The organism is Tepidiforma sp. (assembly GCF_026419595.1).
Taxonomy (GTDB): domain Bacteria; phylum Chloroflexota; class Dehalococcoidia; order Tepidiformales; family Tepidiformaceae; genus Tepidiforma.
Genome location: NZ_JANZZD010000005.1, coordinates 26342 through 80280, shown reverse-complemented (window position 1 = coordinate 80280; position 53939 = coordinate 26342). Strand labels below are relative to the sequence as shown.

General features: G+C 70.8%; 57 protein-coding genes (2 of these 57 running past the window's edge). 31 read left to right on the top strand and 26 right to left on the bottom strand.

Going from position 1 to position 53939, the window contains the following annotated elements:
- The 4 genes from N2041_RS04320 to N2041_RS04305 form a co-directional block, all read right to left on the bottom strand.
- A protein-coding gene (locus tag N2041_RS04320; RefSeq protein WP_297676177.1) for a D-alanyl-D-alanine carboxypeptidase family protein crosses the window boundary here: on the bottom strand, window positions 1–786 show its 5' portion. It extends 84 nt beyond the left edge of the window; only the first 786 of its 870 coding nucleotides appear in the window; it begins with the start codon at window positions 784–786; the stop codon falls past the left edge of the window.
- Window positions 787–837: 51 nt separating this feature from the next.
- Window positions 838–1608, bottom strand: coding sequence for an alpha/beta hydrolase (locus tag N2041_RS04315; RefSeq protein WP_297676175.1), 771 nt, complete (start codon window positions 1606–1608; stop codon window positions 838–840).
- A gap of 2 nt (window positions 1609–1610) precedes the next feature.
- The gene (locus N2041_RS04310; RefSeq protein ID WP_297676173.1) at window positions 1611–3023 is read right to left on the bottom strand and encodes an alpha/beta hydrolase; all 1413 of its coding nucleotides are present in this window, start codon (window positions 3021–3023) and stop codon (window positions 1611–1613) included.
- Window positions 3024–3099: 76 nt separating this feature from the next.
- A complete protein-coding gene (locus tag N2041_RS04305; protein WP_297676171.1) occupies window positions 3100–3738 on the bottom strand; it encodes a transglycosylase SLT domain-containing protein in 639 nt (212 codons plus the stop codon).
- 88 nt (window positions 3739–3826) lie between these two features.
- Between N2041_RS04305 and N2041_RS04300 the strand changes: the two genes are divergently transcribed.
- Entirely contained in the window at window positions 3827–4342 is a 516-nt protein-coding gene (locus tag N2041_RS04300; protein ID WP_297676169.1) for a DinB family protein, read from the top strand.
- A 13-nt stretch (window positions 4343–4355) separates the two neighbouring features.
- Here N2041_RS04300 and N2041_RS04295 read toward each other — a convergent pair whose 3' ends face one another.
- The 6 genes from N2041_RS04295 to N2041_RS04270 form a co-directional block, all read right to left on the bottom strand.
- Complete coding sequence (locus N2041_RS04295; protein ID WP_297676167.1) at window positions 4356–4946, bottom strand: PHP domain-containing protein; 591 nt, start codon at window positions 4944–4946, stop codon at window positions 4356–4358.
- Between the two features lie 3 nt (window positions 4947–4949).
- Window positions 4950–5849, bottom strand: coding sequence for a LysR family transcriptional regulator (locus N2041_RS04290; RefSeq protein WP_270056178.1), 900 nt, complete (start codon window positions 5847–5849; stop codon window positions 4950–4952).
- 118 nt (window positions 5850–5967) lie between these two features.
- A complete protein-coding gene (locus N2041_RS04285) occupies window positions 5968–6498 on the bottom strand; it encodes a CBS domain-containing protein (protein WP_297676164.1) in 531 nt (176 codons plus the stop codon).
- Window positions 6499–6600: 102 nt separating this feature from the next.
- Window positions 6601–7641, bottom strand: a complete 1041-nt coding sequence (locus N2041_RS04280; protein ID WP_297676162.1) for a 2-oxoacid:ferredoxin oxidoreductase subunit beta — start codon at window positions 7639–7641, stop codon at window positions 6601–6603.
- A 1-nt stretch (window position 7642) separates the two neighbouring features.
- Complete coding sequence (locus tag N2041_RS04275) at window positions 7643–9553, bottom strand: 2-oxoacid:acceptor oxidoreductase subunit alpha (RefSeq protein ID WP_297676160.1); 1911 nt, start codon at window positions 9551–9553, stop codon at window positions 7643–7645.
- 12 nt (window positions 9554–9565) lie between these two features.
- Window positions 9566–10039: a CBS domain-containing protein gene (locus N2041_RS04270; RefSeq protein WP_297676158.1), complete on the bottom strand. Its 474-nt coding sequence runs from the start codon at window positions 10037–10039 to the stop codon at window positions 9566–9568.
- Between the two features lie 253 nt (window positions 10040–10292).
- Between N2041_RS04270 and N2041_RS04265 the strand changes: the two genes are divergently transcribed.
- From N2041_RS04265 to N2041_RS04250, 4 genes are all read left to right on the top strand, one after another.
- The gene (locus N2041_RS04265) at window positions 10293–11636 is read left to right on the top strand and encodes an HD domain-containing phosphohydrolase (RefSeq protein ID WP_297676156.1); all 1344 of its coding nucleotides are present in this window, start codon (window positions 10293–10295) and stop codon (window positions 11634–11636) included.
- Window positions 11637–11775: 139 nt separating this feature from the next.
- On the top strand, window positions 11776–12423 hold the full coding sequence (locus N2041_RS04260; RefSeq protein WP_297676154.1) for an AAA family ATPase: 648 nt from the start codon (window positions 11776–11778) through the stop codon (window positions 12421–12423).
- Window positions 12339–12959: a hypothetical protein gene (locus tag N2041_RS04255; protein ID WP_297676153.1), complete on the top strand. Its 621-nt coding sequence runs from the start codon at window positions 12339–12341 to the stop codon at window positions 12957–12959. The genes N2041_RS04260 and N2041_RS04255 overlap by 85 nt, the downstream gene beginning before the upstream one ends.
- 38 nt (window positions 12960–12997) lie before the next feature.
- Entirely contained in the window at window positions 12998–14284 is a 1287-nt protein-coding gene (locus tag N2041_RS04250; RefSeq protein WP_297676151.1) for a hypothetical protein, read from the top strand.
- Between the two features lie 36 nt (window positions 14285–14320).
- Here the strand turns inward: N2041_RS04250 and N2041_RS04245 are convergent, their stop codons facing one another.
- Window positions 14321–14671: a hypothetical protein gene (locus N2041_RS04245; protein ID WP_297676149.1), complete on the bottom strand. Its 351-nt coding sequence runs from the start codon at window positions 14669–14671 to the stop codon at window positions 14321–14323.
- Window positions 14672–14736: 65 nt separating this feature from the next.
- Here N2041_RS04245 and N2041_RS04240 point away from each other — a divergent pair, with 65 nt between their 5' ends.
- Both N2041_RS04240 and N2041_RS04235 read left to right on the top strand, forming a co-directional pair.
- Window positions 14737–16230 (top strand): PLP-dependent aminotransferase family protein, encoded by a 1494-nt coding sequence (locus N2041_RS04240; RefSeq protein ID WP_297676147.1) that lies wholly within the window; start codon window positions 14737–14739, stop codon window positions 16228–16230.
- A gap of 33 nt (window positions 16231–16263) precedes the next feature.
- Window positions 16264–17793 carry a YifB family Mg chelatase-like AAA ATPase gene (locus N2041_RS04235; RefSeq protein WP_297676145.1) on the top strand — a complete coding sequence of 510 codons (1530 nt, stop codon included), beginning with the start codon at window positions 16264–16266 and terminating at the stop codon, window positions 17791–17793.
- A gap of 3 nt (window positions 17794–17796) precedes the next feature.
- Here N2041_RS04235 and N2041_RS04230 read toward each other — a convergent pair whose 3' ends face one another.
- Window positions 17797–18084: a hypothetical protein gene (locus N2041_RS04230; protein ID WP_297676143.1), complete on the bottom strand. Its 288-nt coding sequence runs from the start codon at window positions 18082–18084 to the stop codon at window positions 17797–17799.
- Between the two features lie 121 nt (window positions 18085–18205).
- On the opposite strand from N2041_RS04230, the gene N2041_RS04225 reads away from it, so the two are divergent.
- Window positions 18206–18418, top strand: a complete 213-nt coding sequence (locus tag N2041_RS04225; RefSeq protein WP_297676142.1) for a hypothetical protein — start codon at window positions 18206–18208, stop codon at window positions 18416–18418.
- A 1-nt stretch (window position 18419) separates the two neighbouring features.
- Here N2041_RS04225 and N2041_RS04220 read toward each other — a convergent pair whose 3' ends face one another.
- Window positions 18420–20684, bottom strand: a complete 2265-nt coding sequence (locus N2041_RS04220) for a bifunctional (p)ppGpp synthetase/guanosine-3',5'-bis(diphosphate) 3'-pyrophosphohydrolase (protein WP_297676141.1) — start codon at window positions 20682–20684, stop codon at window positions 18420–18422.
- Window positions 20685–20761: 77 nt separating this feature from the next.
- Here N2041_RS04220 and hisS point away from each other — a divergent pair, with 77 nt between their 5' ends.
- Window positions 20762–22039 (top strand): histidine--tRNA ligase, encoded by a 1278-nt coding sequence (gene hisS / locus N2041_RS04215; protein WP_297676138.1) that lies wholly within the window; start codon window positions 20762–20764, stop codon window positions 22037–22039.
- A 47-nt stretch (window positions 22040–22086) separates the two neighbouring features.
- Entirely contained in the window at window positions 22087–22836 is a 750-nt protein-coding gene (locus tag N2041_RS04210; protein ID WP_297676136.1) for a DnaJ domain-containing protein, read from the top strand.
- Between the two features lie 28 nt (window positions 22837–22864).
- On the opposite strand, the gene N2041_RS04205 is transcribed toward N2041_RS04210, so the two are convergent.
- From N2041_RS04205 to N2041_RS04190, 4 genes are read right to left on the bottom strand one after another with little or no spacing between them, the layout of a single operon-like run.
- A complete protein-coding gene (locus N2041_RS04205; RefSeq protein WP_297676134.1) occupies window positions 22865–23113 on the bottom strand; it encodes a hypothetical protein in 249 nt (82 codons plus the stop codon).
- 43 nt (window positions 23114–23156) lie between these two features.
- Window positions 23157–23678 (bottom strand): chemotaxis protein CheX, encoded by a 522-nt coding sequence (locus N2041_RS04200; protein WP_297676133.1) that lies wholly within the window; start codon window positions 23676–23678, stop codon window positions 23157–23159.
- A 49-nt stretch (window positions 23679–23727) separates the two neighbouring features.
- Window positions 23728–24078, bottom strand: a complete 351-nt coding sequence (locus N2041_RS04195) for a hypothetical protein (RefSeq protein WP_297676130.1) — start codon at window positions 24076–24078, stop codon at window positions 23728–23730.
- Window positions 24071–25120: a flagellar motor switch protein FliM gene (locus N2041_RS04190; protein WP_297676128.1), complete on the bottom strand. Its 1050-nt coding sequence runs from the start codon at window positions 25118–25120 to the stop codon at window positions 24071–24073. Before N2041_RS04190 ends, N2041_RS04195 begins: the two co-directional genes overlap by 8 nt.
- Window positions 25121–25340: 220 nt before the next feature.
- On the opposite strand from N2041_RS04190, the gene N2041_RS04185 reads away from it, so the two are divergent.
- The 7 genes from N2041_RS04185 (at window position 25341) to N2041_RS04155 (ending at window position 31421) form a co-directional block, all read left to right on the top strand.
- Window positions 25341–25841 carry a chemotaxis protein CheW gene (locus N2041_RS04185; protein ID WP_297676126.1) on the top strand — a complete coding sequence of 167 codons (501 nt, stop codon included), beginning with the start codon at window positions 25341–25343 and terminating at the stop codon, window positions 25839–25841.
- A gap of 71 nt (window positions 25842–25912) precedes the next feature.
- Window positions 25913–28018 carry a chemotaxis protein CheA gene (locus N2041_RS04180; protein WP_297676124.1) on the top strand — a complete coding sequence of 702 codons (2106 nt, stop codon included), beginning with the start codon at window positions 25913–25915 and terminating at the stop codon, window positions 28016–28018.
- A gap of 46 nt (window positions 28019–28064) precedes the next feature.
- Window positions 28065–28658, top strand: coding sequence for a chemotaxis protein CheC (locus N2041_RS04175; RefSeq protein ID WP_297676122.1), 594 nt, complete (start codon window positions 28065–28067; stop codon window positions 28656–28658).
- Window positions 28655–29161, top strand: a complete 507-nt coding sequence (locus N2041_RS04170) for a chemotaxis protein CheD (protein WP_297676120.1) — start codon at window positions 28655–28657, stop codon at window positions 29159–29161. Before N2041_RS04175 ends, N2041_RS04170 begins: the two co-directional genes overlap by 4 nt.
- 10 nt (window positions 29162–29171) lie before the next feature.
- Window positions 29172–29528, top strand: a complete 357-nt coding sequence (locus N2041_RS04165) for a response regulator (RefSeq protein ID WP_270056153.1) — start codon at window positions 29172–29174, stop codon at window positions 29526–29528.
- 16 nt (window positions 29529–29544) lie between these two features.
- Window positions 29545–30624 carry a chemotaxis response regulator protein-glutamate methylesterase gene (locus N2041_RS04160; protein ID WP_297676116.1) on the top strand — a complete coding sequence of 360 codons (1080 nt, stop codon included), beginning with the start codon at window positions 29545–29547 and terminating at the stop codon, window positions 30622–30624.
- Complete coding sequence (locus N2041_RS04155; protein WP_297676114.1) at window positions 30621–31421, top strand: protein-glutamate O-methyltransferase CheR; 801 nt, start codon at window positions 30621–30623, stop codon at window positions 31419–31421. The genes N2041_RS04160 and N2041_RS04155 overlap by 4 nt, the downstream gene beginning before the upstream one ends.
- On the opposite strand, the gene N2041_RS04150 is transcribed toward N2041_RS04155, so the two are convergent.
- Window positions 31381–32367: a phosphatase PAP2 family protein gene (locus tag N2041_RS04150; protein WP_297676112.1), complete on the bottom strand. Its 987-nt coding sequence runs from the start codon at window positions 32365–32367 to the stop codon at window positions 31381–31383. The genes N2041_RS04155 and N2041_RS04150 overlap by 41 nt on opposite strands.
- 71 nt (window positions 32368–32438) lie before the next feature.
- On the opposite strand from N2041_RS04150, the gene N2041_RS04145 reads away from it, so the two are divergent.
- Window positions 32439–33452 (top strand): lysylphosphatidylglycerol synthase transmembrane domain-containing protein, encoded by a 1014-nt coding sequence (locus N2041_RS04145; protein WP_297676110.1) that lies wholly within the window; start codon window positions 32439–32441, stop codon window positions 33450–33452.
- A gap of 10 nt (window positions 33453–33462) precedes the next feature.
- Here the strand turns inward: N2041_RS04145 and N2041_RS04140 are convergent, their stop codons facing one another.
- Window positions 33463–34932 (bottom strand): acetyl-CoA hydrolase/transferase C-terminal domain-containing protein, encoded by a 1470-nt coding sequence (locus tag N2041_RS04140; protein ID WP_297676108.1) that lies wholly within the window; start codon window positions 34930–34932, stop codon window positions 33463–33465.
- 157 nt (window positions 34933–35089) lie between these two features.
- On the opposite strand from N2041_RS04140, the gene N2041_RS04135 reads away from it, so the two are divergent.
- The 6 genes from N2041_RS04135 to N2041_RS04110 all read left to right on the top strand — a co-directional run bounded on the left by N2041_RS04135 (window position 35090) and on the right by N2041_RS04110 (window position 42510).
- Entirely contained in the window at window positions 35090–36295 is a 1206-nt protein-coding gene (locus N2041_RS04135) for a CoA transferase (RefSeq protein ID WP_297676106.1), read from the top strand.
- A complete protein-coding gene (locus N2041_RS04130; protein ID WP_297676104.1) occupies window positions 36292–37620 on the top strand; it encodes a CoA transferase in 1329 nt (442 codons plus the stop codon). Before N2041_RS04135 ends, N2041_RS04130 begins: the two co-directional genes overlap by 4 nt.
- Before the next feature lie 72 nt (window positions 37621–37692).
- A complete protein-coding gene (acs, locus tag N2041_RS04125; RefSeq protein ID WP_297676102.1) occupies window positions 37693–39657 on the top strand; it encodes an acetate--CoA ligase in 1965 nt (654 codons plus the stop codon).
- A gap of 133 nt (window positions 39658–39790) precedes the next feature.
- Window positions 39791–40900 carry an acyl-CoA dehydrogenase family protein gene (locus N2041_RS04120; RefSeq protein ID WP_297676101.1) on the top strand — a complete coding sequence of 370 codons (1110 nt, stop codon included), beginning with the start codon at window positions 39791–39793 and terminating at the stop codon, window positions 40898–40900.
- A gap of 174 nt (window positions 40901–41074) precedes the next feature.
- Complete coding sequence (locus tag N2041_RS04115) at window positions 41075–41542, top strand: hypothetical protein (protein ID WP_297676099.1); 468 nt, start codon at window positions 41075–41077, stop codon at window positions 41540–41542.
- A gap of 128 nt (window positions 41543–41670) precedes the next feature.
- Window positions 41671–42510, top strand: a complete 840-nt coding sequence (locus tag N2041_RS04110) for a matrixin family metalloprotease (protein ID WP_297676097.1) — start codon at window positions 41671–41673, stop codon at window positions 42508–42510.
- A 6-nt stretch (window positions 42511–42516) separates the two neighbouring features.
- Here N2041_RS04110 and N2041_RS04105 read toward each other — a convergent pair whose 3' ends face one another.
- Genes N2041_RS04105 through N2041_RS04095 form a run of 3 tightly spaced genes read right to left on the bottom strand, consistent with a single transcriptional unit; the run spans window position 42517 to window position 44594 of the window.
- Window positions 42517–42858: an FmdB family zinc ribbon protein gene (locus N2041_RS04105; protein WP_297676095.1), complete on the bottom strand. Its 342-nt coding sequence runs from the start codon at window positions 42856–42858 to the stop codon at window positions 42517–42519.
- 31 nt (window positions 42859–42889) lie between these two features.
- Window positions 42890–43537 carry a DUF402 domain-containing protein gene (locus N2041_RS04100; protein WP_297676093.1) on the bottom strand — a complete coding sequence of 216 codons (648 nt, stop codon included), beginning with the start codon at window positions 43535–43537 and terminating at the stop codon, window positions 42890–42892.
- Window positions 43538–43580: 43 nt separating this feature from the next.
- Window positions 43581–44594, bottom strand: coding sequence for a murein hydrolase activator EnvC (locus N2041_RS04095; RefSeq protein WP_297676091.1), 1014 nt, complete (start codon window positions 44592–44594; stop codon window positions 43581–43583).
- A 216-nt stretch (window positions 44595–44810) separates the two neighbouring features.
- Between N2041_RS04095 and N2041_RS04090 the strand changes: the two genes are divergently transcribed.
- The 3 genes from N2041_RS04090 (at window position 44811) to N2041_RS04080 (ending at window position 47167) form a co-directional block, all read left to right on the top strand.
- Window positions 44811–45116 carry a hypothetical protein gene (locus tag N2041_RS04090; protein WP_297676089.1) on the top strand — a complete coding sequence of 102 codons (306 nt, stop codon included), beginning with the start codon at window positions 44811–44813 and terminating at the stop codon, window positions 45114–45116.
- 82 nt (window positions 45117–45198) lie between these two features.
- A complete protein-coding gene (locus tag N2041_RS04085) occupies window positions 45199–46392 on the top strand; it encodes an LLM class flavin-dependent oxidoreductase (RefSeq protein ID WP_297676086.1) in 1194 nt (397 codons plus the stop codon).
- A gap of 49 nt (window positions 46393–46441) precedes the next feature.
- Window positions 46442–47167, top strand: a complete 726-nt coding sequence (locus N2041_RS04080; protein WP_297676084.1) for a TIGR01906 family membrane protein — start codon at window positions 46442–46444, stop codon at window positions 47165–47167.
- Here the strand turns inward: N2041_RS04080 and N2041_RS04075 are convergent.
- The 3 genes from N2041_RS04075 to N2041_RS04065 are packed head-to-tail and all read right to left on the bottom strand — an operon-like array spanning window position 47156 to window position 48500.
- Entirely contained in the window at window positions 47156–47374 is a 219-nt protein-coding gene (locus N2041_RS04075; RefSeq protein WP_297676082.1) for an FmdB family zinc ribbon protein, read from the bottom strand. The two genes, N2041_RS04080 and N2041_RS04075, sit on opposite strands and share 12 nt — an antisense overlap.
- A 29-nt stretch (window positions 47375–47403) precedes the next feature.
- Window positions 47404–47664 carry a hypothetical protein gene (locus N2041_RS04070; protein ID WP_297676080.1) on the bottom strand — a complete coding sequence of 87 codons (261 nt, stop codon included), beginning with the start codon at window positions 47662–47664 and terminating at the stop codon, window positions 47404–47406.
- Between the two features lie 59 nt (window positions 47665–47723).
- Window positions 47724–48500 (bottom strand): alpha/beta fold hydrolase, encoded by a 777-nt coding sequence (locus tag N2041_RS04065; protein ID WP_297676078.1) that lies wholly within the window; start codon window positions 48498–48500, stop codon window positions 47724–47726.
- An 84-nt stretch (window positions 48501–48584) separates the two neighbouring features.
- Between N2041_RS04065 and N2041_RS04060 the strand changes: the two genes are divergently transcribed.
- The 4 genes from N2041_RS04060 to N2041_RS04045 are packed head-to-tail and all read left to right on the top strand — an operon-like array spanning window position 48585 to window position 53647.
- Window positions 48585–49511 carry a TIGR03564 family F420-dependent LLM class oxidoreductase gene (locus tag N2041_RS04060; RefSeq protein WP_297676077.1) on the top strand — a complete coding sequence of 309 codons (927 nt, stop codon included), beginning with the start codon at window positions 48585–48587 and terminating at the stop codon, window positions 49509–49511.
- A 44-nt stretch (window positions 49512–49555) separates the two neighbouring features.
- Window positions 49556–51919, top strand: coding sequence for an endonuclease MutS2 (locus N2041_RS04055; protein ID WP_297676075.1), 2364 nt, complete (start codon window positions 49556–49558; stop codon window positions 51917–51919).
- Between the two features lie 5 nt (window positions 51920–51924).
- Window positions 51925–53328, top strand: a complete 1404-nt coding sequence (locus N2041_RS04050) for a replication-associated recombination protein A (RefSeq protein WP_297676073.1) — start codon at window positions 51925–51927, stop codon at window positions 53326–53328.
- The gene (locus N2041_RS04045) at window positions 53312–53647 is read left to right on the top strand and encodes a hypothetical protein (protein ID WP_297676071.1); all 336 of its coding nucleotides are present in this window, start codon (window positions 53312–53314) and stop codon (window positions 53645–53647) included. The genes N2041_RS04050 and N2041_RS04045 overlap by 17 nt, the downstream gene beginning before the upstream one ends.
- 32 nt (window positions 53648–53679) lie before the next feature.
- On the opposite strand, the gene N2041_RS14900 is transcribed toward N2041_RS04045, so the two are convergent.
- Window positions 53680–53939, bottom strand: the end of a protein-coding gene (locus tag N2041_RS14900) for a hypothetical protein (protein ID WP_367187683.1). It continues 505 nt past the right edge of the window; 260 of the gene's 765 nt are visible here — the last part of the coding sequence; its start codon lies beyond the right edge, outside the window; it ends in the stop codon at window positions 53680–53682.

The window sequence follows — 53939 nt, the reverse complement described above, 5'->3', positions numbered from 1 at the left end:
CCACGGCTCGTAGGCGTAACCCGTGATGTGCTCCTTGCCGTCCGGGTAGCTGACGATGAAGCCGTACTTCCAGCTGTTGGCTTCCAGCCAGGCCGCCTCCGGCGTGCCGACGAAATTCTCGAGCACGAGGCCGCGCGCGCCGACGTCCACGGTCGTGCCGAGCTGGTGCTCCGAATGGCCGGGGCGCGCGCTGGTGCGGTCAGCGTACTCCTGCCCGTACAGCTGCACCCAGGTGGCGTAGGTCTGCACCTGGACGTCGTAACTGCGGTAGCTGCTGTTGACGACGAGGCTGAAACTGTCGCGGCGGGCGGCCTCGAACAGCTCGAGGAGCGCGTCGAGGGCCTCCCGGCGCAGGTACTGCGCGCCGCCGAAGCTGATCTCGGCCGGGAGCTGCACGAGGTCGGGCGGCTCGCAGTCGGCGGGCAGACGGTGCTGCTTGTCCAGCGGCGCGAGGATGTCGCCGCAGGCGACGACGATCGTGCCGTCGGCGCCCGGCGTGGGGCGTTCCGTCGGCGCGGCCGTCGCGGCCGGGGTCGGCGAGGCGCCGTTCCCTGTGCCGGGGGAGGGCGCGGGGGTTTCGGCCGCGCCGCCTGGCGACCCGCCGGGAGGCGGGGCCGCGTCCCGGCCGAGGCTGTCGGCGGCGACGACGAGGAGGACGATGACGCTGACGATGACGGCCAGGACGGAGGCGAAAAACACCGGCCGCCAGGCGTCGCCACCCCGGCGCTGGCCGACGGTCCGCTCGCTGCGCGCCGGAGTTCGCTTCCGCGTCCGCGACTCTGCCATCAGGGCTACCTTACCGCGGATGGTGCGCAGGGCCTACCGGGGCCGCCGGCGTCACCCGAGGCGCGGGTCGGCCGCGACGTCGTCGAGGAAGGCGCGGAGGAGCGCGTTCGTCCGTTCGGGCTGTTCGAGCTGGAAGAAGTGCCCGGTCCCCGGCAGCGGCTCCTGGCGGGCGAACTTCGTCGCGTTCCGCAGCCAGGCCGGGTCGCCGAGCGGCCGCTCGGCCCAGATCGCCATGAACGGCTTCTCATCGGCGAGACGCACGAGCTCGGGCAGCCGGCCGAGGACCCCGGGCGCGTCTTCGAGCATCCCGGCTGCGACCTCCGGGGGGCAGCCGTACATCACCGTTTCGGCGTACTCGCGCGCTGCGGCCGGGGTCTCGTCCGTGAAAAACGTTTCGACGAGCGGGCGGAGCCCTTCGCGCGTGCCGAGTTCGCGGATGCGCTGGACGAGCGGGTTCGCGCCGCCGCCGCGCGGCTCGGAGATGGGCGAATCCCCGGTGACGATGCCGAGGACGAGGTCGGGTCGCTGTTCGTTCAGGACGAGCGCCGTGATACCCCCGAGGCTGTGGCCGACGATGACGCACCGCCCGAGCCCGAGCCGGTCGATGAGCGCGGCGACGTCCTGCGCGGCGCGGGCGATGCCGAACGGCGGCTCGGCCGGGGTATCGCCCCGGCCGCGGAGGTCGACCGCGATGCAGCGGTGGTCACGGGAGAGGTCCTCGAACTGGGGCTGCCACGCGCGCCGGTCGCAGCAGAGGCCGTGGATGAAGACGATCGGCGGGTCGCCGGCGCCGGCCGAAGCATGGGCGAGGACGACGTCCATCGTCAGGCCAGCCAGCCGAAGCGGCGGGATTTGCGGCGCCGGGCGGGACGCGGCAGGAGGCCGAGCGCGCGGCGGGCGAGGCCGCGCTTCGCAGGCCGGCGAGCCGCGGGGGCGACCCGCTGGACGGTCCCGCGGAGCACCTCCGGCGCGTGGCGGCCAGTCTCGCCGAGCGCCGCGAGCGCTTCGGCGGCGGCCGCCCGTGCGCGGGCGAGGTCGACCTCGTCGATGGCGCGGCGGGCGCGCTTCGTGCCGCGCGCGCCGACCTCGGCGAGCCGGGCGACGGTTTCGGCCGCTCGGGCGCGCGCAAGCTCGAGGTCCACGGGCGGCAGCGGCGGGGCCGCCGTCTTCGCTGCCCCGGCGAGCCGCCGGACGGGCGCGCGGCGCTCGCGGCGGCGCTCCGATGCTTTCCGAACGGCGAACCCGATGCCGGCGAGCGCGATGACTGCCCCCGCGCCGGCGAGTACGAGCGTCAGCAGGCCCGGGCCGCGGCGGCGGGCTGCGGTCTGCTCCTCCACCAGCCGTTCCAGCGGGGGCTCTTCCGCTGCCGCGCGCGGCGGGAATTCGCCCCGTTCGACCTCGGCGAGGAAGCTGGCGACGGCTTCGGTGAAGGCATCCGGGTTGTCGCCGGGCACGCTGTGGCCTGCGCCCGGGATGGTCACGAGCCGCGCCGCCGGCATCTCCTGCACACAGCGCTCGGCGACTTCGGCTGAGAGGACGTCGCTCTCGGCGCCGCGCACGAGCAGCGTCGGGATGTCGATGTTGCGGAAGAGCTGCCACAGCTCGTCGCTGCTGAGCCGCCAGCCGACGGTGAGGCCGCTGTCGGGCTGGCGGAACCGCCTGTCGAACTTCCACGTCCACTTGCCGCTGTCCGTCGGCTTCAGGCGATGGCGCATCCGCTCCCGGATGTTCTCCAGCGTGCGCCTCGGATTGAACCGGTGCGCCATCTGGACGAACTCTTCGAACTCGAGCTCGTCCGGCCCGCGCGTGAAGCGGACGATGTTGTCGACGCCTTCCTTCGAGGATTCGGGGCCGACGTCGACGAGGACGAGCACGGTCGCGTGGCCGGGGTAGCGGTTCACGTACGAGACGGCGTTGAGGCCGCCCATCGAGTGGCCGATGAGGACGAACTTCTCGAGGCCGAGCGCCTTGCGGAAGCCCTCGAGATCCTCGACGAACGCCTCGCGGGAGTAGTCGCCGCTTTCCGACCAGTCGCTGTCGCCGTGGCCGCGCTGGTCGAGCGCGAGGAGCCGGTAGCGGTCCTGCATGCGCTCGGCGAACTCATCGAACATGTGCCCGGAGACGCCGAAACCGTGGAGCATCACGATCGGCGGGGCGTTCGGGTCGCCCCATTCCTGGTAGGCGAGCTTCAGTCCGTTGACGGTGACGGAGCGTTCGATATACCCGGCCGTTACCACAGGTCACCTCCCGGATGCGGCGCGCGGGGACACGCCCATGGCGATGATACCACCCGGGGAGGGCCGGGGCGGGGTGTCAGGAGAGGGGCGGGAGGCCCTGCTGCTGGAGCAGCCGGTTGTAGGTGCGCACGAGGGCATCGCCCTGGTAGGCGAAGCCGCCGCCCGGGTTGAACGTGTCGTCGTAGGCGGTGCGGACGGCGTATTCGCCGGTGTAGCCGGCGGCCTGCACCTTCCGCCACGAGGCCGCGAGGCCGCGCGCCGCGCGGTCGGCGTTCGCCTCCGGGTCGAAGCGGAGGTCGCCCATGCCGTGGCCGTAGCCCTGGTCGTGCAGCTGGAAGAGGCCCACGGAGTGCCCGCCGTCGCCGACGGCATCCGGGCGGCCGCCGCTCTCGATGAGCATCACCGCCTTGAGGAAGAGCGGGGGGACGCCGTACTTCTGGCCGAGCCGGTTGAGCAGCCCGTCCCACCGGTCGGGGTCCGCGCTCTCCGCAGCCGAAACGATGGGTGTGTGCGGTTCGAACGCCCGCGAGGCCGCGCCGGCCGACGTGCCGGGGCGGCTCGCCCGCGGGCTGGCGGGCGGCAGCACCTCCGACGACGCGGCCTCGAGCGCGCGCGCGAAGCTGCCCTCGCGCAGGGCGCGGGCGTGCTGGCCCGCAGCCGGCAGGCCGACGTGGAGCGGTGACGGCGCCCCGGAGGCGAGCGGGTCGATCGCCATGTCCGGATGGTAGTACGCTCGCATCGCGCGGACGCCGCGGGATTTCCCCGAGGCCGGCGCGAAACTCCCCGTGTTTCGAGGTGCCGCGATGGAACGACGCATCCCCGACCCGACCCTGATGGCCCGCCTCCAGCTCAGCGTGAAGGGGGTGGACTGGGCTTCGGGGCTCGTTCGGCGGTGGCAGCACGAGACGCCGCCGGGCGGCGGCTGGACGCCGCATCAGCACGTCGCGCACCTGCTCGCCGCCGAGCAGCACGTGTTCCACGTCCGCATCCCGCGAATCCTCGCGGAGGAGCGGCCGGCCTTCGAAAACTGGGACGATGAAGCCCACATGGCCCGCGACTACCGGCCAGAGGGCGACATCGAGGAGCTGGCCGAGGCGTTCATGAAGGCCCGCGAGCAGACGGTGGGCTACTTCAAGGAGCTCACGCCGGAGCAGTGGACCCGGACGGCGGAGTGGCCGGGCGCGGGCGAAGTCGACCTCGCATGGGTGGCCGAGCGGGCGCTGGCGCACGCGCTCGAGCACTTCGTGGCGCTGCTCAACCTGCACCAGCAGTTCGACCGGCACCACGCGCGGGCGTGGCTCGGCGAAGCCGGCAGCTGACCGCCCCGGCAGGTCAGGCGTCGAGCAGGACGGCCTCGTAAGCCCCGGCCCGGAGGGCGTCGAGCAGGTCGCCGTCCGAGCGGACCGGCGCGGCGAACCGGGTGGCCGCCCGGCCGATTTCCGCCGCGGTGTGCGCATCCGACCCGCCGATGCCGGGCAGGCGGAACCCCTTCGCGAGGCCGGCCGCGGCGATGTTCTGGAGGCGGGAATCGGAGCCGTTCGCCGCTTCGACCGAGACGAAGTAGTCCACCGTTTCGCGGGTGACCCGCAGGAGGCCGTCGCGCGCCGGGTGAGCCAGGTAGAGCAGCGCGCCGTGCCGCTCGGCCGCGGCCGCCAGCTCCCGCGCCTCGGCCGAGAACGCGCTCGCCGGGAGGCCGAAGGCGAGGACGTGGCCGAGATCGGTCGTCAGCTCGGCCGCGCTGAAGACCGGCACCGGCGCAGCCCGGCGGAGCGCTTCGAGCGCATCCGTATCCCAGGCGCGGTCGTGTTCGGTGAGGCAGATGCCGCCGAGCCCGCGCTCGGCGGCCAGCCGGGCGAGCTCGAGCGGGTCGAGCGCGCTGCACGCGGAGCGGGGGAGCGTGTGGCAGTGCAGGTCGATGAGCACGGGTCAGCGCGGCAGCCGGACGCCGTAAATTTCGCCGAGGAGGTCGAGGAAGCCGGCCATCGGCCCGGACTGTGGCTTGTTCCGCCGGTACATCACGGCGATGTCGCGCTGGACCGGCTCGGCCGATTCGATGTGGACTTTGTGGAGCGTCCCGAGCCGGATCTCGCGCTCGACCGACACCTCCGGCAGGAGCGCGATGCCGAGGTTCGCCTCCACCATCTTCTTCGTCGCTTCGATCGAATCGAGCTGCATCTGCTGGTGGGGCACGACGCCGAGGTCGCGGAAGAGGCCCATGATCATGCCGTAGTAGCCGGAGTCGCGGTCGAACAGGATGAGCGAGTCTTCGGCGAGGTCTTCGACCCGGACGGAGCCTTTCTTCGCGTACCGGTGCTGGGCCGAGACGACGAGCACGAGTTCGTCGCGGTAGAGCACGACCGTCCGGACGTCCGGGTGGTTGATCGGCCGGCCGAGGCCGACCTGCACGTCGTCATCGAGCACGAGCTGGAGGATTTCGTCGCTGTGGCCGGTGCGGACGAGGACGTCGACGCCGGGATGGGTGTCGCAGAACACCTTGAGCAGGCGGGGCAGGACGTACGTGCCGACGGCCGGGGCGGTGCCGATGAGGAGGCGGCCGGCCGTGCCGTCGCGGGTGCCTTCGAGCATCATCAGGCCGTCGTTCAGGGTGCGCATCACGCGCTGGGCGTAGGGCAGGAAGGCGCGGCCCGCATCCGTGAGCTTCACGCCGCGCCCCATCCGCTCGAAGAGCGGCTGGCCGACTTCGCGCTCGAGGGCCTGGATCCGGTTGCTGAGCGACGGCTGGGCGACGTTGAGCAGCTCGGCGGCGCGGCTGAAGCTGCCGCAATCCGCGGCCGTGATGAACGCTTCGAGCTGGGCGAGTTCCATATGGCTCTGCCCCCATCGATAGGGTGCAACTATGGATCGAGCATACGCCCCTCGCGAGCCATACGCGAGCCCCATGAATCCATCGACGGCGGGCAGAGGTGACCGAAGCCGGTGCCGCTCAATCGAAGTAGCGGCCCATCACCCAGTTGAGCACGTCGCGCCCGGTGAGCATGCCGACGAGTTCGCCGTCCCGCACGACGGGGATGTGGCGGAAGCCGCCGACGCCCATCTTGTTCAGCGCGTAGGCCATCATGTCGTCGTCGCGCAGCACCACCGGGTCCGGCGTCATCACGGTATCCACCGGCCGGTCGAGCGCCGCCGGGTCGCGCGCGACCTTCGCGACGACGTCGCGGTCCGTGAAGATGCCCGCGATTTCCCGTCCCCGGAGGACGACGACGGCGCCGCTCCGCTGCTCCTGCATGAGGCGGATGGCCTCACGGACGCTGGCGCCTGCCTGGACGGTGACCGGCTTGCTCCAGCGGACGGCGGCGATCGGCAGGGTGAGGTCGGATTCCTTGAGGACCTGGGCCGCCTCGGGGACGTCGATGCTGCTCAGGTCCATCAGGCAGCGCTCGCAGATATCGGCGCCCTCGATGTTCTCGGCGCCGCAGCTCGGGCAGATGATGACGTTGGCGGGTTCGGTCGCCATGGCGCATCCCTCCTCCGGCGGGCCCCGGAAACGGCGCCGGGGCCTCGTGCGAGACCCCGACGATAGCAGATTCCGGAGAACGGCGATGCTCGCCGGCGATGCCTATTCGACGACCCACGTCTCCCCGGCGCGGAGGGCTTCTTCGAGCGAACCGCGGCCCTTCGCGATCGCCTCGTCGACCTGCTGCTGGACGAGCTGGTCGAACGTCGGCGCGTCGACGTCGCGGAAGACGCCGATCGGCACCGGGAATTCGGGGTAATCCATGCCGACGAGGATGTTCGCGAGCGTGATGTTCTCGGCGTGGGCGTCGTGGACGAGCAGGCCCTCGTCGCTCTCGGCGTTCTCCACGATTTCGGGTGTGAAGCCGTTGAGCCGGATGCCGTGCTCGTTGTTCTTACCGAAGCGGAGCGGCTTGCCGTGCTCGAGATAGATCATCCGCTCAGCGCGGACTTCCTTCTCGGCGAAGGCGGCAAAGGCGCCGTCGTTGAAGATGTTGCAGTTCTGGTAGACCTCGACGAAGGAGACGCCGCGGTGCTTCGCCGCCCGGTAGAGCATCTCCTCGAGGTGCTTCGTATCCCGGTCGACAGAGCGCGCGACGAACGTGGCCCCGGCGGCGAGCGCGATGCGGATCGGGTTCAGCGGCCGCTCGGTCGTGCCGTAGGGCGACGACTTGGTGATCTTCCCGAACTCCGAGGTCGGCGAGTACTGCCCTTTGGTAAGGCCGTAGATGCGGTTGTTGAAGAGGACGATGTTGAGGTCGATGTTCCGGCGCATCGCGTGCAGCAGGTGGTTGCCGCCGATGCTGAGGCCGTCGCCGTCTCCCGTGATGACGAAGACAGTGAGCTCCGGCCGCGCCGTCTTCAGGCCCGTGGCGATGGTCGGCGCGCGTCCGTGGATGCTGTGGAAGCCGTAGGTGTTGACGTAGTAGGGAAACCGGCTGGAGCAGCCGATGCCGCTGATGAAGACGATGTTCTCGCGGGCGATGCCGAGCTCGGGAAGCATCTTCTGCATCTGGGCGAGGATCGAGTAGTCGCCGCAGCCGGGGCACCAGCGGACTTCCTGGTCGGTGACGAAGTCCTTCCGGGTGAGCACCGGGAGGTCGGGCGAGATGAGGCCATCGTTGGGTGCGGTCGGAGCGGTCATATCAGCCTCCACTGACCCCGGCGCTGCGGGTGAACTCGAGGACGTATTCGTCGCGAAGGCCGAGCACTTCGTCGATCTTCCCTTCGATCTCGGCGATCTTGAACGGCTGGCCGGAGATCTTGTTGAAGCTGACGGCATCGACGAGGAAGCGGCCGCGGATGAGGAGGGCGAGCTGGCCGGTGTTCAGCTCGGGGATGAGCACCTTCTTGTACCGCTTGAGCACCTCGGGCAGGTTCGCCGGGAACGGGTTCAGGTAGCGCAGGTGGGCGGAGGCGACGCTGAGGCCCCGCTTGCGGGCGTTCTCGCAGGCGCTCGTGATGGAGCCGTAGGTGCCGCCCCAGCCGAGCACGAGGAGGTCGCCCTCCTCCGGCCCGGTGACCTGCAGGAGCGGGATGTCGTCCACGATCCGGTCGACTTTCGCCTTGCGGGCGAGCGTCATCTCGTGGTGGTTGCGCGGGTCGTAGCTGATGTCGCCGGTCTCGCCGGATTTTTCGAGGCCGCCGATGCGGTGCTCGAGCCCCTTCTGGCCGGGCACTGCCCACGGCCGGGCGAGCGTCTTCGGGTCGCGCAGGTAGGGGTTGAACTTCCCTTCCTGCGGCTCGGCGTACTTCCACTCGATGCGCGGCAGTTCGGAGATATCCGGGATGCGCCACGGCTCGGAGCCGTTCCCGAGGTAGCCGTCGGAGAGGAAGACGACCGGCACCATGTGCTTGAGCGCGATGCGGAACGCCTCGATCGCCATGATGAAGCAGTCCGACGGGGTGCACGGCGCGACGATGGCGACGTAGCTGTCGCCGTTGCGTCCGAACATCGCCTGCAGGAGGTCGGCCTGTTCGGTTTTCGTCGGCATGCCGGTCGACGGGCCCGCGCGCTGGACGTCGATGACGACGATGGGCAGCTCCGTCATGACGGCGAGGTTGAGCGCTTCGCTCTTGAGGGCGAGGCCGGGGCCGCTCGTGCCGGTGAGGCCGAGATGGCCGCCGTAGGCCGCGCCGATGGCGGCGCCGATGGCCGCGATCTCATCCTCGGCCTGGAACGTCTTCACGCCGAAGTTCTTCAGCTTCGAGAGCTCGTGGAGGATGTCGCTCGCGGGCGTGATGGGGTAGCTGCCGTAGAAGAGCGGCAGCCCGCTGAGGACCGAGGCCGCGACGAAGCCGAGCGCCGTCGCCTCGTTGCCGCTGATGTGGCGGTACGTGCCGGGCGGCACCTTGGCCGGCGGGACGCGGTACTGGACGCGAAAGAGTTCGGTCGTCTCGCCGAAGTTGTAGCCGGCGCGGAGGGCGCGCAGGTTCGCTTCGAGGATGTCGGGCCGGCGCTTGAACTGCTCGGTCGCCCACTTGATGGTGGTGTCGAGGGTGCGGCCGTACAGCCAGAGGATGAGCCCGAGGGCGTAGAAGTTGCGGCAGCGGAACTTGTCCTTGGCGCTCAGCGGGAGCCCCTCGAGGGCGAGCTCGTTTTGCCGCGTGATGGCGATGGGCACGACCTGGTAGCCGGCGAGCGAGCCGTCCTCGAGCGGGTTCGACTCGTAGGCGGCCTTTTTCAGGTTGGTCGGCTCGAATTCGTCTTTGTCGACGATGAGGAGGCCGCCCGGCTTGAGGTCGCCGAGGTTCGTCTTCAGCGCGGCGGGATTCATAGCGACGAGGACATCGGGCCGGTCGCCGGGGGTGTAGATTTCGGTGCTGGCGAAGGAGATCTGGAAGCCGGAGACGCCCGGGAGCGAGCCGGCGGGCGCGCGGATCTCGGCGGGGAAATCGGGAAGCGTCGCGAGGTCGTTGCCGAAGACGGCGGCGGTGCGGGTGAACTGCGTCCCGGTGAGCTGCATCCCGTCGCCGGAGTCGCCGGCGAAGCGGATGGTGACGCGTTCGAGCTCTTCGACGTGGTGTTCAGGCTTGAGCTGCGTTTCGGTAGTCATGAATCTCTGCTTCTATCCACCCTCTGGTTGCTCCATCACCTGGTGAGGGCGAGGAGGCAGGTTCAGGACGTCTTCGGGGTAGGCCTCTGCGAGGTCCCGCAGGAGGTCGCCGAGCCGCAACACCCCAACCACGCGGCCGCCCTCCACCACGGGCAGGTTCCGGTAGTGATGCTGCTGCATCAGGGCGATTGCTTCGGCCACCGTCCCTGTGGAGGCAATCACCCGGGGCTGCTTCGTGAGCACCGAAGCATCGAGCGGCTGGTCCCAATCGAACCCATCCACCATGCATTTCGTAAGGACGTCGCGCTCCGTGAAGATGCCCCGCAACTCGCCCTGCTCCACAGCGAGCACGCAGGTGGTGCCGAAACGGTTCATCGCGTCGACGGCCTGGCGAACGGGGATGAATGGCGAAACGGTGGCTGGCTCGCTGAGGGTCAGCTCGGAGAGGCGTTGATTGACGAACCGGCTGAGCCGGGTGCGGTCCATCTGCGCTGTCGTTCGCCTGGATGGGATGATGCGGACCGGCGGGCGCAAAGGCACACCGTGCGCGTTAGCCAAAGTGTACGCCCTTTCGCAAAGTCGTGCAGGCGCGAACGGCCCCGCCCGGCTGCCGCCTCTCCCGATACGGCCTACGACTCTTCCCTATTTCCCGTCCCCGTCACCTGCCCTTCCCTGCACGTCCACGGGAGCGGGGCCGATATTCCGAATACGCCCTGCTACCTGCGGGATACGGGGAATCATGGCTTCCAAGGCGCAGATCCAGACGGTCAAGGCGGACTTTCTCGATCCGTCGCTGTACGAAGACACCGGGCTCTCGGGGGTGCCCCGCCTCAGCCGCGGCGCCGTGCTCGGTGCGCTCAGCCGGGCGTTCGACCTCGCCGAGGGCCGGAAGCCGGGCCATGCCCAGCGCGTCGCCTATATCGGCGTCTACCTCGCGAGCGACCTCGGCCTGGAGCCCGCCCGGATCGAGGAGGTCTACTTCGGCTGCCTCCTGCACGACATCGGCATGGCGGTGATGGAGCCGGTCGCGCTGCCTGTGGCGCGGCCCGCCCGCCGGTGGGCGGCCGACGGGCGCCGCCCTGCGCCGCCGGAGCGCCCGCCCCAGGGCGGCTGGTCCGAAATCATCGACGCCATCGCGCGGCACTGCGAGACGGGCGCGGACGTCGCGCGCCGGATGGGCTTCTCGGAGGCGGTCGCGCGCGCAGTCCTCGGCCACCACGATTGCTGGGACGGCTCCGGGCGGCCGGGCGCCGTCCCCGGGCCGGAGACGCCGCTCGTCAGCCGCATCGTCGCCCTCGCCGACCGTTTCGAAACGCTCCTCGATGCCGACGCGCCGCCGCTCGCGCTGCGCCGGAGCGGACCCGCCCTCCTGCGCGATATGGCCGGGCAGGAGCTCGACCCCGACCTCGCCGAGCGGATGGCCGTCATCGCCTCGCGCGACGATTTCTGGCTCGGCCTCTACGACAACGACCTCGGCCCGGGGCTGATGGCGCTCAACTACGGCGGCATCCTCGGCCGCGATGAGCTGTTCGAGCTGCTCGGTGTGCTCGCCGACGTCATCGACGTCCGAAACGGCCGCGCGGAGGGCGCCGGGCGCCGGGTCGCCGACCTCGCGCGCAAGGTGGCGCTGCACTGCGACATGACCGAGCGCCGCGCCGACCTCCTCAAGGTGGCGACGCTGCTCCACGACATCGGCACGCTCGGCGTTCCGGCCCGCTTCCTCCGCAAGCCGGACATCCTGAGCGTGGACGAGATGTCGGCGGTGCAGATGCACCCCATCTACGCCCGCGACATCCTCGGCGAGATTCCCGGGCTGGGCGCCGCCGCCTGGTGGGTCGGCTGCCACCACGAGCGCATCGACGGCAAAGGCTACCCCGGCATGCTCGAGGGGAGCGAAGTCCCGGTCGAAGCCCAGATCATCGGCATGTGCGAAACGTTCGACGCGCTCACGAACGACCGGCCCTACCGCCGGGCCCTGCCCCGCTCGGAAGCCTTCGAAATCATGCGGGGGCTTGCCGGCAACCGGTTCGATCCCTACCTGCTCGCGCGCTTCGAGAGCGTCGCGGGCCCGTTCGACGCCTGAGACGGGCGCCAACCCGTCCGCAACGGCACTTCCCGCGGGGCCGGGGCCGGCAATCTTGCCGGCCCCGGTTCACGTTGACCTGCGCCCCGGGCAGCCGGCGCTACAATGCCGCCGGCGAACACTTCCAGGGAGCGCGCGCATGGCGACGCGGGTCATCTCCATCTCACGGCAGGTCGGCACGGCAGGCGAAGAGGTCGCCCGGGCCGTCGCGGACCGCCTGGGGTTCCGGTACGTCGACTACCAGGTCATCCAGGAGGCGGCGGCCGAGGCCGGCGTCTCGCCGGAGACCGTCTCCGAAGCCGAGCACACGCCGTCCCTCCTGACGCGCATCCTCGAAGCCCTCGCGCGGAACCCGGCGATGCCGGCGGCGGGCTGGGCCGACCCGGTGCCGCTCACCGCGAGCCCGCTGTACACCTCGGCCGATTACCGGCGGTTCCTCGAGCAGGTCATCCGCGACCTCGCCGACCGGGGCGAGTGTGTCATCGTCGGCCACGCAGCGCAGGTCATCCTCCGCGACCGGGCCGATGCCGTGCGCGCCCTCGTCACGGGCTCGCCCAAATACCGCGCCCGGCGCATCATGACCGGGATGGGCGTCGACGAAAAGGAAGCCCTCAAGATCATCGAAAGGACCGACAACGAGCGGCTGGAGTACTTCCGCCGCTTCTACGACACCGGATGGCTGACTCCGAGCACCTACGACCTGTGCATCAATACCGACCGGCTTTCGCCCGGGCAGGCGGCCGAGGTCATCGTGCAGTTCGCCTCGCTGCCGCGGGCCTTCTCCTGATCGCCGCCGGGGCGGCAGCGGCCTGCGGCGGCAAGGGCGGCGACAGCACCGCGAGCCCGACGGCAGCCGCCGCCGCGACCGCTGCCGACCTCGTTCCCGACCTCTCCGGCGAGGGGTTCCGCCTCGAGGCGAGCGGCAAGCTGCCCGCGCTCACCCCGGAGCAGGACGCCTTCATCGCCATCTTTGCCGGTTCGAAGCCGGGCGTCTCCAGCGTCCGCATCGAAGTGAACCTCCTCCCTGCCGCCGACGCCGCGAAGGCGCAGTTCGCCGCCATCGCCGACGCGCTCCGCAACCCGCCGCCGGACCTCTTCGGCCCCGGCACCGTGCAAACCGACGGCCAGCCGGTCTACGAGGCCGACGAGGCGCGCAGTTACGTCACGGCGAAGCCGGACGCGCAGGGCAACCTCGTCTATTCCGACGCCTACCGGATGGGCCGCGCCATCGTCATCGTGTACACGCTGGGGAACGACCCGGCGGCGGCGAAGGCGGCGCGAGAGCTGGTCGCGAAGGAGATCGACCGCCGGGCGCCGCGCTAGGCTGCAGGCGGCCGCGCGGCGGTGCTAGGATGCCGCGCATGTCGCACCCGCTCGAATCCCGCGGCCGCCGCCTCCCCTTTTCGTTCAGCGCGCTCGACCCTGCCGTCCGTCGCGAGGTCGTCTACCTCGAAGCCAGCGACACCGCGCAGAGCTTCGGCATCCTCTACCTCCCTCCCCGGCATGAGCCGCGCACGGCGGTCTACCTCGTGCACCCGCGGGGCGAATTCACCCGGCATTATGTCGTTCCCGGCCTCACCGCCCGCGGCTACGCCGTCTTCGGCCAGAACAGCCGCTACCTGAACAACGACACTGATATGGTGCACGAGCGGCTGCTGCTCGACATCGCCGCCGGGATGCGCTGGCTGCGGGAGCGGGGCTTCGAGCGGATCGTGCTGCTCGGCAATTCGGGCGGCGGCTCGCTGCTCGCGTTCTACCAGTCGCAGGCCTCGCGCCCGCCGGCCGAGCGCCTCTCCTCGACGCCCTCCGGAGAGCCGATCGACCTCGCCGCCGAGGAGATGCCGCCGGGCGACCTCTACATCGCGGTCGCCGCCCACCTCGGCGAGGGCCGCTTCATGCTGAACGTGCTCGACCCGAGCGTGACGAACGAGTCCGACCCGGCGAGCTACGACCCGGCCTGGGACATGTACAACCCGGAGAACGGCTACCGGCCCTACCCTGAGCCGAGCCGCTACGACCCGGCGTGGCTCGCCGAATACCGGCGGCGGCAGCGCGAGCGGAGCCTGCGGCTGGACGCCATCGCCCGCGAATACCTCGCCGAGCACGCCTACTTCCGGGGCGAACTCCGCTCCGATCGGTTCGCGGCGCTTCCCCCGGCCGCGCGGGGGCTCATCGCGCGGCGGGCGCGGCTCGGGCGGTACATGGTCATCTACCGCACCCTCGCGAACCCGGCCTACCTCGACCCAACGATCGACCCGAGCCGGCGGCCGCTCGGCAGCATCTTTTCGCCCGGCGACCCGATCATCGGGAACTACGGCTACGGCGGGCTCGCCCGCGTGATGACGCCGCGTGGCTGGCTGAGCACCTGGAGCGGAACCAGCTCCCAGGCCGACCTCCCGGACACAATCCGCCATGTGACCGTGCCGACCCTGGTCGTCTTCGCCGACGGCGACTGCGACATCTTCCCCTCCGAACAGCAGGAGATCCTGGAGAAGAGCGGCGCGGCCGATAAGCAGCTGCTCACGCTGGAGTGGGCCGACCACTACCTGAACCCGGTCGGCGATGAGGGGCGGAAGCTCGCCGACCCGCGCGAGCGGCTGCTCGACCTCATCGTCCCCTGGATCGAAGCGCGCATCGGCGGCCCCTAGCAGGGCACGCCGGCGAGGCCCCGCGCCGCCGGTGGGTCACGCGCGGGGGCTTCCCGCCCGGGCCGCCGATTCGCGCTCCGCTTCGTCGCGCAGCGCAGCCGCGGCGATGCTCGTCTCGATCAGCTCTTCGAAGCCGAAGAGGAGCCCCGCAGCGATGGCGACGGGCCACTGGAACGTCCAGCCGAGGCCGATGGCCGCGAGCGCAGCGCCCTGGGTGAGCCGCCGGATGCCCCGCATCAGCAGCCAGTTGCCGCCGGGCTCGGACCGGCTCGCCAGGAGGAGCCCCCGCCTGCCCAGCAGCAGCCCCGTCGCCAGCAGCCAGGCGCCCGCTGCTGCCAGCAGTGTGGCAGGAACGTGCCGGACCGGAGATATCCACAAGTCGTCCATGGCCCTACGATCGTCTCCCGCGCGGCATCGGTTGAAGGGCCACTTCGCGGGGGAAGGGTGGAGCCATGGACGTGGTCATCGACCTGCCGGAGCTGCCGGGCCAGCCGGCCTACGTGCGGCTCGCCGAGGGGCTGCGGCGGGCCATCCTCGACGGGCGGTTCCAGCCGGGGGAACGGCTCCCGGCCACCCGCGCCGTGGCGCGGGCGCTCGGCATCGCGCGCAACACGGTCCTCGAGGCCTACGACCAGCTCACGGCCGAGGGCTACCTCGTCGCGCGGCACGGTTCCGGGACGTTCGTCGCGCCGGAGCTCCCGGACCGGGCGTTCCGCGCCCGGCGCCCGGACGCCGCCCCTTCGCTGCCGGGCGCGCTGCTCCCCGCGCAGCCGGCCGAGTACTCCGCGTTCGCGCGCAGGCTCCCGGCCGAAGACCCGGTGCCCCCGATGGGGCACGGCCGCCTGCCCTACGACTTCCGCTACGGCTCGCCGTCGTTCGCTGAGTTTCCCCTCGCAGAGTGGCGCTCACTGACGCGGCGCATCCTCGATTACCCGCCGGCGGAACTGCTCGGCTACGGCCCGGCGGAAGGCCTGCCGGCGCTGCGCAGCGCGCTCGCCCGCTACCTCCAGCGGAGCCGCGGCGTCCGGTGCTCGGCCGACGACCTCGTCATCGTGAACGGTTCGCAGCAGGCGCTCGACCTCGCGGCGCGGATTCTGCTCGACCCCGGCGACGCCGTGGCGATGGAGGAGCCGGGCTACACCGGCGCGCGCGCCGTCTTCGAGGCCGCCGGCGCCGAGGTGGTGCCGGTCCGCGTCGACGAAGAGGGCATCGTGGTTGCCGAGCTCCCGGAACGGGCGCGGGTCGTCTACGTCACGCCGTCGCACCAGTTCCCGACGGGCGCGGTGCTCTCGGCGGCGCGCCGGTTGGAGCTGCTGGCCTGGGCGTGGCGGACCGGCGCCACCATCATCGAAGACGACTACGACAGCGAGTTCCGCTACGCCGGCCGGCCGCTCGCCTGCCTCCAGGGGCTCGATGAATCGGGCCGCGTCGTCTACACCGGCACCATGTCGAAGGTGCTGCTGCCGGCGCTGCGGCTCGGCTACCTCGTCCCGCCGCCGCACCTCCAGGCCGCGTTCGCGCGGGCGAAGTGGCTCACCGACCGGCACGTGGCGCTGCTCTACCAGGCCGTGCTCGCCGCTTTCATCGAAGAAGGCCATTTCGAACGCCACCTGCGGCGGATGCGGCGGGTCTACGCGCGGCGGCTGGAGGCCCTGCTGGCCGCTATCGGCCGGCACCTCGGGGAGCGCGCGGCCGTCCGCGGCACCGAAAGCGGCATCCACGTGATGCTCGAGCTCCGGGGCGTAGACGACGGCCGCGCGATCGTCGAAGGCGCCCGCGCGGTCGGCGTCGGCCTCCACAGCGCGCACACCTACTACGCCGGCGAGCCGCCGCCCGGCGCGTCGTACGTCGTCGGCTACTCCAGCCTGGATGAGGCCGCCATCGAAGAAGGCATCGCCCGGCTCGGCCGCGTCGTCGAGGCGTACGACCGCCTGCGCGCCAGTTGACCCCTGGGCCCGGGGGCTGCCTACAATCCGCCGATGCTCGCCCGCGTCCTGAGCTGTGCGGTCGTCGGGCTCGATGGCGAGCTCGTCGAGGTCGAAATCGACATCACCCGCGCCCAGCTGCCGGCGATGACCGTCGTCGGCCTGCCCGATGCGGCCGTGCAGGAATCGCGGGAGCGCGTCCGGGCGGCCATCCGGAACAGCGGCCTCGCCTGGCCAGCGAACAACCGCATCACCGTGAACCTCGCGCCGGCAGACCTCCGGAAGGAGGGGCCGGCCTACGACCTGCCGATCGCCGTCGGCATCCTGCTCGCCTCCGGGCAGGTCGCTACGGAGCCGGCCGACGCCGTCTTCCTCGGCGAGCTGGCGCTCACCGGCGACGTGCGGCCCGTGCGCGGCGTGCTGCCGATGGCGATGACGGCTGCGGCCCGCGGCATCCGCCGCGCGTTCGTGCCCGCCGAGAACGCCGCCGAAGCCGCCCTGGTCGAAGGTCTCGAGGTCTACCCGGTCCCGTCGCTGGGCGCGCTCGCCGCCCACCTGAACGGCGCAGTCGCGCTGCCGCAGTTCGCGGGCCGCGGCGAACCGGCGGAGGACCCGCTGGCGGCCGCCGTCACGGACTTCGCCGACATCGTCGGACAGGAGCACGTGAAGCGCGCGCTCGAAGTCGCCGCCGCAGGCGGCCACAACGTCGTGATGAAGGGGCCGCCGGGCAGCGGCAAGACGCTCCTCGCGCGGGCCGTGCCGGGCATCCTCCCGCCGCTCACGGCGGCCGAGGCGATGGAAGTCACGCGCATCTACAGCGTCGCGGGGCTGCTGCCGCCGGGCACGGGGCTCGTCGGCAGCCGGCCGTTCCGGTCGCCGCACCACACGATTTCGAACGCCGGACTCGTCGGCGGCGGCTCCGTGCCGCGGCCCGGCGAAATCACCCTCGCCCACCGCGGCGTCCTCTTCCTCGACGAGCTGCTGGAGTTCGACCCGCACGTCCTCGAGATGCTGCGCCAGCCGCTGGAGGACAAGACCGTCACCATCAGCCGCGCGAAGCAGGCGGTGACGTTCCCGGCGAGCTTCATGCTCTGCGCCGCGCTCAACCCCTGCCCCTGCGGCTACCTCGGCGACCCCGAGCGCCCCTGCACCTGCCCGCCCGCAGTCGTCGGGCGGTATCAGCGCCGCCTCAGCGGCCCGCTCATGGACCGCATCGACATCTTCGTCGACGTGCCGCGCGTCCCGCTGGAGAAGCTGACCGCCGCAGCGCGCGGCGAACCCTCGGGGTCGGTGCGGGCGCGCGTGGCCGCCGCGCGCGACGTGCAGGCCGCCCGTTTCGCCGGCACGCGGACCGCGACGAACGGCGAGATGTCGCCGGCGCAGGTGCGCGACTTCGCGCAAGCCGCGCTCGAGCCGGCCGCGGCCGAACTGCTGAAGCGGGCGGTCGAGCGGCTCAACCTCTCGGCGCGCGCCTTCCACCGGGTACTGAAGGTGGCGCGGACGGTCGCCGACCTGGCCGGGTCGGAGCAGATCGGGCCCGCCCACATGGCGGAGAGCATCCAGTACCGGGCGCGGCTGGAGTAGTGCTCAGCCGCCCGGCGGCCGCTTCCCGGCGGGCGCGGCGAACGACTCCATGAACCGCTGGAACGCCTCCGGACTGGCCCACGCGAACGGAGCTTCGCGCGCGCGCTGCAGCCATGCGTCGAACTCAACCGCCGCGTCGGCGGCCAGCTCGCCGAGCCGCACGTTCGCCTCGACCAGCGCGCTGGCGGCCGCGAAAAGGTCGGCCCAGCGCTGGAGGACGACCGCGTACTGCCGGCCGAATTCGAGGGCGGCGTCCGAGGGAGCGAGGAACGGCGAGCGGGCGCGCGGCATGGCGCGGAGTATACGCCAGCGGGCTGCCGCGACACCTGCTGACGAGTTTCGAACATATGTGTTGACATCCGCACATCCGTTCGCCTAGGCTTTGGCCACCTTTCGAACGGATGTGCGCATCATGGTCAACCCGGTCCTCACGGTCCTCGTCGACCTCATCCTCATCGGCTCGGCGCTCGGCATTCTCAGCGCGATGGTGGCCGAAGCCTGGGTCGACCGCCGCCCGCGCGTCGGCGCACGGCGGTTTCGCCCGCGGCAGCAGCCCCAGCGGCTGACGCCTGCGCGGCGGGACCGCGGCCTTCAGATGACCGTGGGGAGCCGGCGTGTCGCCTGAATCAGGGCGCCGTGCGCCGCAGCTGGACGGGCGCTTCTTCGGGGAGCGGCTTCCGCCGCCGCTCCTGCACCCGCTCCACGGAGCGGACGCCCCGGACGATTTCGATACGCGCGAGGAGCCGCGAGAGCTGTTCGATGCCGGTCGTCTCCAGCGTGGTGGTGATGGTGACCGAGCCGTCGCCGTTCTCGATGGTCCGCACGCCGACCATGTTGACCTTCTCGTCGGTCACCACCGTCGTGATGTCGCGCAGCAGGCCGACCCGGTCCCACGCTTCGATGCGGATGGAGACCGGGTACGTGCGCGTCACGGTGCCCCACTCGACCTCGACGATGCGTTCGCGCTCGGCTTCGTTGAGGATGTTGAGGCAATCGGCGCGGTGGACGGTGACGCCCCGCGCGCGGGTGACGTAGCCGACGATCTGGTCGCCGGGAACGGGGTTGCAGCAGCGGGCCATGGTGGTGAGCAGGTTGCCGACGCCGAGCACGCGCATCCCCGGGCCGCCGAGCTTCGCGGGCTCCTGCTTCTGCGGCAGCTCGGGCGGCTCCTCGGCCTCGGCCTCCTCCCGCTCGATGACCGCGGCCACCTTGCGGGCGATGCTGTTCGTGCTGACACCGCCATAGCCGATGGCCGCGAGGAAGTCCTCCCAGGTGGTGAAGTTGAACAGCTGGAGCAGCTGCTCCTGCCGCTCGGCGACGTCCCAGCCGAGCCGTTTCAGCTCCTTCTCGAGCATCTCGCGGCCGCGCTCGATGTTTTCCGCCCGCTCCTGCTTGCGGAACCACTGCCGGATCTTCTCGCGGGAGTGCGCCGTCCGGATGTAGCCGAGGTTCTGGTTCAGCCAGTCGCGCGAGGGGCCTTTGCTCGTGCGGCTGCGGAGGATTTCGACCACGTCGCCGGTCTTCAGCGGCGAGTTGAGCGCCACCATGCGGCCGTTGACCTTGGCGCCGACCGTCTGATGGCCGAGGTCGGTGTGGATGCGGTAGGCAAAATCGAGCGGCGTCGCGCCCGCGGGGAGGTCGAGGACGTCGCCCTTCGGGGTATAGACGAAAACCTGGTCGTGGAAGATGTCGGTCTTGACTGATTCGACGAATTCGTCGGCGCCGGCGAGGTCACGCTGCCATTCGATGAGCTGCCGCAGCCACGCGATCCGCTCCTCGTCCCGGCCGGCCTGCTTCCCGCCCTCTTTGTACCGCCAGTGGGCAGCCACGCCGTATTCGGCGACCCGGTGCATCTCCCACGTGCGGATCTGGATTTCGAGCGGCCTTCCGCCGGGGCCGACGACCGTCGTGTGGAGCGACTGGTACATCGAGTCCTTCGGGTTCCCGATGTAGTCGTCGAACTGGCCGGGAATCGGCCGCCAGAGCGCATGGATGACGCCGAGCGCGTGGTAACACTCGGAGACCGTATCGACGAAGACGCGCATCGCGAGGAGGTCGTAGATCTGGTCGAAGCTCTTCGACTGCGCCGAATAGCGGCGCATCTTCTGGTAGATGCTGTAGATGTGCTTCGCCCGGCCGGTCACTTCGGCCTTGATGCCGGCGGCCTCGAGGTGCTCCTTGAGGATGACCGACGCCTCGGCGATGACGCGCTCGCGCGTGACGCGCTTCGAGGCGAGCAGCTCCGCGATTTCGCGGTACTTCTCCGGTTCGAGGTAGCGGAAGGCGAGGTCTTCGAGCTCCCACTTGATTTGCCACACGCCCAGGCGGCTGGCGAGCGGGGCGAAAATCTCCTGCGTCTCGAGGGCGATGCGCCGCTGCTTCTCCGGCGGGAAGGCCCAGAGCGTCCGCATGTTGTGCAGCCGATCGCAGAGCTTGATGAGGACGACGCTCAGGTCCTCGGCCATCGCGAGGAACATCTTCCGGAGGTTTTGGGCCTGCGTGGTGCCGCGCATCGGGTCCAGGTCGGCCACGTTCATCGGCAGCTTGTCGAGCTTCGTGAGCGCGTCGACCAGCTTCGCGACCCGCGGGCCGAACCGCTCGGCGATCTCTTCGTTGCGGACGCCGCAGTCTTCCTGCACGTCGTGGAGCAGGGCGGCAGCGATAGCGAGGTGGTCCAGTTCGAGGTTGGCGACGAGCTCGGCGACGGCAACGGGATGCGTGATATACGGGTCGCCCGTCTTGCGGAACTGCCCCTCGTGGTGGCGGGCGGCGAAATCGAAGGCGTCGCGGATGATGTCGAGGCGGTCGGCCGGGAGGTACTGGCTGGCGCGCGCGAGCAGGGCGTCGATGCTGACGCTGGCTACGGCGGGCTCTCCAGGGCTCACGGACATGGGCAGCGGCCTCTTTGCCGGGGCAATCCTTCTTCTTATCCTAACATGCTGTCACCCCCGCTCGTCAGGACGGCCCCATGCCCCGTTTCCAGGCCCCCCGCGGCACGCAGGACGTGCTGCCCGCGATGCAGCCCTACTGGCAGGCTGTGCTCGATGCCGTGCGCGAGGTGGCCCGGCTCCACGGCTTCCAGCGGGTCGACACGCCGATGTTCGAAGACGCCGGCGTCTTCGAGAAGGGCAGCGGCGACACGACGGACATCGTCGAAAAGGAGATGTACGTCTTCGAAGACCGCGGGGGCGACCGGCTCGCGCTCACGCCGGAGGGCACCCCGGCCATCGTCCGCGCCTACCTCGAGCACGGGATGGGCAGCTGGCCGCAGCCGGTCCGCCTCTACACCACCCACCCGATGTTCCGGTACGACCGGCCGCAGAAGGGCCGCTACCGCCAGCACACGCAGTTCGATGCCGAGGTGCTCGGCTCGGCCGACCCGCTCGTCGATGCCGAGGTCATCACCATGCTCTGGCGGCTCTACGGCATGCTCGGCATCCGCGGCATCACCGTCCGGCTCGGCTCACTCGACGACCTCGAGCCGCGCCGCGCCTACGTCGAGCGGCTGAAGGAGTACTACCGGCCGTTCCTCGGACGGCTTTCGGAGGACAGCCAGCGCCGGTTCGAGCGGAACCCGCTGCGGCTGCTCGACAGCAAAGACGAGCGGGACCTGCCCTACAAGGAGGCCGCGCCGAAACTGGTCGACCAGCTGAGCCCGGCGGCGCGCGAACACCACGAGGCGGTGCAGGCAGCCCTCGCAGCGGCCGGCGTCAGATTCGCGGTCGACCCGCTGCTCGTGCGGGGCCTCGATTACTACAACCGGACGGTCTTCGAGGTCGTGCCGGACGACGACGAGCGGGCGCAGGGCACGATCGGCGGCGGGGGGCGCTACGATGGCCTCGTCGAGCTGCTGGGCGGGCCGCCCACCCCGGGCATCGGGTTCGGCACCGGCATCGAACGGATCATCCTCGAAATGCAGAAGAACGGCGTCGTCTTCGAACCGGCGCCGGCGGCCGAGGCCTTCATCGTGCACCGCGGCGAAGGGTCCGGGCCCGCCGCCGTGCGGCTCGCCGCGGCGCTGCGGGACCGCGGCATCGCCGCCGTCATCGGCGAGGGCGGCCGTTCGTTCAAGGCGCAGCTCCGCTCGGCGAACGCGGCGGGCGCGCGGCTCGCGCTCATCATCGGCGAGGACGAGCTCGCGAAGGGCGTCGCCCTGTTGAAGCCGCTCGAGGGCGAGGGCGAGCAGGCTGCCGTTCCGCTGGAGCAGGCGGCCGAGGCGGCCGAGGCGCGCCTCCGCGCCGGCTGACCGCGCCTTTCCGTTCCGCTTTACCGCCGGGGCGGTACGATCGGGCAATGCCGGGGGAGAACGACGGGAGCCAGCCCGACTGGTACGAAGTGCTCGAGGTGTCGCCGAACGCGAGCCGCGAGGTGATCGAGGCGGCCTACCGCAGCCTTTCCGCGAGGTACGCGGCCGACCCGGACCCGGCCGTCCGCGAGCGCCGGCGCCTGCTCGAAGCGGCGTGGGACGTCCTCGGCGATGCCAGGCGGCGCGCGGAGTACGACGCGCGCCGGAACGGCGGCACGGTGCTCACGGCGCCGGCCCCGGCCGCCGACGCGCCGCCGCCCGGCACGGTCGTGATGTGCCCGCGCGACCCCGGCGTCGAAACGGCGCTCCGCTGCAGCCGGTGCGGCACGCCCATCTGCCCGCGCTGCCTCGTGCAGACGCCGGTCGGGGCGCGCTGCCGCGACTGCGCGAAAATCGCGAAGAACCCGATCTACACCCTCACCGCGGGCGGGATGGCGCGCGCCGCCGCCGCCTCGCTCATCGGCGGCGTGGTGATGGGCCTCATCTGGGGCCTCGTCCTGCTGCCGTTCACGTTCGGCTTCTTCGCGATTTTCGTGGGCGCCGGGCTGGGGTACGCCTTCACGCGGGTGCTGGAGTTCGCGACCGGGCGGAAGCGCGGCCCTGCCGTGGTGAGCTTCGCCATTGCGGGCATTCTCGTGGCGTGGGGGGTGATGGCCGTGCTCGTGCCGCAAGTGTGGCTGTACGGCGCGCTCCCGGCCGGCATCGCTGCCTACCTCGCCTACGCGAGCCTGCGCTGACGGGCGAACCGGCCGGTTCGCGGCAGCGCTACTGGACGACGAAGCTCATCACCCCGATGAACGCGAGGCTGATGAGGCCGACGACGAGGATGCCGAGGAGGTCGCGGCGGACGTAGCTGTAATCCCGCGTGACGTGGTGGGCGCGCGGCTGGTGGTGATGCGGCTGCGGCCGGCGGGCCGCCGGGGCAGTGGCGCCAGCTGCAGCTGCCGCGGGGCGCGGAAGCGAAGAAGCCGGGGCATCGACCCGGCGGCGTCGGCGGGGGCGTTCGGTGCTCACGGCTGGATGCTACCCCCCGCCGCGCCAACGCTCTAGGCGGGCGTCAGACTTCTTTGATCGCGATGTCGATGTTGAATTCGCCGAACGAGACGACGAGCGGGATGACCAGCCGCGTGAGATTCAGCGTCGCGATGCTGCTCCCCTTGCCGAGGAGGAGCACCGGCGGCGACATGTCGCTCGGGAAGCCGTTCCGCTCGAGGGCGATGCCGGCCTGCCCGGTGATCATGTTCGCGAGTTCGGCGATCGCGCTCTGCGGCATGGCGTCGAACTCCCGCACCGGCTCGCCGATCATGCGCGACGCGAACTCCTTCGCCGTCTGTTCGGACATCGAGTAGATCACGAGGCCGGCGACGCCGCCCGTGATGGCGATGAGCACCGACACCTCGTTCGAGGTCTGCGGCGACCGCACGCGGTGGAGCTGCCCGCGGGTCACGCGCTCGCCACATTCCTGCTGGATGACGCGCGCGGCAGCTTCGACGAAGGGGGCGATGAGCTCGACCCGGGCCTTCTCCCCGACTTCGGCGGCCGCCTGCGCGGCCTCGGCGACGGTGATCCTTGCGTGCATGGAATCCTCCTGGCGATGCGCCGAACAGGGTGGGACGGTTCCGGCGCCCTCAGCCGACCTGGAGCGTCCGCCCGAGGTCGGAGGCGTAGGCGCCGAAATCGTCGATGTCCCGGGACGTGATGGTCACGGTCGACGGGAGCATGCCGTACTCTTCGAGGCGCATCGCCAGCTCCCACCGCGCCCACGTCTTCAAGAGCGTCGTCTTTTCGACGGGCGCGAAACGGGCGCGGGCCATCTGCTGCACGATCTTCCGGTGCGCGTCCTGGGAGATCAGGACGGTGACGGTGCTCATCCCCGCGCGGCCGCCGTCGACCTTGAAGACGAGCCGGTGGAAGCCGGACCCCCCGTTCATGATCTCCGACGACATGAGCACCGCGCGGATCGGGATCGCGCTAGCCATTGGCGACATCCTCGAACGGTCTCACCCAACCATCATCGTCAACCATGCCCGTCACCTGTAGCGCCAGCCGCCGGCCGCGCGTGCCCGGGACGCCGGCGAACCGCTCGCAGTTGCCGACCATGAGCCGCAGCGGCTCGTCGATCTCCCGGTCGAGGACGATGATGTCCCCCGGCTCGAGCCGCGCGAGGTCGACCGCCGGCACCCGCGCCGAGCCGAGGATGGCGCGGAGCAGGACGCTCATGGGCAGCACCTGCTCCTCTCGGACGCGCTCGTCCTCCTTCGCCTTCCGCGCCGGGCGGTTGTCGAAGAGGCTCTGGCCGGTCAGCTTCGGCAGGATCTGCTCGAGGATGGTGAGCGGGAAGCAGAGCGAAATCCCGCCCGTCTGCTCGGCGAGCCGGATTTCGTACCAGGCGGTGATGACGAATTCGGAGGGCGGGATCGCGTGCATCACCTGCGGCCCGAGCGCCAGCTCCGACACATCCGGCGTCAGCTCGACGATGCGCGCCCACGGTTCGATGAGCGACCGCGCGACGTCCATCCCGATGTGGCGGATGAGCGCGATCTCGATGTCGGTGAGGTCGCGGTTCAGCACCCGCGGTGCGCGCTTCCCTTTGCCGCCGAGGAGCCGGTCGATGATGCCGAAAGCGACATCGAGCCCGAAAGCCGTGACCGCGTAGCCCTGGAGCGGCGACATATCGATGATGATGACGACCGACTGGGTGCCCAGCTGACTGACGTACTCTTCGTAGATGCCGCGCTCGAGGGCGCTGAGGCGAGCCTCGACCGGCGCGCGGAGGCGGGCTGAGAAGTTCGCCGCCATCGAGCCGGCGACGCCCTGCTGGATGATCTGGAGGCCGCGCAGCTGCTCCTTGGAAAGCTTCTCCGGGTGGCGGAAGTCGTAGGGCTTGACACGGCGGCCGCCGGCATCTTTCCGGGCAGGCGGGGGCATCGCGACGATGGTGTCCGCATCGAGCTGGCTCACATCGGCGCTCAGGAGCGCGTCGATTTCTCGCTGGGTGAGGACGGCGTTTTCCGATGCCATGCGCGGCCTGCCTCCTCCGGCAGTGTCCCTGCACTGACTATCGGCACGAAATCCGCGGAAACCCTAGGCCTGGAGTGACGATTCCCCCACGGGGCAGGGACGGGTTAGGGGAGATCCGGGGGCGCATTGGGGGAAGGCGCGGATGCCCGGCCCCGCCGCGCCATTCGTAGCTTTTTCTAGCGCCCCGGCAAAGAGCCGGGCTTCACGAGGAGGACCGACTGTGGCCAGGTTCGAAGCTGCCCCTGAATCGACTGCACTCCCCGCCAGCGAGGAGCACGTCGTCATCTTCAAGCTCGCTGACGAGTACTACGCGCTCGATATCCAGGCTGTTCAGGAGATCGTCCGGATGCAGACGATTACGAGCATCCCGGGGGCCGATTTCTGGGTCGAAGGCATCACCAACCTTCGCGGCCGCGTCGTCCCGGTCATCGACCTGCGGAAGCGGTGCGGCGTGCCGGCGAGCGAGTACACCACGGAGACCCGCATCGTCGTCGTGAGCAGCTCGACCGGGATGGTTGGCCTCATCGTCGACGCCGTCAGCGAGGTGATGCGCATCCCTGGCGACCAGGTCGAGCCGCCGAGCGCGATCGTCGCCGGGCCGGAAAACGGATACCTCCGCGGCGTGGCAAAGCTCGAAGACCGGCTCGTTTCGCTGGTCGACCTCGAGGGCGTGCTGCCCTCCTCGGCTGACGACTACGGCAGCTTCTCCCGGGCGGCCTGACCGGCGGCGGCAACGGCGCCGCGGGACGGACCGACGGATTCTGATTCCTTGATTGCGAGGAGTGCCGCCGCATGGCCAGCACGAAGGGAACCCCGCTCCAGTTCGACCTCGACGACGAGGACCTGAAGCTCTTCCTCGAAGAGGCGGAGGAGCAGATCGAACTGCTCGACCAGTCGCTCGTCCAGCTCGAAGGCGAGCCGGACCCGGCGCTCGTCCAGCGCATCTTCCGGGCGGCGCACACGCTGAAAGGTTCGAGCGCCACCATCGGCCACAAAAAGATGGCCTCGCTCACCCACGCGATGGAGACGGTGCTCGACGCGGTGCGGCAGGGCCGGCGGGCGCCGACGTCGGACGTCGTCGATGCGCTGCTGGCCGGGCTCGATGCGCTCCGGGTGCTCGCCAATGAGGTCGTCACGCGGGTCGATTCGGGCATCGAAACGGAGCGCCTCGAGGCCGACCTGATGGCCGTGCTCGAAGGCGACGGCCCGGCCGTGGCGCTGCCCGAGGCGCCGGACGTCCCGGTCTACCAGGTGCCGGCGGGCGCCCTCGAATGCTGCTGGGACGATATCGAGCAGGGACACGGCATCTACTTCGTCGACGTCGCCATCGCCTCCGATTGCCAGCTGCCGTCGATCCGCTGCTACCAGGTGCTCCAGGAGATGGAGAGCATCGGCCGGCTGGCTGCCTGCTGGCCGGACCGCGACGTCATCGAGGCCGGCGGCGGCGAGTACCGGATGGCGGGGCTCCTCGTGACCCGCCAGTCGGAAGACCAGGTGGCCGCCGCGCTGAAAGCAGTCAGCGACGTCGCCGCCGTGCGGCTCCGGCAGGTGCCGCCCGCCGAAGCCACCGCCCCCATCGAAGGCTTCCGCGATGAGCCGCAGCAGCCCGCCACCGCCCGGCCGGAGACCGGCGAAACGCGCGACGAGGCGCCGGCTGAGGCGCAACGGGGCGGCAACGGCCGCAAGGCCTCCCAGTCCGTCCGCATCGACGTCGAGCGGCTGGACGGGCTGATGAACCTCGTCGGCGAACTCGTCATCGACCGCACGCGCCTCCAGCAAGTCCGCGAACAGCTCAGCTCCGTCCTCCGCGACGCCAGCCTGAGCGAGCTGATGGACAACTTCGAAGAGACGACCTCGCACCTCGCCCGTGTGACCGACGAGCTGCAGGAGCAGATCATGCGCAGCCGCATGCTGCCCGTGCGCTCCGTGCTCTCGCGGCTGCCCCGGCTCGTGCGGGACGTCGCCGTGAAGTGCGGCAAGAAAGTCGACCTCGTCACCGCGGGCGAAGAGACCGAGCTGGACCGCTCCGTCATCGAGGAGATTTCGGACCCGCTCGTGCACATCCTCCGCAACGCCGTGGACCACGGCATCGAATCGCCCGAGGAGCGGCGCGCGGCCGGGAAGCCGGAGACGGGGACCATCTCGGTCACCGCCTGGAACCAGGAGACGTACATCTACCTCGCCGTGCGCGATGACGGCCGCGGCATCGATACAGCCGCGCTCCGGCGGAAGGTGGTGGAGAAAGGGCTGATGACCCGCGAAGCCGCCGAGGCGGCCACGGACGACCAGGTCGTGCAGTGGATCTTCATGCCCGGGCTCTCGACGGCGAAGCAGATCACGGACGTCTCCGGGCGCGGCGTCGGCATGGACATCGTGCGGACGAACATCGAGCGGCTGAACGGCCAGATCACCGTGAGCAGCGTCCAGGGGAAAGGGACCGAGGTCATCATCCAGCTGCCGCTCACGCTGGCGACGACGAAGGCGCTCATGGTCTCCGCGAACGGCACCGTCTACGCCATCCCGCTCGTCTCCGTGACGGAGGCGCTCGCCGACCACGAAGCCGACATCCATACCGTCGGCGGGCGGAAGACGCTCCGGCTGCGCCACCGGCTGCTGCCGATGATCGACCTCGCCGCAGCGCTCGGCGATACCCGCCCGCGGATGCTGCCGACGGACGGCTACTTCGTCGTCGCGGCGCGCCACGGCGACCGGCAGGCCGCGTTCATCGTCGACCGGCTGCTCGGCGAACAGGACGTCGTCGTCAAATCGCTCGGCGACATGCTCGGCACACGGAAAGGCCTCACCGGCGCAACCATCCTCGGCGACGGCACCCTCGGCCTCATCGTCGACATCGCCAGCCTCGTGACCGAGCAAGCCGCCGTCGCGGTCCCGGCCTAGCCGCCGCCCGGACACCCAACCCCCAAACGATGCAGGGAGCATGCAGATGGCCGTTGATGAGTTGATTCCTGCCCTGGCCTCGGTCGCCGCGGATGGCGCGGTGCGCGCGGGCCGGGGACTGAGCGGGCTGATGGGCCAGGAGATCTCCATCCACGTCCCGAACATCCGCGTCGGGACGAAGAACGACGCCTGTGACGCGGTGGGCGGCGAGGAGACGGTCGTCATCGGCTCCTACCTCTCGATCTCGGGGGACATCACCGGCCACGTGATGCTGCTCTTCCCGGAGCCGCGGGCGCTCGAGTGCGTCGACCTCATGATGGGGCAAGAACCGGGCACGACCACCGGCCCGGACGAGATGGCCTGCTCGGCGATTTCGGAGCTCGGCAACATCGTCGGGTCCGCCTTCGTCAACGCCCTGGCGGACCACCTGAACCTGGTGCTCCACCCGAGCCCGCCGCAGGTGCTCCACGACATGGCCATCGCCCTCGTCGAGTCCGTCTACGCCGAGGTGCTCTCGCAGGGCGGCGACGTGGTGATGATGGATGCCGTCTTCGAGGACCAGAAGGGGCGCACCGCCGGCCTGCTCATCGTTGCGCCGGACCCGGCATCGCTCGGAGCGCTCCAGAGGGTAGCGGCATGACCACCACGACTGCCGAAGCCCGCCGCATCTCCGTGGGCATCGGCCAGCTCGCCCTCAGCCGCGACCCGCGCGACGTGCTCGTTGCTTACGGGCTCGGCTCCTGCGTCGGCATCAGCTGCTGGGACCCGGAGGCGAAAGTCGCCGCGCTCGCCCACATCCTGCTGCCGTCGTCCGAGGGCAAGCGCGTCGACGACCGCGAGCCCGCGCGGTTCGCCGATTCGGGCATCGACCTGCTGCTCCAGCGCCTCGCCGAGGCCGGCGCCGTCAGGCGGCGGCTCATCGTCAAGGTCGCGGGCGGCGCAGCCGTCCTCGGCGCGGCCAACGCCGAGAAATTCAAGATCGGCGTGCGGAATGCCGAAGCCATAACCGAACGGTTGAAGCACCACGGGATCCGCGTGGCCGCCGCCGACCTCGGCGGGACCAAGGGCCGCACGATGGAGCTCCACGTGGCGACGGGCAAAACCTTCGTCCGAACGGCCGCTTCACCGGCCAGCGAACTGTAGGAGACACACGATGGCAACCATTCTCGTTGTCGACGATGCCGCCTTCATGCGCATGAGGATGTCCAAAATCCTCACGGAGGCCGGGTACGAAGTCATCCAGGCCGAAAACGGCCTCGAGGCGGTCGAGAAGTACCAGGCGGCGAAGCCCGATGCGGTGCTGATGGACATCACCATGCCGGAGATGGACGGGCTCACCGCCCTCAAAGAGATCCGGAAGGTGGACCCGAACGCGAAGGTGGCCATGGTCACCGCGCTCGGCCAGCAGCAGATCGTCCTCGAAGCCGTCAAGAGCGGGGCGAAGGACTTCCTCGTCAAGCCCGCCGAGGCCGACCGCGTGCTCGCTGCCGTCAGCAAGCTCTGCAACTGAGCGGGGAGGCGCGGCGGTGGCATACCCGGCCCAGTCCCCGGCGCGGCCCGTGCGCGTCCTCATCGTCGACGACTCGGCGTTCATGCGCCGGGCCATCGAGCGGCTGCTCACGGCCCACCCCGGCGTCACCGTCGTCGGCCAGGCCGCCGACGGCATGGAAGCCGTCCAGAAGGCGCTCCAGCTCCGCCCGGACGTCATCACGATGGACGTGGAGATGCCGCGGATGGACGGCGTCTCGGCAGTCGCGGAGATTATGCAGACCGTCCCGACGCCGATCGTGATGGTCTCGACCCTCACGCACGAAGGCACGGCCACCGCGATCCGGGCGCTCGAAGCGGGCGCCGTCGAGTGCGTCGGCAAGCCGTCCGGCCTCAGTGCGGACCTCGTCAACGTCGGCGAAAAGCTGTTCGAGGCGGTTCAGCGGGCGAGCCAGGCCCGCCTGGCGCGGCGTCGGCCGGCCGCGCCGGCGCCCCCGGTCGTGCGGCTGCCCGAGCGTCCCCCGCTCGCGGGCAGCCAGCAGCCGGCGAAGTACGCGGTCGTCATCGGGTCCTCGACCGGCGGGCCGCCGGCCCTCACGCAGGTCGTCCCCCACCTGCCGGCCGGCCTCAACGCGGCGGTCGTCGTGGTGCAGCACATGCCCCCCGGCTTCACGGGCGCGCTGGCCCGTCGGCTGGACGGGCTTTCGCCGCTGCCCGTGGCCGAGGCGAAGGAGGGCGACCTCCTCGTCGCCGGGCGGGTGCTCATCGCCCCCGGCGATTACCACCTCATCATCGGCCGGGACCGGCGGGTCCGGCTCGACCACGGCCCGACGGTCCACGGCGTGCGCCCGAGCGTCGACGTCACCCTCTTCTCGGCGGCGGAGGTGTTCGGCAGCGCCGTCAGCGTCGCCATCCTCACCGGCATGGGCCGGGACGGGGCCGATGGCGCCGCGCGCGTCGAGGCTGCCGGCGGGCAGGTCTTCGCCCAGGACGAGGCGACCAGCGTGGTCTACGGCATGCCGCGCGTCACCGTCGAACGCACGAAATCGGCGCGGCAGCTGCCCATCGACCGCATCGCCGCGGCGCTCGCCGCGAGCGTTCCCGGGAGGCAAGCATGACGATGCAGGAGACCGGCTCCGACCCCCAGTGGCTCTCGTTCCGCCGCGCGCTGGAAGCTGCCATCGGCGTCCCCCTCGGCCAGTACAAGGAGCCGCAGATGAAGCGGCGGCTCGGGAGCCTGATGACCCGCCGCGGCATCAGCTCGTGGACGGCCTTCTCCCGGGCGATTTCGGCCGACCCGAAGCTGCTCGACGAAGTGCGCGACACCTTGACGATCAACGTCAGCGAGTTCTTCCGCCAGCCCGAGCGGTTCCGCGAACTGGAGACGCGCTGGTTCCCGCAGCTCCTCAAGGAGCGGCGCAGCCTGAAGATCTGGAGCGCCGGCTGCTCCATCGGCTGCGAGCCCTACACCATCGCGATGATCCTCGACCGAATCGACCCCCAGGGGCGCCACAGCATCCTCGCGACGGACGTCGACATGCCGATCCTCTCGCGCGCGAAGGACGGCGCAGGCTACCTGCCCTCCGAAGTGCGGTCGGTTCCGCCCGACTACCTCAAGCGGTACTTCATCCACGAGGACGGGACGTACCGCGTGGTCGATGAGATTCGGCGGAAAGTGACCTTCCGGCGGCACGACCTGCTGAAGGACGCCTATCCGTCCGACCTCGACCTCATCGCCTGCCGCAACGTCGTCATCTACTTCACCGATGAGGCGAAGGTGCACATCTACGCCGGCTTCAGCAAGGCGCTGCGGCCGGGGGGCGTCCTCTTCGTCGGCGGCAGCGAAATGATCATGCGGTCCAGCGACATCGGCCTCAAAACCGCGGGCGTGAACCTGTATCAGCGGGCTGCATAGCGGGCTCCGGGATCTCCGGGGCGAACCGGGAAGCGGCCAGCCATGCCGCGAACGCGCAGGCGACCCCCACCAGCAGGTCGGAGACGTAGTGCTCGCCGAGGTAGACCAGCGAGAGCGCCATCACCGCCGAGTAGCCGAGCAGCCACGGCGCGAGCGCCGGGATGTGCCGCCGCGCCCAGAGGTACATCGCGAACGTGACCGCCATGTGGATCGACGGCATCGCCGCGACCGAGTTCGGCTCTCCGAGCGCGGCGTACAGCGACGAATAGGCGCTGCCGTGGATGGAGCCGCCCACGTAGTCCATGATCCGGCGAACCCCGGCGAGCGCGCCGAGTTCGCCCGCGAACCACGGCGGCGCCGTGGGCACGGCGAAGAAGAGCACCAGCCCGAGCCACATCGTCCCGACCATCAGCAGGGCGAACCGCGGGAAGTTGCGGCGGTCCATGAGGAAGACGCCGACGGCGAGCGCGTGCGGCGCGATGAAGAACGACCAGTGCGTCGCCACCGCCGCGTAGTCGACGAAGCCGATGCGGCGGGGATCGAAGATCTCCCGCTGGAGCCAGAGCGTCGGGTCCGTACCGAGGAAGAGCCAGCGGTCGAAGTGAATCGGGTACTCGATGCGGACGGGCACGCCGGTCTCGTCGGCGTAGGCGCGGAGGAGCGTGTAGACGAAAATCCCGGCGACATAGACGAACCACCAGCGGCGCACCCGGCGCTGACGGACTTCCGGCGCCCAGAGGAGCGCGGCGGCGCCCACGAGCAGGAAGCCGACCCAGAGGTGGTCTTGCCAGGTGCGGGTAGCGACGGAGAGGGTCATCGCCAGGAGGATGCCCGCCTGGGCGGCGAGCAGGAGGCGGCCCCGCTTCGTGGCCGGGGGCTCCGGCAGGGGCGGCAGCCGCAGGCGGCTCCATCCGCGCGAGCGGCCGGATTCGGCGATTACCGACACGCCTTCCAGCGTAGCCCGGCCGTTTCCCTTGGGGAAGGCTTGTGGCACGCTGTTGGTGAAGGGACTGGGCAGTGATCCGTTCGCTCGCCAGGTCGGCGCCCGGGTTCGTCGTCACCGCCGCATCGGTGGCGCTCCTGTGGCAGCTCATCCCGTGGACGCCCACGGTCGCCTCGCTGCGCACCGCCGACCCCCTGTTCGTCGCGCTCGCCATCGCCTGCCTCGTCGCCTCGCTCATCGCGAAGACGGTCCGCTGGCGGCTGCTGCTGCCCGATTCGGCGCCGGTCACCACGCGGCGGCTCTACCGCATCCTCCACATCAGCTTCCTGCTCAACAACGTACTGCCGGCACGCCTCGGCGACGTTGCGCGCGTCGCCATGACGACCCGGCAGCCGGGCATCCGGCTCGGCCACGTCCTTTCGTCGATGCTGACCGAGCGGGTGACCGACACCATCACCCTGCTGCTCTGCTTCCTCGCCGTCAGCCCCTTCCTCCCCGTCCCGGCGCGGTACGAGGGGTGGAAGACGGCCGCCTGGGTCATCGTGGCGGCGCTGGCTGCCGCCGTGGTGCTCGGCGCGCTCTTCCGCGGCCGGCTCCGGTCGGTGGCGCGCTCCGAGCGGCTGCACCGCCGGCTGCCCGCCAACCAGCGCATCAGGGCGGAGGCCTCCTCGTTCGCGGACGGCCTCGGCCGGCTCTTCCGGCGCGAGCGGGTCGTCCACATCTGGGGCTGGTCGTGGACAGCGTGGGTCGGCGCGTTCGCCATCAACTACCTGCTGATGCGCGCGCTCGCCATCGATGCCCCGTTCGCGGTCGCCGTGCTGCTGACCTGCACGACGAACCTCGCGATGCTGCTCCCGAGCTCGCCCGGGGCCATCGGCGTGTTCCACATCGCGGCCACCGCCTCGCTGCTGCCGTTCGGGGTGCCCGAGGCGCGGGCGCTCAGCTTCGCGATCCTCGCGCACCTCGTGAACGTCGTGCCCGTCAGCCTCATCGGCGCGGCCCTGCTGCTCGCCAGCCGCGACCGGCTTTCGCCCGCGCTGCTGCGCCGCGAGGCGGCCCCCGCGGCGCAGGCATTGCGCGACGATTGAGTGCGGGGCCTCAGCCCCAGAGTTCCTTCGCTTCCCGCCGCAGGTCGGCCCGGAAATCCGGGTGCGCGATGGAGATGAGCTCTTCGGCGCGCTGGCGGTGGTTCTTGTCCAGCAGCCGCGCGACTCCGTACTCGGTGATGATCGTGTCCGCGAGGTAGCGCGGGATGGTCACGAGCGTGCCCGCCTCGTGCTTCGCCACCACCTTCGAAATCGTGCCGTCCATCGCCGTCGAGCGCATCACCGTGATGGCGCGGCCGTTCTTGCACATCGCCGCCGCCATGTGCGTGTCGGGCTGGCCGCCGGTGCCGTTCACCATGTGGCCGCCGAACCGGTCCTCGCTCGCGATCTGGCCGAGGAGGTCGACCGCGATGGCGCTGTTGATGGACGTCATCTGGTGGTTCTGCGACATGAAGGCCGGGTTGAGCACGATATCGTGCTGGTGCAGCTCGAACGCCGGGTTGTCGGCGATGATCTTCAGGTCTTCACCGTCGCAGCCGGTCCAGGCGACGGCGATGCACTTGCCGGGGAAGAGCGTTTTCTTCGACCCGTCGATGATGCCGCGCGCCCAGAGCTTCGCCAGCCCGGGCGAGCCGAGCTCGGTGTGCACGCCGAGGTGCTTCGCGTCGTCGAAGGCGCCCGCGAGGAACATCAGCTGGCTCGGCTGGCCGACGCCGACCTGGATGGTGTCGCCGTCGCGGATGATCTGGCGGAGGTTGTCAGCGATCGCCTGCGCCGCCGGGTCGACTTCCTGGATGCCGAGGGCCGCGCCGAGGAGCGACGGCGGGAAGGTATGGAAGGTGTGCTCCACGAGCGCCAGCTGGTCCGGCGTCGCCCGCTTCATGATGTCGAGCAGCGCCTGGCGGTCCTCCTCCTTCGCCTGGGTGCGGACGCGCTCCTCCATCGCGGGGATATCGACCGGCTTCATCACGCCGTCGATGAACGTCTCGATTTCGGAGACGTGCATCCAGACGTCGCCGTGCACCGGCGTGATGTTCGGGTCGACGATGGCGATGGTGTGCTTGCAGCGCTTGGCGTAGCTCTTCCGCTGCCACATGTGGGGGCCGAAGTGCACGTAGCCGTGCTCGTTCGGCGGGCTGCACGGCGTGAGGAAGACATCGGGGATGCGGGCCTCCGGCCGGCCGTTGTCGAACGCCTTCATGCCGAGCATGAACGTGTTCGGCAGGTAGGTCGCGATCTTCGCATCGTGCGCCGGGCGCATCGCATCGCCGATGAAGAGCTCGATTTCGCGCTCGCCCTTGAAGAGTTCGGTGTTGAAGAGGTCCGGGTAGTTCGGCGCCAGCGTGCGGACCGAAACGTTGCCGAGCTGCTTCGCGCGCTCGATGAACGCCTGCACGAGCGGGGCGGGGCAGAGGATGGTGACGCCGACGAGGTCGCCTTCCTTGATGACCTGCATCGCCTCGGCAAGGGATTTCTGCCGGGATTTGTACTCGTCGCGCCAGTTCTGGTAGCGGATGGCCATGGGCACACCTCCGTGGGGAATGGCCGGGCTCCGCGCCCGGCAGGCTGACCGGGGATTCTACCGGCCCGCGTCGAAAGGGGCAGTTCACCGCCTCCGCGGCCTCTGGTAGAGTTCCGCGGTGCCGCAGGGCAGGCGGCACGAGCAGGAGGTGGGACGAATGCAGGCGCTGGATGACCTCCGCGTCCTCGACCTGACGCACCATATCGCGGGCCCCTACGCGACGCGGCTGCTCGCCGACCTCGGGGCCGACGTCATCAAAATCGAGAAGCCGGGCGGCGATATCGCCCGCCAGCTCCCGCCCTTCAAAGGCGGCACGCCGCACCCCGAGCGTAGCGGCCTCTTCTTCTACCTCAACTGCAACAAGCGCTCCGTCGTGCTCGACCTCCGCGAGCCGGCGGGGAAGGCCGCGCTCGAAGCGCTGGCGAAGACGGCGCACGTCGTCGTCGAGAACTTCGCGCCGGGCACGCTCGACCGGCTGGGCGTCGGCCTCGACTTCTTCCGGAGGATCAACCCGGCGCTCCCCGTCGTTTCGATTTCGAACTTCGGACAGACCGGCCCGTACCGCGACTACCGGCTGAGCGAGCTGACCCTCTACGGGTTCGCTGGCGAGATGTACTCGATGGGGCTCACCGAGCGCGAGCCGGTGAAGATGGCCGGCACGGCCGCGCTCTTCGAATCGGGCGCGGCAGCGTCTGTCGCCATCATGGGCGCGCTCTGGGCAGCGAAGCGGTTCGGCATCGGCCAGCACGTCGACATCTCGCTCGCTGAGACGCACTTCGGCGGCGTGGACCGCCGCCATGCCACGGCCATCGCCTACCAGTTCAGCGGCCGGAAGACGATCCGGGCGGCCGGCGGCGGCGCCGGCATGCCGCAGGGCATCTACCCGTGCGCCGACGGGTACGTCGAGTTCACCAACGCCGCCCTCCGGCCGGACCGCATCGACGACATGCTCGGCCATCCGGAATGGAACCAGGACCCGCGCTTCAGCGACCCGGTCCAGCGGCTCGCCCCGGCCGTCATCGAAGAATGGAACGTCTACTTCCTGACCTGGTGCCTCGAACGCACGAAGCGGGAGATCTGGGCGGAGGCACGGCGGGCGAAAGTGCTCTGCGGGCCGCTCTTCAGCATGGAAGACCTCTTCGAGGACGACCACTTCCGCGACCGCGGCTTCTGGGCGCGGGCCGACCATCCCGAACTGGGCGAGGTCGAGTTCCCCGGCCGGCCCTTCATCATGGGCAAGGGCGGCTGGCAGCTTCGCCGGGTCGCCCCGCTGCTCGGCCAGCATACGGAAGAAGTGCTCCGCGAAGCCGGCGTCGATGACGCCACCATCGGCCAGGTGCTCGCTGCGGGAGGTGCGCGGTGACGACTCACAAACCGCTCGAAGGCATCCGCGTCATCGACCTCTGCGTCGTCTGGGCCGGGCCGTTCGCCACGATGCTGCTCGGCGACCTCGGCGCAGAGGTCATCAAGCCCGAAAACCCGTTCGTCTTCCAGCCGATGACCCGCGGCGCGATGGCCCGGCCGCCACAGATCCTGCTCGAGCGGAGCATCGCCTGGAGCGGCGGCCTGCCGCGGAACGAGGTCGGCCCCCGGCCATGGAACTACAACCCGACGTTCGTCAGCCTCTACCGGAACAAGAAGAGCTTCACGGTCGACCTCCGCCGGCCGGAAGGCAAGGACATCCTGCGCCGGCTCGTCGCCGTCTCCGACGTCGTCTACGAGAACAACGCCGTGGGGACGCTCGAAAAGCTCGGCATCACCGAGGAGTGGCTGCGCGAGGCGAACCCCCGCATCATCCTCGTCCGCGTGCCGGCGTACGGGCTCACCGGGCCGTACCACAACGCGCGCGCGCTCGGCGTGCACCTCGAGGCGGTGATGGGCCACACCCTCCTCCGCGGGTACGACGACGCCGACCCCTCGGCGAACACCGCCATCTACTCCGGCGACTACATGGCCGGAGCGCAGGGCGCCCTCGCGGTGATGGCCGCCCTCTGGTATCGCGAGCGGACCGGCGAAGGCCAGACGATCGAAATCGCCCAGGCGGAGAACGCGGCCGCCATGTTCACCCAGGCGATCATGGATTACTCGCTCAACCGGAACGTGCAGGGCGCGATCGGCAACCGCGACGTCCACGGCCGCGCGCCCTGCGGCGTCTACCCGGCGAAATCGCCCGGCACCGCGGCGACGATGGACGACCGCTGGATCGCCATCCACATCGAGAACGATGACCAGTGGCAGCGGCTGGTGGAGGCGATGGGCTCGCCCGCGTGGGCGCTGGACCCGCGCTTCGCCACCAACGAGGGCCGCGCGGCGCATCACCGCGAAATCGACGAAGGCATCGCGGCATGGACCCGCGAGCGCGAGGACTATGACCTGATGCACCAGCTGCAGGCGCTCGGCATCGCCGCTGCCCCCGTGCTCGAAGCGTCGCGGATGTTCGACGACCCGCACCTCCGGGCGCGCGATTTCTTCAAGACGCAGACGGTCCGGGACGCGGGCACCCACGAATACGTCGGGCCGCTCTGGAAGTTCGAGAAGACGCCGGTCGAGTTCTACCAGCCGCCCGTCTGCTTCGGCGAGCACAACGAGTACGTCTACCGCGAGCTGCTGAAGGTGAGCGATGAGGAGTACGCCGCGCTGCAGGCCGGCGGCCACATCGCCGAGGAGTACGACCCGAGCGTGCCCTGACCGGCGGATTTCGCGCCCGGCCGCGGGTAGAATGCGCGGCAGCACCTGAGCCCCTGCACTGGAGGATGTGGCATGGCCGACGTTGGCCTCCCTGTCGACGAGCGGTACGACCCGCCGGCGCACGCCCGCGAAGGCGCGCTCGTCGCCGATATGGACACCTACCGCGAGATGTACCGCCGCAGCGTCGAAGACCGCGAGAACTTCTGGCGCGAAATGGCGGACCGGTTCCTCACCTTCTCGAAGCCGTTCGAGCGGGTCGTCGAAGAGGACCTGCGCGCGGGGAAGATCGCATGGTTCATCGGCGGCAGGCTGAACGCCTCCGTGAACTGCGTCGACCGGCACCTCGCCCAGCGGGGAGATAAGACCGCCATCCTCTGGGAGGGCGACGAGCCGGGCACGAACCGCCGGGTCACCTACCGCGAGCTCTCGGTGATGGTGAACCAGCTCGCCAACGCCCTCCGCCGCAAGGGCGTGAAGAAGGGCGACCGGGTCGCCATCTACATGGGCATGGTGCCCGAGCTGGCGGCCGCGATGCTCGCCTGCGCCCGCATCGGCGCCATCCACTCGGTCATCTTCGGCGGGTTCTCGCCGCGCTCCATCCGCGACCGCGTCGATGACTCCAGCTGCAAGGCGATCATCACGCAGGACGAAGGGCGGCGCGGCGGCCGGCCCGTCCCGCTCAAGGCGAACGTCGACGAGGCGCTCGCCGAGCCGGGCCATACCGTCGAGTTCTGCATCGTCTACCGCCACACGGGGACGCCGGTGAACATGACCCCCGGCCGGGATACGTGGTGGCACGATGAGGTGGCCGGCGAATCGGCCGAATGCCCGCCGGAGGAGATGGACAGCGAAGACCCGCTCTTCATCCTCTACACCTCCGGCTCGACCGGGAAGCCGAAGGGCGTCCTCCACACCCACGCCGGCTACCTGCTCCACGTGATGGCCAGCCACCGGTACGTCTTCGACGTCCGGGAGGACGACGTCTACTGCTGCGCGGCCGACGTCGGCTGGATCACCGGGCACAGCTACATCGTCTACGGCCCGCTCGGCAACGGCGCGACGACCGTCATGTTCGAATCGGTGCCGACCTACCCGGATGCCGGCCGCTACTGGGACATGGTCGACCGGCTCGGCATCAACGTCTTCTACACCGCGCCGACGGCCATCCGCGCCATCGCCCGCGAAGGGAACGAGTACGTCACGAAGTACCGCCGCACCTCGCTGCGCGTCCTCGGCTCCGTCGGCGAGCCGATCAACCCGGAAGCGTGGCGCTGGTACTTCAACGTCGTCGGCGAAGGCCGCTGCTCGGTCGTCGATACCTACTGGCAGACGGAGACGGGCGGCCACATGATCACCGGCCTCGCCGGCTGCACGCCGATGAAGCCCGGCTCCGGCTCGCTGCCGTTCTTCGGCGTCCAGCCGTGCGTCGTCGACGAAAACGGGAACGAGCTCGAAGGGAACGGCGTGACCGGCCGGCTCTGCATGAAGGCCTCCTGGCCCGGCATGATGCGGACCGTCTACGGCGACCACGACCGGTTCATCCAGACGTACCTCGCCGCCTACCCGGGCAAGTACTTCACCGGCGACGGCTGCCACCGCGACCAGGACGGCTACTACTGGATCACCGGCCGCGTGGACGACGTCCTGAACGTCGCCGGGCACCGGCTCGGCACCGCAGAGATCGAAGGCGCACTCGTCGGCCACCCGGCGGTCGCCGAGGCCGCCGTCGTCGGCTACCCGCACGACGTGAAGGGCACCGGGATTTACGCGTACGTGCTGCTGAAGGCCGGCTTCAGCGGTTCGCCCGAGCTCGCGAAAGAGCTGCGCGACGCCGTCCGGAAGGAGATCAGCCCGATCGCGACGCCGGACAAGATCCAGTTCGTCGAAGGCCTGCCGAAGACGCGCTCCGGCAAGATCATGCGGCGCATCCTCCGGAAGATCGCCGAGGGCGAGCCGGAAAACGTCGGCGACGTGACGACGCTGGCCGACCCGGCCGTCGTGCAGGACATCATCGCGGGGGCTGCGAAGGCGGACTGAGCGGGGCGCGGACCGGTTCGCACCCTGCGAAACATCCTGTTACAATCCGGCCCGCAACAGGACGCCGGCCCGAACCGGGTTCGGCAGGCCGCGCGGGACGCGGTCACGACACATCGAAAGGGACGCAGAACGAATGGACCTTGGCCTCAGCGAAGAACAGGAACTGCTGAAAAACTCCGCCCGCGAGTTCCTCGAGAAGGAGTGCCCGGAAGAGCACGTCCGCGCCATGGAGGACGACGAGAAGGGCTACAGCCCCGAGCTCTGGAAGAAGATGGCCGACCTCGGCTGGCAGGGCCTGATGATTCCCGAGGAGTACGGCGGCGCCGGCTTCTCCTTCCTCGACCTCTGCATCCTCGTGGAGGAGTTCGGCCGCGCGCTCGTGCCGGGCCCGTTCATCCCGAATGCCGTCTGCGCCGCTGAACTCATCCTCGCCGGCACCGAGGAACAGAAGAAGAAGTACCTGCCGAACATCGCGAACGGCACCGCCATCCACACCTACGCCATCACCGAGCCCTCGGGCCGCTGGGACCGCGAAGGCATCGAAATGAAGGCCACCCAGAGCGGCAGCGACTTCGTGCTCAATGGCACCAAGCTCTTCGTGCCCGATGCCCACGTCGCCGACTACCTCCATGTCGTCGCGTGGAAGCCCGACGGCCGCCTGAGCACCTTCATCGTGCCGCGCACGGCCGAAGGCGTGAGCATCACCGTCCTCAAGACCATCGCCAGCGACAAGCAGTGCGAAGTCGTGTTCAAGGACGTGAAGGTCCCGGCCGCGGACGTCATCGACATGGATGACAAGACGGCCGCGCGGCTGCGCAACATGGCGACCTGCCTGGAGTGCGCCTACCTCGTCGGCCTCGCCCAGCGCGACTTCGAGATCTCGGTCAACTACGCCAAGGAGCGCGTCCAGTTCGGCCGCCCGATCGGCTCCTTCCAGGCGATCCAGCACAAGGCCGCCGATATGGTCACCGACGTCGACGGCATGCGGTTCATCATGTACAAGGCCGCCTGGGCAACGAGCGAGAACGAAGACTCGCAGGACATGGACACCGCCATGGCCAAGGCCTGGTGCAGCGACGCCAGCCGGCGCGTCGTCGCCCACGGCCAGCAGATCCACGGCGGCATCGGCTTCACCAAGGACTACATCATCCAGCTCTACTTCCGCCGCCAGAAGCGCGCGGAACTCTTCTGGGGCGACGGCGACTACCACCGCGAGCGCGTCGCCCAGATGCTGGAGATCTGATCGTTCCCGGTCTTCGGACGCAACGGGGCCCGCACGCGCGGGCCCCGTTGCTTTTGGTGCGTTTGCGCGCACAACCGATCATCGAGAATCACCACAGCGCGCCGAACATTTGCATATACCACCTACGGGGGTCAGGATTGGCCCCGGCGGGAAGCAGCAAAGGAGAACATGTAGATGCCATTTCATCGTTTCAAGCTCGGGGCGTTCCTGCTCCCCGCCGTGCTGGCCGCTGGCCTCCTCGGGGCGTGCGGGGGCGGAGGCGGCGGTGGCGGAACCGGGTCCGATGAGCAGTTCGTCGCCGACATCTGCAAGGCCGGCGCCAAGTTCCAGGACGACCTGACCAAGATCATCGCCAAGCTCGCGACCATCGAGAGCGAGGAAGAAGCCGCCAAGGAAGTCGCCAAGCCGTTCGAAGATTTCGCCGCCTCGTTCAAGAAGGCGAAGCCGCCGGCCGACCTGAAGGAGTGGCACTCCGAGGCCGGGAAGTCGCTCGACCAGGCCGTCGCCGCCCTCAAGAAGGGCGACACCTCGACGTTCGACGGGGACCCGTTCCCCGAGCCGCCCTCGGGCGCGGCCGACCGGCTGAACAAGATCGCCGAGAACAACGCGGACTGCCAGAAGGCGCAGCTCTTCTCGGAGTAATCTTCCGCGGCAGTTCCAGCCCGCCGAAAGCGAGGGGGCCGGCCCGGTGCCGGCCCCTTTCCCGTTTACGAACCGCCCCGCGCCGGCTTCCGTAGCACCGTTCGCGCCCGTCCGGCATAGTGTCCCCCATGCGGCGCGCCGGCTCGCCCCTGCTATCGCGAACGAACCGGGCGCTGGCCTGGTCGGCCGCCGTCGCGCTCATCGCGCTGGCGGTCGTTGCGGCTCTGCCGTTGGCCGCGCAGACGCCCGCCCAGCAGTCGTCCGCGGACGGCTACCGCGTCAGCATCCACGTCCTCACCTGGGACGGGAGCGACCCGGACCTCGAGCCGGTCCCGGACGCCGGCGCCGCCTTCAAACTCAACCCGAACCGCTGGTCGCCCTCGGCAATGCCCGTGCGGGTCTGGCTCAACCCCGCCGGCGGGCCGTCCGCCCTGCCCATCGAAGACCTGGTACGGGGCGCCATCGGCCAGTGGAGCAGCATCGAAGGCTCGGCGTTCCGGTTCGAGTACGCCGGCACGACGACCGCGGACGCCGGGGCCTGCAACTTCACCAACCGCCAGCTCGACGGGCGGAACACCGTCACGTTCACGACGTCGCTGCCGTCGACGACGCTCGGCGTCACCTGCAGCGTCTGGAGCGGCAGCGGCAACCTGCGCGAGTTCGACATCCAGCTGAACGCCAGCGTGAACTGGGGCCCGAGCGGCAGCCTCGGCCCGGGCCAGTTCGACCTCGCCTCGACCATCCTCCACGAGCTCGGGCACGGTGCCGGCCTCGGCCACCCTTGCGAGAGCGCGAACCGCTGCACCGACGACGAGCGGCAGGCCGTGATGTACCCGTCGCTCAAGCCGCGGGAGGAGCGCAACGTGCTCCAGGCGGATGACCGTGCAGCGATGGTCGAGGCGTACCCGGCGCCAGGCGGGCAAAGCGCCGGGTTCCGGCTGGTCCTCCCGGTGGTGAGCCGGGATTGACGGGGCTCAGTCGTCGCCGAGGTCGAGGTCGTCCCAGCTGTGGGAATGGGAGTGGCCGCCGGGCCCGTGGCTGTGCCCATGGGAATGGCCGTGCCCGTGGGAATGGCCGCCCCACTCGTGGCTGTGCCCGTGGCCGCCCTCCTCCCCGCCCTCGCCGCCCTCTTCCCATGGCGCAGGGCCGTCTTCGACGCCGGGCTGGGCCCGCCCGACGAGGACGAAGCGGCCGAACGACTTCTGCGCCTGCTTGCCGCAGTTCGGGCAGGGGATGAATTGAAGCACGTCGGACATGGGCATCCGCTTCTCGGTGCGGGTGCCGCAGGAAGCACAGACGTATTCGTACAGCGCCATGGCCCGATCGTCCGCCGGCGGCGGGCAGGCGTCAACGCGGCGAGAGATGCGGGCGGTAGGCCCAGGTCCGGAGCTCCCACGGCTCGGGCGGCACCTCGGCCCAATCGGGCGGCAGCCGGGGAACGGACCACCCGGCGGGCGACCGCCAGCGCGCCCATTCCCCCGCGAACACGCCGGCGCGGCGGTCGAGCTCGGCGAGCACCGCCGCTGCCTCCGCGCGCACGGCTGCCGCGAAGGGCTCCGTGAAGACCCCCTGTGCCGCCAGCGCCTCGAATTCGTCGAGGTCTTTCCACTCCCAGCGGAAATCCGGCCAAACGATGATGTCGAGCGCGTGGTCGTTCGTGTCGAAGCCGATCGGCGTCCGGCGGAACGGCTCTTCGAAGTTGACGTAGTACATCCGGAAGGCGCGCTCCGGGCCTTCCCACGAGCACCAGGTGGAATGCGCGCGGCCGGGGAACATGAGCCGGAGCGTCTCGCGGCGCCAGCGGGCGGGGACGAGGCGGCGGGGCTCGCCCGGCGGCCGGTGCCAGGCCCGGTATTCGGCCCCCTCCGGAATCCAGAGCGCGACCAGCTCGTCGGTATCCGCCACCACACGGGCGGGCCACGTCATGCCGACGGTGCTGTCCGCGCGGGTGATGTAGCGCAGCGCGACGGTCTCGCCCGGGTCGAAACGGCGCATCCTGCCGGCGATCGTCCCGCCCGCGCCGCCCGGCCGCAAGCCGTCAGTAGGCGCGCGGCAGCGGCGTCGGCGTTGCCTTCGGCGGGACGGGCGTCCGCGTCGGCGTCGGCGTGCGCGTCGGGGTGGGCGTGATCGTGGGCGTCGGCGTCGGCGGCTCGGGCGTCGGGGTCGCCGTCGGCGGGCCCGGGTCAGGCGTATTCGGCTGCGGTTCGGGGCTCGCGCCGCCGTCGTTCCGCGGCGCGCCGCCGCCGGGCCGCGGGGTGTTCGTGGCGGTCGGTTCCGGCGTCGGCGTATCGTCCGGCTTCGGCGTGGGCGTTGGCGTCGGCGTCCACGGGATGACTTCGCGGCCCGGCACCTGGACGAAATCCGCCGGGTCGACCGGCACGCCGAGGTAGCGGATTTCGAAGTGGAGGAAGCCGCCCGGCTCGCCCGTGCCGATGACGGTCGACTTGCTCACGAGGTTGCCCTTCGCGACGCGCAGGCCCTGCAGCCAGCCGTAGACGGTCTCGAAGCCCCCGCCGCAGTCGATGACGACGTGCGTTCCGTACCGCTCATCGCTGCCCGTTGCGGTCACTTCGCCGTCGCAGGCGGACTGCACGGGGATGTTCTTGAGGCCGACGAGCGAGAAATCGACGCCGGCGTGGCGGAGACCGTTCCCGCGGTCGGTGCCGAAATAGTCTTCGACGCCGGCGTGGGCGGAGAGGGGGAGGGCGAACCGCTTGCCGCCGGCGATGAGGTATTCGCGGATGTCCGGCTTCGGCGGGTTCGCGGCGGGCCGATAGGTGCCTTCCTCCATGCCGCCGGCGCGCGACGATGGGTGGCGGGTCGGCGCCGGCGTGTTCGTCGGCGTCGATTCCGGCTTCCGCTCCGAACCGGCAGCGGGAGCGCCGGGGTCGGCCGCCGGCGCGGGGTCATCGCCGCCGCCGGCCAGCAGCATCCCCACAGCCGCGAAAACGGCCAGCACGGGGACGGCGGCGAGCAGGTAGAACGGCGCCATCCGGCGCTCGTTGCGCCGGGAGCGGAACTCCTTCCCGTAGAAACCGCGGCCGGGCGGCATGTGTCCTCCTCGTCGGGCCGCTGCAGGCAGGGCGCGCACGGCCGCCTGCGGCGTCTCCTGCAAGGAGAATCGGCCGCCGAGGCAGCAGCGGACAGGGGCATCCGCCGCGGGAAAGGCCGCGGGCAACGCAGGGGAAAGGCCTCGCGGGCGGCCGATTGCGCGGAGCGGCGCCGGCCGGGATAGTTCGGGCTCGAACGCGCACCCTTCGGAGGGACCATGCCCCGGCAGCGCCCCGGCCTGGGCCAGGGCCTCTCGGCCCTCGTCGCCCCCGCCCGCCCTGAACCGTCGTCGATGCCGGCTGCCGCTGCCGGCCCCGCCTGGGAGTACGCCGCCATCGTCCGGAAACGGAAACGGATCCTCGTCGAACTCGCGAACGGCGACCCGGTCCGCGGCTTCGGCCGCCACCGGGTGCGGGGCATGCCGATCGTCGCCCTGCTCGGCCTGCTCGGCGCCGCCGGCTGGGAGCTCGTCGCCATCGAGGGCCGGAGGATGTTCCTGAAACGGCCGGTGAGCCGGCAGTAGCGCACACACGGGCCATTTCGGCTACTATTTCGGCCGACGCTAAGGACCGCCCCGCAGGGCGGCGCAGCAGAGGGACAGCACCATGACGTACCGGCCCGCGCGCATGCGCTTCGGCATCTTCCTCGCCCCGTTCCACCGCCTCGGCGAGAACCCGACCGTCGCCCTCCAGCGCGACCTCGAGCTGGTGGACCACCTCGACCGGCTCGATTACGACGAGGCGTGGTTCGGCGAGCACCACAGCGCCGGCTGGGAGCTCATCGCCTCGCCGGAGCTGATGATCGCGGCCTCGGCCCAGCGAACGAAGCACATCAAGCTCGGCACCGGCGTGAGCTCGCTCCCCTACCACCACCCGTTCATGCTCGCCGACCGGATGGTGCAGCTCGACCACATGACGCGCGGCCGCGCGATGTTCGGCGTCGGGCCCGGCGCGCTCACCTCCGACGCCTACATGCTCGGCATCGACGCGCTCACGCAGCGCGCGCGGATGGACGAGGCGCTCGGTGTCATCCTCCGGCTCTTCCGCGGCGAGACGGTCACGATGGAGACCGAGTGGTTCACGATGCGGGAAGCGCGGCTCCAGCTCGCGCCGTACACCCATCCTCACATGCCGGTCGCGGTGGCGAGCACCTTCTCGCCCGCTGGCCCGGTGACCGCCGGCAAGCACGGCGTCGGCATCCTGAGCGTGGCCGTCTCGCAGCCGGGCGGGCTCATCTCGCTCGGGAAGACGTGGGAGATGGCCGAGGAAGCCGCGGCGAAGGCGGGCAAGACGATCAGCCGCGACGACTGGCGGCTCGTGATGCCAATCCACCTCGCCGACACCCGCGAGCAGGCCTTCGCGGACGTCGCCGAGGGGATGCTCCGCTGGAACAAGGAGTATTTCGAAGAGACGCTCGGCCGGCCGGCCGACCCTTCGAACCCGGGCGACGTCGAATCGACGGTTGCGCGCGGGGGCGCCATCATCGGGACGCCGGACGACGCCATCGAAGCGATCGAGCGGCTGCTCGAGCTCTCCGGCGGCTTCGGCTGCCTGCTCGGCCTCGCCCACGAATGGACGACCTGGGAGAAGACCATTCACAGCTACGAGCTGTGGGCCCGGTACGTCGCGCCGCGATTCCAGGGGCAGTACGAACGCATCGCCGCCAGCCAGAAGTTCGTCTCGGACAACCGCACGACGATTTTCGGCCCGAACGCGGCGGCCATCGGCAAGGCTTTCATCGATGCCGGCGTCCAGCTCCCGGCCGAGATGATCAACCGGATGCAGCGCGGCAACGTCTGACGCGCCCGCGCGGTTGCCCGCTCCGCCCGCCCCGGCCAAGATGCCGGGTGTGAAGCGCCGATTGCCGCCCATCATCCAGGGCCTCGCAGCGGCGGCCTTCGCCGCCGCCCTTCCGCTCCTCATCGTGACCAGCACGGTGCGGTGGATCGCGGGCGACGCCGCCTACTACCGGCACGGCTTCCGCGCGTTCGACGCCGCCGACCGGACGGGTCTGCCGCTGGCGGAGCTGGACCGCGCCGGGCAGGAAATCATCGACTACTTCGAGAACGACGCCGATTCCCTGCGCATCGTCGTGACCGTGAACGGCGCGGAGGAGCCGCTCTTCGGCGAGCGCGAAGTGGCCCACATGCGCGACGTGAAGGCACTCATGCGGGCGCTCTTCCGCGTCAACGAAACGGCGCTCGTCGTCGTGCTCGGCTACATCGCGCTCGCGGTGCTCTGGTCGGGGGAGCGCTCCATCCGGGGGCTGGCGAAGCTGGCGCTGGCCGGGCTCGGCGCTGGCGCGGCAGCCGTCGGCGTCATCGCGGTGTTCGCCGTGACCGGGTTCGACCAGGCGTGGACGACGTTCCACGAGATCGCCTTCCGGAACGACCTCTGGCGGCTGGATCCCGATACCGACCGGCTCATCCAGATGTTCCCCGAGCCGTTCTGGCAGCAAACGACCTACCTCGCCGGCGCGCTCATCGGCATCCAGGCGGCCGTCATCGCCGCGGCCGCGGGCCTCTATCTCCTGCGAACCCGGCGGGCAGGTAACGAAGCAGCGTCAGTTGGCTGACGCGCAGGCGCAGCCCCCTCCGCCGCAGCAGCCGCCGGCCGGGGCCTCGGCCACGGCGGCCGCACCCTTCGGTGTTGCGAACATCGAAAGAACGCGCTCGGCGCGGTGGCCGCGGGCGCAGGTCGCCGGTTCGCCGGCGCTCGCCATCGGGCGGCGCTGTTCGAACTTCTCGCGGCAGGTCGGACAGTAGAACTCGTAGATCGCCATGCCGAAAGTATACGGCGGCGGCCGGCTGCTCAGGCCGCGCGGCTGGCGCGCCGGCGGCGGACCCGCTGGGCCGTGCGGGTTGCCGGCTGCTGCCGCGCGTTGAGCGCGATGATGCTCGCCGTGCGGCGCTGCCGCCGGACCGGCGGTTCGATGGGCGGCAGGCTGATGGACGCCGGCGCGGTGAGCACCGCGCGGGTGATGGCGTTCGACGGCTCCACCCAGGCGTCCTCCTGCGAACGCCGGAGCAGGGCATCGATCAACGACCGGAACAGCCGGATGAGCCAGGCCATGGGAGCTAGACCATAACCGGGCCGTTCACCTAATGGCAACGGCTCATCTCCTCAGCAGTTTACCCCGGCACTGAGGCGAGGAATTCCCCGACGACGGCGTTCCACTCGGGCGCGCGTTCGAAGTAGCAGGAGTGGCCTGCGCCGGCGATGACGTGCACCTGCGCGCCGCGGACGAGCGAAGCCGCCTCGCGGATCATCGCCGGCGGCGTGATGGCGTCGTGCTCGCCGACGATGTAGAGGACCGGGACGCCGAGGCTGCCGAGGAGCTCGTGCATCGAGCCGCGGTAGGTCGGCGGCGGCGGCCCGAGCAGGCCGCGCGGCCGGGGCGGGTTGAGGGCGTTGATCTGGCGGTACAGCAGCGCGAGCCCCGGCTCCTCGGCCTCGAAACCCGGCGCCAGCGCCTGCTCGCGGAGGCTGGCATCGCCCCGCTCAGCCCGGAGCGCCGCCTGCATCTCCCGGATGCGGTCATTCGTCGCCCCGGCAGTCGTGCCGCTGAGGACGAGCGAGGCGATGCGGCCCGGCGCGAGGCGCGCGAGCCCGGCCACCGCGCGGCCGCCCATCGATTGCGCGGCGATGTGCGCCCGCTCGATGCCCAGGTGGTCCAGCAGCCCGAGCAGGTCCGTCCCGAGCGTCGTCCGGCCCACCGCCATCTCGCCGCGGGAGAGCCCCCAGCCGCGCGCGTCGTACACCGTGACGCGATAGGCCCGGGCGAAATGCGCCGTCTGCTGCCACCAGGCGAGGTGGTTGCCGCCGGCGCCGTGGATGAAGACGAGGTCCGGGCCGGCGCCGTGCTGCCGGTAGTAGAGGCGGGCCCCGTTGACGGCCGCATAGGGCATGGGCCGAAGTCTACCGCGCGGCGCCGCTTCACCGGAGCGCCGCGAGTGCGTAGGCTGACCTGCCGGGAGAGGAGGTCGAACGGCATGAAGATCGGCATCGGTATCGGCATCACCGGGAGCGAAGGGCTGCCCGAGGTCATCCGGCAGGTCCAGCGGGCGGAGGAGAGCGGGTTCGACGCCGCGTGGCTGCCGAACATCTTCGGGCTCGACGCCGTGATGACGCTGGCCCTCGCCGGCCGCGAAACGTCCCGCATCGAGCTGGGGACGTTCGTCGTCCCGACCTACCCGCGCCACCCGATGGCGCTGGCCCAGCAGGCGCTCACCGCCTCGGCGGCGGCTGCCGGCCGCTTCACACTCGGCATCGGCCTGAGCCACCGGGTCGTCATCGAGGGGATGTTCGGCCTCGACTATTCGAAGCCGGTGCGGCACATGCGGGAGTACCTCTCCGTCCTCGTGCCGCTGCTCGAAGGGAAGCCCGTGCAGTTCCGCGGCGAAGAGTACCGGGTGCAGGGCCAGCTGACGGTCCCCGGCGCGGGCAGAGTGCCCGTCATCGTCGCAGCGCTCGGGCCGCAGATGCTGAAAATCGCCGGCAGGCTGGCCGACGGCACCGCGACGTGGATGGGCGGCCCCGCCTACCTGCGCAAGACCGCCATTCCCGCCATCCGGGCAGCAGCCGCCGAGGCCGGCCGCCCGGCGCCGCGCATCGTCTCCGGCTTCCCGGTGGCCGTCACGGCCGATGCCGCCGCCGCGCGCGCCTCGGCCGCGAAGGTGTTCGCCGTCTACGGCACGCTGCCCTCCTACCGGGCGGTGCTCGACGTGGAGGGCGCGGCCGGCCCGGCCGACGTCGCGATCGTCGGGTCCGAGAACGACGTCGCGGAGCAGCTGCGGGCCCTCGCCGCCGCGGGGGTGACCGACTTCAACGCCTCGCCCTTCCCGGTGGAGGGCGACCCGGCCGCCATCGGCCGGACCATCGAGTTCCTCGCCGGGTTCCGCCGCTCCGCGGGCGGCTGACGGGGGTTCGCCCGCGGCCCCGGCGTCCGATACGCTGGAGTCGAATGAACGACCACACGCTGCGGGTTCTCGAATTCGACCGGGTGCTCGAGCTGCTGGCGGCAGAGGCGGCCTTCAGCCTCGGCGCGGAGAAGGCCCGCGCCCTGCGCCCGGCAGCCGAGTTCGCCGCGGCGAAGCAGCTCGCTGCCGAGACCGCGGAGATGCGGCTGCTCGACCAGCTCGGCATCGACATCCCGTTCTCCGGCGCGCGCGACATCCGGGCGCACCTGCGCGCAGCCGGCATCGGCCAGCTGCTGGAGCCCGGTGCGCTGCTCGAATGCGCGCAGGTGCTGACCACGGCGCGGCGCGCCCGGCTGGTGCTCGAAAAAGTGCGCGACCGCGTGCCCGCGCTCGCCGCCATCGGCGACCGCATCAGCGACTTCCGGGCGTTCGCGGGCGACGTCGAAGAGGCGATTTCGCCGCGCGGCGAGGTGCTCGACGCCGCGAGCGAGCAGCTCGCCCTCGTGCGCCGCGAATTGCGCGCTGCCGAGGCGCGGCTCGAACAGCGGGCGCAGGCCGCCCTCGCCGAGGCGCTCCGCCGCGGGGCCGCGCAGGAAGGGCTGCTGACCGAACGGAACGGCCGCAAGGTCATCCCCGTCCGGTCCGACAGCCGGTCGCTCGTCCCTGGCATCGTCCACGACGTTTCATCGAGCGGGGCCACGCTCTTCATCGAACCGTTCGCCGTGGTGGAAGCGGGCAATGCCGTCCGCGAGCTGCGGCTCGCAGAGGAACGGGAGGTCCGCCGCGTGCTCCAGCGGCTCACGGACCAGCTGGGCAGCCGCGCTGACGAGGCGCTCCGCTCGCTCGATGCGCTCGCCGAGCTCGACCTCATCAGCGCCCGCGCGCGGCTCGCGCGGAAGATGCGCGCCGCCCTCCCGCCGGCCGGCGACGCCGAGAGCTGGCTCGGCGAGCAGGGGCCGACGCGGCTCGTCCGCGCGCGGCACCCGCTGCTCCGCGGCGAGGTCGTGCCCATCGATATCGAGGTCGGCGAATCGCCGCAGGGCATCCTCATCACCGGCCCGAACACGGGCGGCAAGACCGTGGCCCTCAAGACCGTGGGGCTGCTCACCCTGATGGCGCAGGCCGGGATGGGCGTCCCCTGCGACGAGGGCAGCCGCATCCGCTTCTACCCGAAGATCTACGCCGACATCGGCGATGAACAGTCCATCGAGCAGAGCCTTTCGACGTTCTCCTCGCACCTCCGGAACATCATCAGCATCCTGCGGGAGGCCGACCGTTCGACGCTGGTGCTCCTCGACGAGCTCGGCGCGGGGACCGACCCCGCGGAAGGCGCCGCCATCGCGCGTGCGGTCATCGAAGAGCTGCTCGACCGGGGCACGACGCTCGTCGCGACGACCCATCACGGCGAGCTGAAAGTCTTCGCGCACGGCGACTCGCGGCTCGCCAACGCGTCCGTCGAGTTCGACCTCGAAACGCTGAGCCCGACCTACCACCTCGTCGTCGGCCTGCCGGGGCAGTCGAACGCCCTCGCCATCGCGCGGCGGCTGGGGCTCGATGAGCGCGTCGTGGCGCGGGCTGCGGAGCAGCTGGCGCCCGGCCACTTCGAGCTCGAGTCGCTGCTCGAGGAGATCCGCGCCCAGCGGCGCGAAGCCGAGGCCGCCCGGGCCGCCGCCGAAGCCGCGCGGGCCGAGGCTGAGCGCACCCGGCGTGAGCTGGCCATCGAACGGGAGCGGATCGAAGACGAGCGGGCGGCCGTGCTCGCGGAGGCGAAACGCGAGGCCGAGGACACGCTCGCCCGCATGCGCCGGGAAATCGAGCAGCTCCGCCGGCGCAGCGCAGAGCGGCAGTTCGACCCGCAGGCGGCGCAGGAGGCGCTCCGGCAGGCCGAACGCGAGCGTGAGCGGCTCGCCCGCGCCGCCGTCCCGCGCCGGGCAGCGGCGCCCGCGCCCGTCATCAGCCGCGAGGTCGAGCCCGGCGACTTCGTCCACGTGCGCGATATCCCCCAGCTCGGTGAAGCGCTGACTGCGCCCGGCGAAGACGGCCGGCTGGAGGTGCAGTTCGGCAGCATCCGGATGAAAGTCAGCATCGACCGGGTCGACCGCATCGAGAAGCGGCAGGGCGGCGGCGGAGGCGCGACCGTCGTCGTGCCCGCCGGCCCGCCCGTCAGCCACGAAATCGACCTCCGCGGCCAGCGGGCGGAGGCGGCGCTCGAGCGGTTCGAAAGCTACCTCGATGCGGCCTTCCGGGCGGGCCTGCCGTACGTCCGCATCATCCACGGGAAGGGGACGGGCGCGCTCCGCGCGGCGATCCGGGAAGCGCTCGCCCGGCACCCGCTCGTCCGCAGCTACGAATCGGCGCCGGCGGCCGAGGGCGGCGACGGCGTCACCATCGCGCTGCTGGCGGGCTGACGGCGATGGCGGAGGACGCCCTCCAGGGCGGGTTCGATTTCGGCGATGCGCCGGCCGCTCCGCCACCGCCCGATGCGCCGCTCGCCGCCCGCATGCGGCCCCGGTCGCTCGATGAGGTCATCGGACAGGAAGCGGCCGTCGGGCCCGGGTCGATGCTCGGCGAACTGGCGCGGCGCGGCCGGCTGCCGTCGGTCCTCCTCTGGGGGCCGCCCGGCTGCGGCAAGACGACGATCGCGCGGCTGCTCGCCGCGGCTGCCGATGCGGCGTTCGTCCAGCTCTCAGCGGTGACCTCCGGCGTCGCCGACCTCCGCCGCGTCATCGGCGAAGCCGAGCGGGCGCGCCGGGCCGGCCGGCGGACCGTCGTCTTCATCGACGAAATCCACCGGTTCAACCGGGCCCAGCAGGACGTCGTCCTGCCCCACGTGGAGGAGGGGACGATCACGCTCATCGGCGCGACGACGGAGAACCCCTCGTTCGAAGTCGTGGCGCCGCTGCTCAGCCGGGTGCGGGTCGTGCGCCTCCAGCCGCTGGACGAGGCGGCGATCCGGCGGCTCGCCGGGCGGGCGCTCGCCGATGCCGAACGCGGGCTCGGCCGCCTCGGGCTCACCCTCGACGGCGAAGCAGCAGACCTGCTCGCGCGGAGCGTCCACGGCGACGCCCGGGCGGCGCTCACCGCGCTCGAAATCGCTGCCGACCTCGCCGCCGCCCGCGGCAGCGCGAGTATCGACGCAGGCGACATCGCGGCGGCCCTGCAGGACCGGCGGCCGTACTACGACCGCGCCGGTGACGCGCACTACGACACCATCTCGGCGTTCATCAAATCGGTGCGGGGGAGCGACCCCGACGCGGCGCTCTACTGGCTCGCGCGGATGGTGGAGGCCGGCGAAGACCCGCTGTTCCTCGCCCGGCGGATGGTCATCCTCGCGGCGGAGGACATCGGGCTGGCGGACCCGCAGGCGCTGGTGCTGGCGACCGCCTGCCAGCAGGCGGTGCACCTCATCGGCATGCCGGAGGGCGCGATCCCGATGGCGGAATGCGCCGTCTACCTCGCCCTCGCGCCGAAGAGCAACAGCGCCTACGCCGCGCTCGGGGCGGCGCTGGAAGATGCCCGCGCGACGGCCGGCGAGCCCGTCCCGCTCCACCTGCGGAATGCCGCCACGGGCCTGATGGCCGCCTTCGGCTACGGGCAGGGCTACCGGTACGCGCACGACGAGCCGGGCCACATCGCCGCCGGGCAGGCGTATTTGCCCGAAGCGCTCGCGGGCAGGGAGTATTACCGGGCGGGGGAGCTCGGCGCAGAAGCAGCGCTCGCCGCCCGCTGGCGCGCGGCAATCGAAGCCGCAAGGGCGGCCGCCGGCAGCCCGGCACCCAATCGAGAGGAGGACGGCAGCGATGGCCGTGACGATTGAATTCCTGTATTCGAAGGCAACCGGCAGGAGCCCGGAAGCGGAGGAGGCGCTGCGGCTCGCGCTCGAGGCGACCGACCCCTCCATCGAGGTCATCTACACCGAAGTCGAAGGAATGGAGGAGGCGCGCGCGAAGCGGTTCCTCGGCTCCCCGTCGATCCGCGTGAACGGTATCGACGTCGAATACGGCGAACGCGAGCCGGACGAGTACCAGAGCGGGACGCGGTACTACAACACGCCGCAGGGCTGGAAGCCGTATCCCCACGCGCGGCTCATCGCCAACGCCATCCTCGAACAGCAAGCGCGGGAGGGCAGCCGGTAGGGCTGCCCTCCCGCGAGGAAAGCTGAGGTTCGCTACCGTTCGGCATCACGATTCGAGAGAACGACCCGGTCCGGCGGCGTCCGGAACGCGTGGACGTAGCCAGCTGCCGCAAGGATCGCCATCACGGCTGCGATGCCGTATGCGATGTAGGCGGCCACCTGAACGCGGTCGGTGATGACGCTAAAGCCGTACGTGGTGAGCAGAAGACCGCGGAGCGTCTCGCCAGTTTGGAAGGTGCTCCTCAAAGAGGTAGCCGCGTCGAGCTGCTTCTGCAGGGTCTCAGCTTCTGCCG

Bases quoted from the DNA above. Each gene is read 5' to 3' on its own strand.
- N2041_RS04165 (WP_270056153.1), top strand. From the start codon at position 29,172: ATGGCAACCATTCTCGTTGTCGACGATGCCGCCTTCATGCGCATGAGG.
- N2041_RS04250 (WP_297676151.1), top strand. From the start codon at position 12,998: ATGTCGCACCCGCTCGAATCCCGCGGCCGCCGCCTCCCCTTTTCGTTC.
- N2041_RS04140 (WP_297676108.1), bottom strand. From the start codon at position 34,932: ATGGCCATCCGCTACCAGAACTGGCGCGACGAGTACAAATCCCGGCAG.
- N2041_RS04240 (WP_297676147.1), top strand. From the start codon at position 14,737: ATGGACGTGGTCATCGACCTGCCGGAGCTGCCGGGCCAGCCGGCCTAC.
- N2041_RS04135 (WP_297676106.1), top strand. From the start codon at position 35,090: ATGCAGGCGCTGGATGACCTCCGCGTCCTCGACCTGACGCACCATATC.
- N2041_RS04045 (WP_297676071.1), top strand. From the start codon at position 53,312: ATGGCCGTGACGATTGAATTCCTGTATTCGAAGGCAACCGGCAGGAGC.
- N2041_RS04260 (WP_297676154.1), top strand. From the start codon at position 11,776: ATGGCGACGCGGGTCATCTCCATCTCACGGCAGGTCGGCACGGCAGGC.
- N2041_RS04105 (WP_297676095.1), bottom strand. From the start codon at position 42,858: ATGGCGCTGTACGAATACGTCTGTGCTTCCTGCGGCACCCGCACCGAG.
- N2041_RS04210 (WP_297676136.1), top strand. From the start codon at position 22,087: ATGCCGGGGGAGAACGACGGGAGCCAGCCCGACTGGTACGAAGTGCTC.
- N2041_RS04275 (WP_297676160.1), bottom strand. From the start codon at position 9,553: ATGACTACCGAAACGCAGCTCAAGCCTGAACACCACGTCGAAGAGCTC.
- N2041_RS04280 (WP_297676162.1), bottom strand. From the start codon at position 7,641: ATGACCGCTCCGACCGCACCCAACGATGGCCTCATCTCGCCCGACCTC.
- N2041_RS04110 (WP_297676097.1), top strand. From the start codon at position 41,671: ATGCGGCGCGCCGGCTCGCCCCTGCTATCGCGAACGAACCGGGCGCTG.
- N2041_RS04265 (WP_297676156.1), top strand. From the start codon at position 10,293: ATGGCTTCCAAGGCGCAGATCCAGACGGTCAAGGCGGACTTTCTCGAT.
- N2041_RS04100 (WP_297676093.1), bottom strand. From the start codon at position 43,537: ATGCGCCGTTTCGACCCGGGCGAGACCGTCGCGCTGCGCTACATCACC.
- N2041_RS04235 (WP_297676145.1), top strand. From the start codon at position 16,264: ATGCTCGCCCGCGTCCTGAGCTGTGCGGTCGTCGGGCTCGATGGCGAG.
- N2041_RS04055 (WP_297676075.1), top strand. From the start codon at position 49,556: ATGAACGACCACACGCTGCGGGTTCTCGAATTCGACCGGGTGCTCGAG.
- N2041_RS04060 (WP_297676077.1), top strand. From the start codon at position 48,585: ATGAAGATCGGCATCGGTATCGGCATCACCGGGAGCGAAGGGCTGCCC.
- N2041_RS04095 (WP_297676091.1), bottom strand. From the start codon at position 44,594: ATGCCGCCCGGCCGCGGTTTCTACGGGAAGGAGTTCCGCTCCCGGCGC.
- N2041_RS04245 (WP_297676149.1), bottom strand. From the start codon at position 14,671: ATGGACGACTTGTGGATATCTCCGGTCCGGCACGTTCCTGCCACACTG.
- N2041_RS04170 (WP_297676120.1), top strand. From the start codon at position 28,655: ATGACCACCACGACTGCCGAAGCCCGCCGCATCTCCGTGGGCATCGGC.
- N2041_RS04315 (WP_297676175.1), bottom strand. From the start codon at position 1,608: ATGGACGTCGTCCTCGCCCATGCTTCGGCCGGCGCCGGCGACCCGCCG.
- N2041_RS04300 (WP_297676169.1), top strand. From the start codon at position 3,827: ATGGAACGACGCATCCCCGACCCGACCCTGATGGCCCGCCTCCAGCTC.
- N2041_RS04190 (WP_297676128.1), bottom strand. From the start codon at position 25,120: ATGGCATCGGAAAACGCCGTCCTCACCCAGCGAGAAATCGACGCGCTC.
- N2041_RS04155 (WP_297676114.1), top strand. From the start codon at position 30,621: ATGACGATGCAGGAGACCGGCTCCGACCCCCAGTGGCTCTCGTTCCGC.
- N2041_RS04120 (WP_297676101.1), top strand. From the start codon at position 39,791: ATGGACCTTGGCCTCAGCGAAGAACAGGAACTGCTGAAAAACTCCGCC.
- N2041_RS04225 (WP_297676142.1), top strand. From the start codon at position 18,206: ATGGTCAACCCGGTCCTCACGGTCCTCGTCGACCTCATCCTCATCGGC.
- N2041_RS04090 (WP_297676089.1), top strand. From the start codon at position 44,811: ATGCCCCGGCAGCGCCCCGGCCTGGGCCAGGGCCTCTCGGCCCTCGTC.
- N2041_RS04195 (WP_297676130.1), bottom strand. From the start codon at position 24,078: ATGGCTAGCGCGATCCCGATCCGCGCGGTGCTCATGTCGTCGGAGATC.
- N2041_RS04200 (WP_297676133.1), bottom strand. From the start codon at position 23,678: ATGCACGCAAGGATCACCGTCGCCGAGGCCGCGCAGGCGGCCGCCGAA.
- hisS (WP_297676138.1), top strand. From the start codon at position 20,762: ATGCCCCGTTTCCAGGCCCCCCGCGGCACGCAGGACGTGCTGCCCGCG.
- N2041_RS04070 (WP_297676080.1), bottom strand. From the start codon at position 47,664: ATGGCCTGGCTCATCCGGCTGTTCCGGTCGTTGATCGATGCCCTGCTC.
- N2041_RS04290 (WP_270056178.1), bottom strand. From the start codon at position 5,849: ATGGAACTCGCCCAGCTCGAAGCGTTCATCACGGCCGCGGATTGCGGC.
- acs (WP_297676102.1), top strand. From the start codon at position 37,693: ATGGCCGACGTTGGCCTCCCTGTCGACGAGCGGTACGACCCGCCGGCG.
- N2041_RS04075 (WP_297676082.1), bottom strand. From the start codon at position 47,374: ATGGCGATCTACGAGTTCTACTGTCCGACCTGCCGCGAGAAGTTCGAA.
- N2041_RS04085 (WP_297676086.1), top strand. From the start codon at position 45,199: ATGACGTACCGGCCCGCGCGCATGCGCTTCGGCATCTTCCTCGCCCCG.
- N2041_RS04180 (WP_297676124.1), top strand. From the start codon at position 25,913: ATGGCCAGCACGAAGGGAACCCCGCTCCAGTTCGACCTCGACGACGAG.
- N2041_RS04230 (WP_297676143.1), bottom strand. From the start codon at position 18,084: ATGCCGCGCGCCCGCTCGCCGTTCCTCGCTCCCTCGGACGCCGCCCTC.
- N2041_RS04175 (WP_297676122.1), top strand. From the start codon at position 28,065: ATGGCCGTTGATGAGTTGATTCCTGCCCTGGCCTCGGTCGCCGCGGAT.
- N2041_RS04065 (WP_297676078.1), bottom strand. From the start codon at position 48,500: ATGCCCTATGCGGCCGTCAACGGGGCCCGCCTCTACTACCGGCAGCAC.
- N2041_RS04115 (WP_297676099.1), top strand. From the start codon at position 41,075: ATGCCATTTCATCGTTTCAAGCTCGGGGCGTTCCTGCTCCCCGCCGTG.
- N2041_RS04270 (WP_297676158.1), bottom strand. From the start codon at position 10,039: ATGGACCGCACCCGGCTCAGCCGGTTCGTCAATCAACGCCTCTCCGAG.
- N2041_RS04305 (WP_297676171.1), bottom strand. From the start codon at position 3,738: ATGGCGATCGACCCGCTCGCCTCCGGGGCGCCGTCACCGCTCCACGTC.
- N2041_RS04050 (WP_297676073.1), top strand. From the start codon at position 51,925: ATGGCGGAGGACGCCCTCCAGGGCGGGTTCGATTTCGGCGATGCGCCG.
- N2041_RS04220 (WP_297676141.1), bottom strand. From the start codon at position 20,684: ATGTCCGTGAGCCCTGGAGAGCCCGCCGTAGCCAGCGTCAGCATCGAC.
- N2041_RS04285 (WP_297676164.1), bottom strand. From the start codon at position 6,498: ATGGCGACCGAACCCGCCAACGTCATCATCTGCCCGAGCTGCGGCGCC.